This window comes from Marinobacter shengliensis (genome assembly GCF_003007715.1).
GTDB classification, from domain to species: Bacteria; Pseudomonadota; Gammaproteobacteria; order Pseudomonadales; family Oleiphilaceae; genus Marinobacter; species Marinobacter shengliensis.
Genome location: NZ_PXNO01000023.1, coordinates 512975 through 569645, shown reverse-complemented (window position 1 = coordinate 569645; position 56671 = coordinate 512975). Strand labels below are relative to the sequence as shown.

General features: G+C 58.1%; 54 protein-coding genes (1 of these 54 only partly in view). 35 read left to right on the top strand and 19 right to left on the bottom strand.

Going from position 1 to position 56671, the window contains the following annotated elements; all coding sequences use genetic code 11:
* Window positions 1-28: 28 nt before the first annotated feature.
* The 12 genes from C7H10_RS11900 (at window position 29) to yjgA (ending at window position 9302) form a co-directional block, all read left to right on the top strand.
* Window positions 29-1018, top strand: coding sequence for a KpsF/GutQ family sugar-phosphate isomerase (locus tag C7H10_RS11900; RefSeq protein ID WP_106695020.1), 990 nt, complete (start codon window positions 29-31; stop codon window positions 1016-1018).
* Entirely contained in the window at window positions 1018-1587 is a 570-nt protein-coding gene (locus tag C7H10_RS11895) for a KdsC family phosphatase (RefSeq protein ID WP_106695019.1), read from the top strand. The genes C7H10_RS11900 and C7H10_RS11895 overlap by 1 nt, the downstream gene beginning before the upstream one ends.
* Entirely contained in the window at window positions 1584-2183 is a 600-nt protein-coding gene (lptC, locus tag C7H10_RS11890) for an LPS export ABC transporter periplasmic protein LptC (protein ID WP_106695018.1), read from the top strand. The genes C7H10_RS11895 and lptC overlap by 4 nt, the downstream gene beginning before the upstream one ends.
* The gene (gene lptA / locus C7H10_RS11885) at window positions 2167-2703 is read left to right on the top strand and encodes a lipopolysaccharide transport periplasmic protein LptA (protein WP_106695017.1); all 537 of its coding nucleotides are present in this window, start codon (window positions 2167-2169) and stop codon (window positions 2701-2703) included. The genes lptC and lptA overlap by 17 nt, the downstream gene beginning before the upstream one ends.
* Window positions 2704-2710: 7 nt before the next feature.
* Window positions 2711-3436, top strand: a complete 726-nt coding sequence (lptB, locus tag C7H10_RS11880) for an LPS export ABC transporter ATP-binding protein (RefSeq protein WP_058092020.1) — start codon at window positions 2711-2713, stop codon at window positions 3434-3436.
* 183 nt (window positions 3437-3619) lie between these two features.
* Window positions 3620-5155 carry an RNA polymerase factor sigma-54 gene (locus tag C7H10_RS11875; RefSeq protein ID WP_244178267.1) on the top strand — a complete coding sequence of 512 codons (1536 nt, stop codon included), beginning with the start codon at window positions 3620-3622 and terminating at the stop codon, window positions 5153-5155.
* A gap of 74 nt (window positions 5156-5229) precedes the next feature.
* Complete coding sequence (gene hpf / locus C7H10_RS11870) at window positions 5230-5532, top strand: ribosome hibernation promoting factor (RefSeq protein WP_058092021.1); 303 nt, start codon at window positions 5230-5232, stop codon at window positions 5530-5532.
* A gap of 98 nt (window positions 5533-5630) precedes the next feature.
* A complete protein-coding gene (gene ptsN, locus C7H10_RS11865) occupies window positions 5631-6098 on the top strand; it encodes a PTS IIA-like nitrogen regulatory protein PtsN (RefSeq protein WP_072676728.1) in 468 nt (155 codons plus the stop codon).
* Between the two features lie 40 nt (window positions 6099-6138).
* Complete coding sequence (rapZ, locus tag C7H10_RS11860; RefSeq protein WP_106695016.1) at window positions 6139-7023, top strand: RNase adapter RapZ; 885 nt, start codon at window positions 6139-6141, stop codon at window positions 7021-7023.
* Window positions 7024-7029: 6 nt separating this feature from the next.
* Window positions 7030-7299 (top strand): HPr family phosphocarrier protein, encoded by a 270-nt coding sequence (locus tag C7H10_RS11855; protein ID WP_072676726.1) that lies wholly within the window; start codon window positions 7030-7032, stop codon window positions 7297-7299.
* A 94-nt stretch (window positions 7300-7393) separates the two neighbouring features.
* Window positions 7394-8755 (top strand): magnesium transporter, encoded by a 1362-nt coding sequence (mgtE, locus tag C7H10_RS11850; RefSeq protein ID WP_106695015.1) that lies wholly within the window; start codon window positions 7394-7396, stop codon window positions 8753-8755.
* Between the two features lie 10 nt (window positions 8756-8765).
* Complete coding sequence (gene yjgA, locus C7H10_RS11845) at window positions 8766-9302, top strand: ribosome biogenesis factor YjgA (RefSeq protein WP_072676724.1); 537 nt, start codon at window positions 8766-8768, stop codon at window positions 9300-9302.
* A 26-nt stretch (window positions 9303-9328) separates the two neighbouring features.
* Here the strand turns inward: yjgA and C7H10_RS11840 are convergent, their stop codons facing one another.
* The 7 genes from C7H10_RS11840 to C7H10_RS11810 are packed head-to-tail and all read right to left on the bottom strand — an operon-like array spanning window position 9329 to window position 18437.
* Window positions 9329-10153, bottom strand: coding sequence for a carbon-nitrogen hydrolase family protein (locus tag C7H10_RS11840; protein ID WP_106695014.1), 825 nt, complete (start codon window positions 10151-10153; stop codon window positions 9329-9331).
* Window positions 10154-10165: 12 nt separating this feature from the next.
* The gene (locus C7H10_RS11835) at window positions 10166-13897 is read right to left on the bottom strand and encodes a YhdP family phospholipid transporter (protein WP_106695013.1); all 3732 of its coding nucleotides are present in this window, start codon (window positions 13895-13897) and stop codon (window positions 10166-10168) included.
* Window positions 13898-13936: 39 nt separating this feature from the next.
* A complete protein-coding gene (gene rng, locus C7H10_RS11830; protein WP_061331537.1) occupies window positions 13937-15418 on the bottom strand; it encodes a ribonuclease G in 1482 nt (493 codons plus the stop codon).
* On the bottom strand, window positions 15415-16017 hold the full coding sequence (locus C7H10_RS11825) for a Maf family protein (protein ID WP_106695012.1): 603 nt from the start codon (window positions 16015-16017) through the stop codon (window positions 15415-15417). The genes rng and C7H10_RS11825 overlap by 4 nt, the downstream gene beginning before the upstream one ends.
* 4 nt (window positions 16018-16021) lie before the next feature.
* Entirely contained in the window at window positions 16022-16498 is a 477-nt protein-coding gene (gene mreD / locus C7H10_RS11820; RefSeq protein ID WP_072676720.1) for a rod shape-determining protein MreD, read from the bottom strand.
* Window positions 16498-17364 carry a rod shape-determining protein MreC gene (mreC, locus tag C7H10_RS11815; RefSeq protein ID WP_106695011.1) on the bottom strand — a complete coding sequence of 289 codons (867 nt, stop codon included), beginning with the start codon at window positions 17362-17364 and terminating at the stop codon, window positions 16498-16500. Before mreC ends, mreD begins: the two co-directional genes overlap by 1 nt.
* A 29-nt stretch (window positions 17365-17393) precedes the next feature.
* On the bottom strand, window positions 17394-18437 hold the full coding sequence (locus C7H10_RS11810) for a rod shape-determining protein (protein ID WP_058092032.1): 1044 nt from the start codon (window positions 18435-18437) through the stop codon (window positions 17394-17396).
* Between the two features lie 398 nt (window positions 18438-18835).
* On the opposite strand from C7H10_RS11810, the gene gatC reads away from it, so the two are divergent.
* From gatC to gatB, 3 genes are all read left to right on the top strand, one after another.
* Entirely contained in the window at window positions 18836-19123 is a 288-nt protein-coding gene (gene gatC / locus C7H10_RS11805) for an Asp-tRNA(Asn)/Glu-tRNA(Gln) amidotransferase subunit GatC (protein WP_106695010.1), read from the top strand.
* A gap of 69 nt (window positions 19124-19192) precedes the next feature.
* Window positions 19193-20650, top strand: a complete 1458-nt coding sequence (gene gatA / locus C7H10_RS11800) for an Asp-tRNA(Asn)/Glu-tRNA(Gln) amidotransferase subunit GatA (RefSeq protein ID WP_106695009.1) — start codon at window positions 19193-19195, stop codon at window positions 20648-20650.
* Window positions 20651-20672: 22 nt separating this feature from the next.
* Complete coding sequence (gatB, locus tag C7H10_RS11795) at window positions 20673-22124, top strand: Asp-tRNA(Asn)/Glu-tRNA(Gln) amidotransferase subunit GatB (protein WP_106695008.1); 1452 nt, start codon at window positions 20673-20675, stop codon at window positions 22122-22124.
* Between the two features lie 263 nt (window positions 22125-22387).
* On the opposite strand, the gene rimO is transcribed toward gatB, so the two are convergent.
* Entirely contained in the window at window positions 22388-23728 is a 1341-nt protein-coding gene (gene rimO, locus C7H10_RS11790; protein ID WP_106695007.1) for a 30S ribosomal protein S12 methylthiotransferase RimO, read from the bottom strand.
* A 306-nt stretch (window positions 23729-24034) separates the two neighbouring features.
* Between rimO and C7H10_RS11785 the strand changes: the two genes are divergently transcribed.
* The 4 genes from C7H10_RS11785 to C7H10_RS11770 all read left to right on the top strand — a co-directional run bounded on the left by C7H10_RS11785 (window position 24035) and on the right by C7H10_RS11770 (window position 28828).
* Entirely contained in the window at window positions 24035-24457 is a 423-nt protein-coding gene (locus tag C7H10_RS11785; RefSeq protein ID WP_106695006.1) for a PilZ domain-containing protein, read from the top strand.
* Window positions 24458-24621: 164 nt separating this feature from the next.
* The gene (gene cysD / locus C7H10_RS11780) at window positions 24622-25536 is read left to right on the top strand and encodes a sulfate adenylyltransferase subunit CysD (RefSeq protein ID WP_286250991.1); all 915 of its coding nucleotides are present in this window, start codon (window positions 24622-24624) and stop codon (window positions 25534-25536) included.
* A gap of 1 nt (window position 25537) precedes the next feature.
* On the top strand, window positions 25538-27196 hold the full coding sequence (cysN, locus tag C7H10_RS11775) for a sulfate adenylyltransferase subunit CysN (protein WP_061331544.1): 1659 nt from the start codon (window positions 25538-25540) through the stop codon (window positions 27194-27196).
* 615 nt (window positions 27197-27811) lie between these two features.
* Window positions 27812-28828, top strand: a complete 1017-nt coding sequence (locus C7H10_RS11770; RefSeq protein ID WP_106695005.1) for a nucleoid-associated protein — start codon at window positions 27812-27814, stop codon at window positions 28826-28828.
* 153 nt (window positions 28829-28981) lie between these two features.
* On the opposite strand, the gene trmH is transcribed toward C7H10_RS11770, so the two are convergent.
* Entirely contained in the window at window positions 28982-29722 is a 741-nt protein-coding gene (gene trmH, locus C7H10_RS11765) for a tRNA (guanosine(18)-2'-O)-methyltransferase TrmH (protein WP_106695178.1), read from the bottom strand.
* 347 nt (window positions 29723-30069) lie between these two features.
* Between trmH and miaB the strand changes: the two genes are divergently transcribed.
* From miaB to lnt, 5 genes are all read left to right on the top strand, one after another.
* Complete coding sequence (gene miaB / locus C7H10_RS11760; RefSeq protein WP_106695004.1) at window positions 30070-31416, top strand: tRNA (N6-isopentenyl adenosine(37)-C2)-methylthiotransferase MiaB; 1347 nt, start codon at window positions 30070-30072, stop codon at window positions 31414-31416.
* Between the two features lie 534 nt (window positions 31417-31950).
* Window positions 31951-32937, top strand: a complete 987-nt coding sequence (locus tag C7H10_RS11755) for a PhoH family protein (protein ID WP_106695003.1) — start codon at window positions 31951-31953, stop codon at window positions 32935-32937.
* Window positions 32934-33407 (top strand): rRNA maturation RNase YbeY, encoded by a 474-nt coding sequence (gene ybeY, locus C7H10_RS11750; protein WP_061331553.1) that lies wholly within the window; start codon window positions 32934-32936, stop codon window positions 33405-33407. The genes C7H10_RS11755 and ybeY overlap by 4 nt, the downstream gene beginning before the upstream one ends.
* Window positions 33404-34249, top strand: coding sequence for an HlyC/CorC family transporter (locus C7H10_RS11745; RefSeq protein ID WP_106695002.1), 846 nt, complete (start codon window positions 33404-33406; stop codon window positions 34247-34249). The genes ybeY and C7H10_RS11745 overlap by 4 nt, the downstream gene beginning before the upstream one ends.
* A 19-nt stretch (window positions 34250-34268) precedes the next feature.
* Window positions 34269-35795 (top strand): apolipoprotein N-acyltransferase, encoded by a 1527-nt coding sequence (gene lnt, locus C7H10_RS11740; protein ID WP_396631715.1) that lies wholly within the window; start codon window positions 34269-34271, stop codon window positions 35793-35795.
* Here lnt and C7H10_RS11735 read toward each other — a convergent pair.
* Window positions 35785-36330, bottom strand: a complete 546-nt coding sequence (locus C7H10_RS11735) for a zinc ribbon-containing protein (RefSeq protein WP_061331555.1) — start codon at window positions 36328-36330, stop codon at window positions 35785-35787. The genes lnt and C7H10_RS11735 overlap by 11 nt on opposite strands.
* A gap of 475 nt (window positions 36331-36805) precedes the next feature.
* On the opposite strand from C7H10_RS11735, the gene leuS reads away from it, so the two are divergent.
* The 5 genes from leuS (at window position 36806) to C7H10_RS11710 (ending at window position 42184) form a co-directional block, all read left to right on the top strand.
* Window positions 36806-39391, top strand: a complete 2586-nt coding sequence (gene leuS / locus C7H10_RS11730) for a leucine--tRNA ligase (protein WP_106695177.1) — start codon at window positions 36806-36808, stop codon at window positions 39389-39391.
* A gap of 1 nt (window position 39392) precedes the next feature.
* A complete protein-coding gene (locus C7H10_RS11725; protein WP_106695000.1) occupies window positions 39393-39971 on the top strand; it encodes an LPS-assembly lipoprotein LptE in 579 nt (192 codons plus the stop codon).
* Window positions 39968-40981 carry a DNA polymerase III subunit delta gene (holA, locus tag C7H10_RS11720; RefSeq protein WP_106694999.1) on the top strand — a complete coding sequence of 338 codons (1014 nt, stop codon included), beginning with the start codon at window positions 39968-39970 and terminating at the stop codon, window positions 40979-40981. The genes C7H10_RS11725 and holA overlap by 4 nt, the downstream gene beginning before the upstream one ends.
* Before the next feature lie 113 nt (window positions 40982-41094).
* A complete protein-coding gene (locus tag C7H10_RS11715; RefSeq protein ID WP_061331558.1) occupies window positions 41095-41358 on the top strand; it encodes a hypothetical protein in 264 nt (87 codons plus the stop codon).
* Between the two features lie 190 nt (window positions 41359-41548).
* Window positions 41549-42184 (top strand): endonuclease, encoded by a 636-nt coding sequence (locus tag C7H10_RS11710; protein WP_106694998.1) that lies wholly within the window; start codon window positions 41549-41551, stop codon window positions 42182-42184.
* A gap of 206 nt (window positions 42185-42390) precedes the next feature.
* Here the strand turns inward: C7H10_RS11710 and C7H10_RS11705 are convergent, their stop codons facing one another.
* The 8 genes from C7H10_RS11705 to bioB form a co-directional block, all read right to left on the bottom strand.
* Window positions 42391-44181, bottom strand: a complete 1791-nt coding sequence (locus C7H10_RS11705; RefSeq protein WP_106694997.1) for an acyl-CoA dehydrogenase C-terminal domain-containing protein — start codon at window positions 44179-44181, stop codon at window positions 42391-42393.
* A 220-nt stretch (window positions 44182-44401) separates the two neighbouring features.
* Entirely contained in the window at window positions 44402-46201 is a 1800-nt protein-coding gene (locus C7H10_RS11700) for an acyl-CoA dehydrogenase C-terminal domain-containing protein (RefSeq protein ID WP_106694996.1), read from the bottom strand.
* Between the two features lie 258 nt (window positions 46202-46459).
* Complete coding sequence (locus tag C7H10_RS11695) at window positions 46460-47179, bottom strand: putative metalloprotease CJM1_0395 family protein (protein WP_425269121.1); 720 nt, start codon at window positions 47177-47179, stop codon at window positions 46460-46462.
* Between the two features lie 16 nt (window positions 47180-47195).
* Complete coding sequence (locus tag C7H10_RS11690; RefSeq protein ID WP_106694995.1) at window positions 47196-47441, bottom strand: flagellar basal body rod C-terminal domain-containing protein; 246 nt, start codon at window positions 47439-47441, stop codon at window positions 47196-47198.
* A 49-nt stretch (window positions 47442-47490) separates the two neighbouring features.
* Window positions 47491-48195, bottom strand: a complete 705-nt coding sequence (gene bioD / locus C7H10_RS11685; RefSeq protein WP_061331563.1) for a dethiobiotin synthase — start codon at window positions 48193-48195, stop codon at window positions 47491-47493.
* Between the two features lie 241 nt (window positions 48196-48436).
* The gene (bioC, locus tag C7H10_RS11680; RefSeq protein ID WP_106694994.1) at window positions 48437-49264 is read right to left on the bottom strand and encodes a malonyl-ACP O-methyltransferase BioC; all 828 of its coding nucleotides are present in this window, start codon (window positions 49262-49264) and stop codon (window positions 48437-48439) included.
* Entirely contained in the window at window positions 49261-50448 is a 1188-nt protein-coding gene (bioF, locus tag C7H10_RS11675) for an 8-amino-7-oxononanoate synthase (protein ID WP_106694993.1), read from the bottom strand. Before bioF ends, bioC begins: the two co-directional genes overlap by 4 nt.
* Before the next feature lie 196 nt (window positions 50449-50644).
* Window positions 50645-51703: a biotin synthase BioB gene (bioB, locus tag C7H10_RS11670; RefSeq protein ID WP_106694992.1), complete on the bottom strand. Its 1059-nt coding sequence runs from the start codon at window positions 51701-51703 to the stop codon at window positions 50645-50647.
* 51 nt (window positions 51704-51754) lie between these two features.
* On the opposite strand from bioB, the gene C7H10_RS11665 reads away from it, so the two are divergent.
* On the top strand, window positions 51755-52483 hold the full coding sequence (locus tag C7H10_RS11665; protein WP_106694991.1) for a ComF family protein: 729 nt from the start codon (window positions 51755-51757) through the stop codon (window positions 52481-52483).
* Between the two features lie 212 nt (window positions 52484-52695).
* Here the strand turns inward: C7H10_RS11665 and C7H10_RS11660 are convergent, their stop codons facing one another.
* Window positions 52696-53814, bottom strand: coding sequence for an NAD(P)/FAD-dependent oxidoreductase (locus C7H10_RS11660; RefSeq protein WP_106694990.1), 1119 nt, complete (start codon window positions 53812-53814; stop codon window positions 52696-52698).
* A gap of 125 nt (window positions 53815-53939) precedes the next feature.
* On the opposite strand from C7H10_RS11660, the gene C7H10_RS11655 reads away from it, so the two are divergent.
* The 5 genes in view from C7H10_RS11655 to cmoB are tightly spaced (at most 21 nt apart) and all read left to right on the top strand, a layout consistent with a single transcriptional unit that may run on beyond the window.
* On the top strand, window positions 53940-54362 hold the full coding sequence (locus C7H10_RS11655) for a hypothetical protein (RefSeq protein WP_058092060.1): 423 nt from the start codon (window positions 53940-53942) through the stop codon (window positions 54360-54362).
* Between the two features lie 5 nt (window positions 54363-54367).
* On the top strand, window positions 54368-55387 hold the full coding sequence (locus C7H10_RS11650; RefSeq protein WP_061331569.1) for a serine/threonine protein kinase: 1020 nt from the start codon (window positions 54368-54370) through the stop codon (window positions 55385-55387).
* Between the two features lie 21 nt (window positions 55388-55408).
* Window positions 55409-55777 (top strand): PA3694 family proteiin, encoded by a 369-nt coding sequence (locus tag C7H10_RS11645; protein WP_058092062.1) that lies wholly within the window; start codon window positions 55409-55411, stop codon window positions 55775-55777.
* Window positions 55770-56528 (top strand): carboxy-S-adenosyl-L-methionine synthase CmoA, encoded by a 759-nt coding sequence (gene cmoA, locus C7H10_RS11640; protein ID WP_106694989.1) that lies wholly within the window; start codon window positions 55770-55772, stop codon window positions 56526-56528. Before C7H10_RS11645 ends, cmoA begins: the two co-directional genes overlap by 8 nt.
* A gap of 21 nt (window positions 56529-56549) precedes the next feature.
* Window positions 56550-56671 carry the 5' portion of a tRNA 5-methoxyuridine(34)/uridine 5-oxyacetic acid(34) synthase CmoB gene (cmoB, locus tag C7H10_RS11635; protein WP_106694988.1) on the top strand. 871 nt of this gene lie beyond the right edge of the window, so 122 of the gene's 993 nt are visible here — the first part of the coding sequence; the start codon lies at window positions 56550-56552; its stop codon lies off the right edge, out of view.

The following is a 56671-nucleotide window of genomic DNA, read 5'->3' as shown; positions in this document are numbered from 1 at the left end:
AGACCGACCGAGCAGACTATCCGCCGAGATGACAGATTCACACGCTCCAGACACCCCCGACTACCGATCCTCCGCAGTGCGAGCCATCCGCATCGAGCGGGAAGCGATCGAAGCCCTGGAAGGCCGTATCAACGGCGACTTCACCAGAGCCTGCGACGTTATCATGGCCTGCAAAGGCCGGGTAGTGGTAACCGGCATGGGTAAATCCGGCCATATCGGCAACAAGATTGCAGCCACATTGGCCAGTACCGGCACACCCTCCTTTTTTGTTCACCCAGGTGAAGCCAGCCACGGCGACATGGGCATGATCACCCCGCAAGATGTAGTCATTGCCATCTCCAACAGTGGCAGCACCAGCGAAGTGGTGACCATTCTGCCCCTGATCAAACGCATGGGGGCACCGCTGATCAGCATGACCGGCAACCCGAACTCTGTACTGGCTCAGGAAGCGGTCGCCAATCTGGATGTCAGCGTTACCCTGGAGGCCTGCCCGCTTGGCCTGGCACCTACATCCAGCACCACCGCCACTCTGGTCATGGGCGATGCGTTGGCCGTGGCGCTGCTGGAAGCCCGCGGTTTCAGTGCGGAAGACTTTGCCTTCTCTCACCCGGGCGGCAGCCTGGGGCGGCGCTTGCTGCTGAGGGTTTCTGACATCATGCATACCGGCGACCAGATTCCCAAAGTTCTTGAAAATACCACCCTCAGCGGCGCCCTGCTGGAGATCAGCCGTAAAGGGCTGGGCATGACCACCATCGTCGACGCCCAGGGGCATCTGACCGGCATCTTTACCGATGGCGACCTGCGCCGGACCCTGGACAAATCCGTCGACGTTCACACCACCCCGATCCGGGACGTCATGACCCGACACGGCAAAACCATTCAGGCTGACCACCTGGCGGCCGAGGCACTGAACATCATGGAAGAGATGAAGATCAATGCCCTGCCGGTCACCGATGAGGATGGCAACCTGGTTGGCGCCATCAACATGCATGACCTGCTGCGTGCGGGGGTCATTTAATGAGCGACCTGGCACCGCCCATGCACACCGGCTGGGACGACACCCTTAAGGCAAAAGCCGCAAAGATTCGCCTCATCGCCCTGGACGTGGACGGCATCATGAGCGATGGCCGGTTGTATTTCAGCGCTGCCGGCGACGAACTCAAAGCGTTCAATATACTGGATGGCCTGGGCCTGAAACAGTTGATGAAGGCCGGCATTACCGTGGCAGTCATCACCGGGCGCCGGTCACCACTGACAGAAAAACGGATGACCGACCTCGGCATCCCGCACCTGATGCAGGGCCGGGAAGACAAAAAAGTTGCGTTACAGGAACTGGTTGCAGGCATGGATATCGCTCCGGACCAGATTGCCTATATGGGCGATGATCTGCCAGATCTGCCCGCCCTGACATTCGCCGGCCTGGGCATCAGTGTACCCAACGGCTACTGGCTGGTGCGTCAGCAAGCCGACTATTGCACCCAGGCCCCGGGGGGGCACGGCGCCGTGCGTGAAGCATGTGACCTGATACTCTGGGCGCAGAACCGGCTGGACGCTACTCTGGCCCCCTATCTGGGCAAGCCGTCATGATCCCGGGGGCCCTGTCGGACATCGTTCGCAAACCCTGGGTTCGAACCCTGGCGCTGGCAGCCACGGTTCTCGCCACCGTCTTCCTGATGTGGCAGAACGAGGAAGGTGACAGTGTGCGGGGCGATGCCGCAGAACTCAGGGGCCCGTCGGAACCCGACAGTTTTATCATCGAGGGCCGCTACACAACCTGGGACGAACACGGCAACCTGAAGATGTCGATATCCAGCCCCCGAATTGAGCAGTTTGAAGACACCAACTACGCCACCATGAATGCCCCAAGAGCCAGGATTTTCAGCGAACAGGCCACCCCACCATGGATAATCGAAGCGGATGAAGGTAGCCTCCGGCAAGACGATGATCAGGTGACCTTGACGGGCAACGTTGTCGTACTCCGGCAAACCGGCGACTCTGAAGCCACTCTGAAAACCGAATCACTGACCCTGGATAACCGCCAGGGCACGGTATACACCGATCAACCGGTCACCATTACCGAACCGTTCGGCGTTACCCAGACCAATGGCATGAAAGCCTGGGTAAACGAACGCATACTGGAACTCAACTCCCGGGTGGAAGGGCAATATGAAACCATCAGGTAAGCGCACACACCGACTGCCGGTCATGCTGGCCGCACTGATGCTGGCCAGCCCGGCAACCGCGTTTGATCTGGATTCCGACACCCCCATCAAGGTCAGCGCTGATTCCGCCCGCCTGGACGATACCGAAGGGACCGCCATCTACACCGGTGACGTTGAACTGGTCCAGGGGGCCACCCAGCTGAACGCAGAGCGGGTGGTGCTGTACCGAAGCCCCGAAGGTCTCAGCCGGATTGAGGCGAGCGGCGAACCCGCCCGATATCGCCAGTCGGCACGGGAAGGTGAAGCCATGACAGACGCCCGGGCGCGGACCATCACCTGGTCAGCGGCGGAAAACCGGCTGACGTTCGAGCGCCAGGCAGTGATTGAACAAGGCAACAATGTGTTCCGGGGCGACGTCATCCAATACGACACCGTGCGCAGGGTGGTCACGGCAGAAGGCGGCACGCCCTCGGAAGAAAGCTCTGGCCGGGTGGAAATGGTGATTCAGCCTCGCGGCTCCAGCAACCCCACAGACGAATAGGTTACTGATGGCAGTTCTCAGGGCCAGCAACCTGGCAAAAAGCTACAAACAGAAAAAAGTGGTTCTGGATGTGTCTCTGGAAATCCGGTCCGGAGAAATCGTAGGCCTGCTCGGCCCCAACGGCGCCGGGAAAACTACCTGTTTTTACATGATTGTCGGGCTTGTACCCTCCGACCGCGGCCGAATCACCATTGACAGCCAGGACATCACGCCCCTGCCCATGCATGGCCGGGCACGCAAAGGCATCGGCTACCTGCCCCAGGAAGCCTCGGTATTCCGCAAACTAACCGTGCGCGACAACATCATGGCCATTCTGGAAACCCGAAAAGGCATGAAACGGCCGGAGCGGGAAGCCAAACTTGAGGAACTGCTCGAGGAATTTCACATCACCCATATCCGGGACAGCCTGGGTATGGCGCTGTCCGGTGGTGAACGGCGGCGCGTCGAAATCGCCAGAGCGCTGGCCATGGAACCTGCATTTATTCTGCTGGATGAGCCCTTCGCCGGGGTAGACCCGATTTCAGTCAGTGACATCAAGCACATCATTCGGCATTTGCGGGACAAGGGCATTGGCGTGCTGATCACCGATCACAACGTGCGGGAAACCCTCGATATTTGTGAAAACGCCTACATTGTCTCCGGCGGCCATATCATCGCCTCCGGCAATGCGGAAGCCATCCTGGCCAACCAACAGGTCAAGGAAGTCTACCTGGGTGATGAGTTCCACCTGTGAGCGGAAGAAAACCCCTCGACGACCGAGGTCTGATTGTTTTGATGATCTGTAGCAAGTAAACTCGGCAAAGAACTTGCTTATACTGATACCAGTGAGCGGCAAGTAACCAGCGTATAACAATTTTTTTGCCTGACAGCAGGCAACGTCACTACCGGGACACCCTTGATTTATGGATCTTGAGCCATGGTTATGAAAGCCTCATTACAGCTTAAGATGGGCCAGAGTCTGACCATGACGCCCCAGCTGCAACAGGCCATTCGCCTGCTTCAGCTTTCCACCCTCGACCTCCAGCAGGAAATCCAGCAAGCACTGGAATCCAACCCCATGCTGGAAACCTCCGAGGATGACGATCAGTCTGACACCCCCGATACGGATGACGATACCCGGGACGAACATAAAGACCGGGATTCCGACCACGATGAACCAGCCACTGAGGCTGCCTCTGACTGGGATGAAAACGAAAATGGCCCGGACTGGGCTTCCGAAAACGACATCCCGGATAACATCCCCGACGACCTGCCCGTAGACACCGCCTGGGACGATATCTACCAGTCTGCACCGGCGCCAGCCAGCAAAGGGGATGACGAGAACGAGTCGGATTTCGAAACCCGCAATTCACCGGCCGAGACCCTCCAGGACCACCTGGAATGGCAGCTCAACCTGACCCCCATGAGCGAGCGTGACCAGGCAATCGCTCACGCCCTGATGGACGCTGTGGATGAGCGCGGTTACCTGACCTCACCGATTGAGGAAATCCATTCCGGCCTGCAGGACGAAACCGAAGAAGACCCCCTTGAACTGGACGAGGTAGAAGCGGTCCTGCACCGGCTACAACACTTCGACCCGCCGGGCGTGTTCGCCCGGGACCTGCAGGAATGCCTGCTGATTCAGCTCAACCAGTTGCCGCCAGATACCCCCTGGCTTCGACAGGCCCGCCTGGTGGTTACCCAGTTCCTGCATTTGCTGGGCAACCGGGATTACGCGCAACTGCTGCGCCGCAGCAGACTCAAAGAAGATCAGTTGCGCGAGGTTCTGGCCCTGATTACCAGCCTCAACCCTCGCCCGGGTGACGTGGTAGACCGAGCGGAGCCGGATTACGTGATACCAGACGTCATCGTCCGAAAACACGAGGGCCGGTGGCGTGTTGAGCTCAATCCGGAGATCGCCCCGAGAATTCGGGTCAACGCCAGCTACGCATCACTGATCCGTCGCGCCGATAGCAGTGCTGATAACACCTACCTGCGGGATCAACTGCAGGAGGCCAAGTGGTTCATTAAAAGCCTGCAAAGCCGCAATGAAACGCTGCTGAAAGTCGCCACCCGGATTGTTGAGCACCAACAGGGTTTCCTGGACCAGGGGGAGGAAGCGATGAAACCGCTGATCCTCTCGGACATCGCACAGGCCGTGGAAATGCACGAATCCACCATTTCACGGGTCACCACTCAAAAGTATATGCACACACCCCGCGGCATTTTCGAGCTGAAGTACTTTTTCTCCAGCCACGTCAGTACCGCTGAGGGCGGAGAATGTTCCTCCACTGCTATTCGTGCGATGATCAAGAAACTGATTTCAGAAGAAACTCCAAAAAAGCCGTTGAGCGATAGCAAGATTGCAGCCATGCTTGGAGATCAGGGCATCAATGTGGCCCGGCGCACCGTTGCCAAATACCGGGAGGCCATGCACATCCCTCCTTCAAACGAGCGCAAGAGACTGGTTTAACATTTTTCCGGTGCATGAGGCACCGGACACGTAGCCCGGTGGCAACATCGGCATGATGACAACAGGAGACGCCTATGCAACTCAACATTTCAGGCCATCACGTAGAACTGACCCCTGCACTGAAGGATTACGTCAACACCAAGTTCGAGAAGCTGGAGCGTCACTTTGACCACATCAGTAACTGTCAGGTGACGCTGGAAGTTGAGAAGGTACGTCAGATGGCTGAAGCCACCCTGCATGTCATCGGTGGCGAGATCCACGCAAAGGCTGAGAGTGAGGATATGTACGCCGCGATTGATTCGCTGGTGGACAAGCTGGACCGCCAGATCCTCAAGCACAAAGAAAAGAACGTAGACCGGATGCACGGCAACGGCTGAGCGCGCTCATCGCGCCACCGTACCGGGTGTTTCAATGATACGAGCTGCGGCGGGGCATACCGGCCGCAGCCTTTTTTTTACGGAATCACAGTCGATCCATGAGCGATACATCCCTGACCATCGACAACATTCTGGCTCCCGAACTGACGCTGTGCCGAGTGCCAGCCTCCAGTAAGAAGCGGGTTCTGGAAACCATCGCAGAGCATATTCATCATCAGGATGAAATCCTCAGCGACACCGAGATTTTCAGCAATCTGGTTTCTCGCGAGCGGCTTGGCAGCACAGGTATCGGCCAGGGTATTGCCATACCCCATTGCCGCCTGGAAGGGCTGGACCGCGTGATCGGCGTGCTGATGACGCTGGAAGAGAGCATCGACTTCGATGCTATCGACAATCAGCCGGTCGACCTGGTGTTTGCCTTGATCGTGCCCAAAGAAGCCACCAGTGAACATCTGGAGCTGCTAAGCCAGTTGGCCGAGAAATTCAACGACAACGGGTTCTGTGAACAGCTTCGCCAGTGCCAGGATGCAGCATCCCTTTACCAGCGCATGACCGCGGCATCCTGATAAGCAGTAGCACCAACAGAAGCAGGCAGGAGCGTCCATCATGAAACTGATCATCGTCAGTGGCCGATCCGGGTCCGGTAAGAGTACCGCGTTGCATGTGCTCGAAGATCTGGGTTTTTATTGCATCGACAACCTTCCCATCGGACTGCTGTTCCCGCTGACCCGGGAAGCGGCGCAACAGGAAGCGCCGGGGCGGCTCCGGAAAATGGCCGTCAGCATCGACGCCCGCAACCTGTCTGCCGAACTGGCCAACTTCGAACAGATCTATCGCCAGCTTCGCGATGCGGGAGTCGTTGTCGAGATTATCTTTCTGGATGCCGATGAGCAGTCCCTTCTGCAACGGTTCCACGCCACACGCCGAAAGCACCCGCTGAGCGATGACCGTACTTCCCTCCGAGAAGCCATCACCAACGAAAAGGCACTGTTGGAACCGCTGTCAAAACTGGCAGACCTTTACATCAACACCACCGGCATGTCGATGTATGAACTGCGCGACATGGTCAAACAGCGAGTGGTCGGTCGTAAGGATCAGGAGCTTGCACTACTGTTCCAGTCATTCGGTTTCAAGCATGGCGTACCGGTCGATTCCGATTACGTCTTCGATGTGCGCTGCCTGCCCAACCCATACTGGGACACCAGCCTGCGCAAATACGTCGGTACCGATCAGCCGGTTATCGAGTTTCTCGAGCGGGAACCTCTCACCAGGCAAATGGTGGACGACCTGATCCGCTTCCTGGATACCTGGCTACCCTCGTTCGCCGACAGCAACCGCAGCTACATGACCATTTCTATTGGCTGTACCGGTGGCCAGCATCGTTCCGTCTATGTCTGCGAGCAACTGGGCCAGCACTTCCGCACCCGATACAACAACGTGCAGGTTCGTCATACTGAACTTCCCCACCTCCAGGCCCGAGGGGAGATCTGATCCAACATGATCTGCCGCCCCGTCACCATCATCAATAAACTGGGCTTGCATGCCCGCGCCACCGCCAAGCTGGTGGCCACCGCCTCCGGCTTTGACAGCCAGGTGCGGATACGCGGCAAGGGCCGGGACGTGGATGCCAAGAACATCATGCAGGTGATGATGCTGGCTGCCAGCCAGGGCACAGATATTGAACTGGTCGCCGACGGCCCTGATGAGCAGGAAGCCATCGAGGCACTCGTAGAACTGATCGGTGATTATTTCGGCGAGGGGGGTTAAGCACACCCTGGTTCGTCATTCACCTACAATCCTTTCTCACCTGACGGCGCTAACTCCGCTATAATGCGACGGTTTTCTGATCGCAGGTGGTTTCATGACCGATATTCTGGAAAAAAGTCAGGCCCGCCAGCGCCTTCGCTCCCTCAGTGAGGCCCTGGACAGTGGTGCGCTCAAGCAGGTTGCCCGAATCCTCAATGGCGGCCTGAGCCCCAGCGATATCGCACACCTGCTGGAATCTTCCCCTCCCCGCCAACGCGCCCTGCTGTGGAATCTGGTCGATAAGCAACTGGAAGGGGAAGTACTCCAATATCTCGGTGACGACATCCGGGCCTACTTCCTGAGCCAGCTGAACGCCCAGGAACTTGCAGATATCATTGAGGATTTTGAATCCGACGACCTGGCCGACCTGCTCCAGCAGTTGCCAGACACGGTGATCCAGGAGGTCCTGGACACCATGGACGAGCAAGACCGGCAGCGGGTAGAGGAAGTACTCTCCTACCCCGAGGACACTGCCGGCGGCCTGATGAATACGGACACCATTACGGTGCGCCCAGATATCAGTATTGACGTGGTACTGCGGTACCTGCGCCGCCACCGCAACCTTCCCCCCATGACCGACAGCCTGATTGTGGTCAGCCGGCGGGACGAATTCATTGGCATGCTGCCCATCACCCGAATGCTGGTATCCAACCCCGCATCCACGGTTCGTGAGGTGATGGACACCGATATCGAGCCGATTCCGGTCACCCTGTCCGACACCAAGGTCGCCACCCTGTTCGAGCGCTACGACCTGATTTCTGCGCCGGTTGTTGGTGACGACAATAAGCTTCTGGGCCGGATCACCATCGATGACGTGGTCGACGTTATCCGGGAAGACGCTGATCACTCGCTGATGAGCATGGCCGGTCTGGACGAAGACGAAGACACGTTCGCACCAGTGATCAAAACCACGCGCCGGCGAGCCGTCTGGCTCGGAATCAACGTAGTGACCGCGTTTACCTCAGCCTCTGTGATCGGTATGTTCGAGGAAACCATTCAACAGGTGGTCGCACTGGCCGTACTCATGCCAATCGTCGCCAGCATGGGCGGCATCGCCGGCAGCCAAACGCTGACGCTGATGATTCGTGGCATGGCCGTGGGCCAGGTCAGCAATGACAACGTGAAATGGCTGCTGAACCGGGAGTTTCTGGCAACAACGCTGAACGGGTTTCTGTTTGCACTGGTGGTGTCTGCAGCGGCCATGGTGTGGTTCAGAGACCCAACCATTGGCCTGGTGATTGCTATGGCGCTGGTCATCAACCTGACCATCGCCTCAATCGTCGGCACCCTGCTGCCGTTAACACTGAAACGACTGAATATAGACCCGGCACTGGCCGGGGGCGTGATCCTGCTCACCACCACCGACGTCGTGGGCTTCCTTTCCTTCCTGGGGCTCGCCACCTATTTTTACGCTTGAGGAGCCAACCATGAGTCAATCCGACAACCACCCGCACCACGAGGAGCTCGAAGAAGATTTCGGCCCGAGCAAATCCCAGATCAAGCGGGAAATGCACGCGCTCCAGGACCTGGGTAAACAGATGCTGGATCTCAATGACGAGCAATTGGCGTCACTGGACATCAGCGACACCCTGAAGGCTGCCATCGTGGAATCACGGCGTATTAATCAGCGCGAAGCACGCCGCCGACACCTGCAATACATTGGCAAGATCATCCGGCAAGAGGATGACCCGGAAGCACTGGCTCGTGCCATTGGCGCATTCAATGCCGGCAGTGAGGAGCACACCCGCCGGCATCACCTGGCCGAGCGCTGGCGCGACAGGATGATCTCCGAAGGCGACAAGGTGGTGGGGGAGTTCATCGATTATTGCCCGGCGGCAGACGTGCAGCACCTGCGCAACCTGGTTCGCAATGCCCGCAAGGAAGTGGAGAAACAGAAGAATACCGGTCAGGCCCGTAAACTGTTCCGGGCCCTCCGGGAGTGGATTGATGACGCAGAGCAGTAAAGCAACCCGCTGAGCGGAGTTCTACGTTAAAGGCGGCGGTGCTCCCAGACCGGCATTCTGGCCCGAACCTGGTTCAGTTTTTCCATATCCAGGTCTGCCACAACCAGGCCTGGGCCCTCATCCAGTTCCGTCACCACCCCGCCCCAGGGGTCACAGATCAAACTGTGGCCATAAGTCTTGCGTCGCTCACTGTTTTGCCCCCCCTGGCCGGGGGCAACCACCCAAACCTGGTTCTCGATGGCCCTGGCTCGAATCAGTGGGTGCCAATGGGCGTCTCCAGTTTGCCAGGTAAAGGCGCTGGGCAGGCACACCCACTCGGCACCCTGTTCTCGCAGCGCCCTGAACAGTTCAGGAAACCGCAAGTCGTAGCACACTGCCATCCCCAGCCGGCCGGCGGGAGTATCCACGGCAACCACCTGGTCACCTGGCTCGAAGGTATCCGACTCCCGGTATTGGCCATGGGAATCCTCAACCATGGCGTCAAACAGGTGAATTTTGTCGTAACGGGCAACTTCCTCGCCCTGATCGTTGTAAACAATGCAGCTTGCACGCACCCTGTCGGGAACATCAGAGCCATCGGGTCGTGTTGCCAGAGGCATGGAACCACCTACGATCCATAGCCCCAGCCTCTTGGCCTGCTCTGAAAGAAAGCGGCGGATCACCGATTCACCGCCACTTTCCTGCCGACCGCACTCACGCATCTGAGCGGTGGCCAGAACCGCAAAATTCTCAGGTAATACTGCCACTTTCGCGCCTTGGGCGGCAGCATCACGCAACAGCGCCTCGGCCTCGGCCAGGTTACCGGCCAGGTTGTGACTGCTGACCATCTGAATCGCTGCAACTTGGGTCATGCTCCGACTCCTCTACTCACCCGTATCGAAAACCCGACGTAGTTCCACTTTGGGCTCGCTCCAGCTACCGGTGACACTGTAAGTGGCGCTGGTCAACTTGCTTAATGGGTCACCCAGAATTTTGTCCAGTACAAAGAGTGCGCCGCCAATGGGGGCGCTCGCTCCCATCAGTATGGCAGCCAGGGGCAGGTTCTGGGTAACCGGAAGCACCAGCACCAACCGCATATCCAGGCTCTCATCGGCCATATTGGTGGACCCGCTCATCTTGAAAGCCCCCGAAGGCCCCACCAGTTGCAGCTCTGGGTCCAGGGTAACCAGCCCGTTTACAATGACAGCCTTGCCGGAAATGGCATCAAACGCAATGCCCCGCTCATAAAGATCCGAGAAGTCCAGGCGCAGCCGGCGCCAGAGCGTGTCGGTGTTGAGCAGGTTGAAAATTCTGAACAACTGGGCTGAGCCACTTTGCTCCAAAATGACGCCGTCATCCAGGCGGACACTGACCTGGCCACTGAGCTGCTTCAGGGCAAATTCATCCGGTCGGCCGGGCCAGTCCAGATCCAGGTCAACCTGGGTCTGCTCATTATTCATTGGAATCGGCGCACCGGTCAGTGCCTCCAGCTCCCGGAGGCGGCCGCCTGAGAGGGTTCCAACAAATCGGCTGGTTTCGCGATCATCAACCACACTCCAACTCATTCTGCCAGTGAGCGCCAGCGTCTCCAGTTGCCCTTCAATTTCCTCGATGTTCAGGCGGAACGGCTGCGGCCGCATGGCGAACTGCCAGCGGCCGGCAGACTCATCGCCCAGCCTGAGGTCCGCGATGGTCACATCAATATCGGGCCAGCTCCCCACGTCCAGAGCTCGAAACGCTTCCAGTTGCTCCTCCAGGGTCAATATCTGCCGGTCCTCCTGGTCTTCACCCCCGGTATCTGAGCGCATCAGACTGAGTCGTTGCAGATCGGCGTCAATCGTTCCCTGCGTGGGCACCATCACCCTGCCCTGAACCCGATCAGATTCCGTGTTGAACACCCAACGATCTCCCAGATCCAGCGCATTGATCTGTATATTCCTGAGACTGTGCCCCGCCAGGTTCAGTTCACGGAGTCCCAGTTCAAAGCCTGACGGTTTCCACAGCAGATCAAAGGCCAACCGGTCCTGCCAGTCCCCCGTCACACGGACACCCTCAGTGTCCGTAGGGTCTATCAGCGCCTGCAACCGGGCCAGATCCGACGCTCCCTTACCCAAAGGCTGCGGCCAGTCCAGTGACAGGCCTTGAAAATCGGAGGTTACCGTTATCCGGGAAGCGCGCTCATCCGCCACGCTCAGCTGTGCCGAATAATCCAGGCTACCCGACATCCCGAGTGCGGAGCCCTCCGGCAACCCGAACTGATGCAAAAACGACGGCAAAGGAACCCGGCCGGTCTGGCGAATAGACAACGCTGCGCCCTTACCTGCCGGGCCCTGTTCTGATTGCTCAAACTCAACAGTCACCGGTTGCCCGAAGAACTCTGCCAGAAGTGGCTCACCGGAAAATCCCCGACGGGTATCGTAGCGGACCTCGCCCTCGATTCCTGCCCAGACCAATCCCGCTGCCGGGTAGGAGATGCTTGCTCCGGAGGTTGCCACCCGTGCGTTCACCGCTGTCTGCTCACCAGCCCCCAGTGGCAGATCAATATTCAGGGCTAACCGGTAGAGCCCCTGATAATCCAGCTCCGTGGCGGCCATTCCGGCCATGTCGCCAAGCGGTGTCTCGGTCATCCAGAACGGCACGCTCTCACCTGGCACATCGGCTTGTGCATCAACCCGTACGCGAGTCGGCCCCTCGCCATCTCCCGGCACAACCCTTACGACGCCCGAGCGCAGTTCCAGCCCGCCTGTCAGGGCCTGTTCCAGAGTGACCAGAGTGTCTGCATTCTGAACCTCAACCCGGCCGCGGGCGCTCTGCACTTCCGGCCAACGTTCGTCGTAACGGACAACACCACGATCGAACTCGTACCACATGGATGAGACAAACGATCCCCGGGGTGCCCCGGAATCGATCCGGCCGTGACCGTAATACTCACCGGCGGTGATATCGGCTTCCATAATGGCAGTTGTTAACCACTGATAGAGCCCGGGGTCCACCACCTTGGCCGGGACAAAATCTGCGAGCATGGACGCATCGCCGTTCTCAACGCCAACGCGCAAGCCCAGGTTATCTTCGCCAAACCGATCCAGCCTTAAATCAAACGCTCCGGTGAGTGTTGTACGGTCGGCGTAGGTAAATCGGAGATCGTCGGCAAATACACGGGTTATCGGGCCGGCCAGCTCCCAGGATACGGTGCCAGCCATCGAATCCAGCGGCCAGCCAGCATCATAGAGTTTTGGGAAGCCCAGGTAGGCGGGCCCGGTGGTATCGAGGGTTACATGGCCTGAATGCGCCGTCATCAGGATATGACCATCAAGCCCACGGGCGGCCGGCGCCCCTTGCGCGGCCTCAACCGACACCTGCCGCAATCGACCGGACAGCTGGAAGCCGGCCGGATCTTCCGGCAGCGTCAGGATCACGTCGTCAAGGTAGCCGGATGGCCGGTATTGCTCCAGCGCATGATTGGCCACGGCCGGAAGCAACGGAAGGTTCTGCACAAGCCGCCGGATCGGCGCCAGCGGCACGCCATCGGCAATCAGGATATTACCTCCGGAATCGGGCTCAAGGCGCAATCCAAAGGGTTGGACATCGTGGTCCAGCCACTGCCACTGCAGTTGCTGGAGCTGTAAGGGACCATCCCGGCGCCAGCCAAAACGAGCCTGGATACTCTCCAGGGGAGCCAGCGACTCCATATTGACCCCGAGCTGCAAATAGGGCGTTTGCACCATCCCCTGAACCTGCTCCAGCTCACCGCTGTCAAAGGTCAGCCAGGCACGCCCGCCCAGATCTGCCCCCTCTACACGAAGACCGCGCCAACTCAGATCGTCCACCAGACCATCAAACAGACGCCCGGAATCGACATCCACATACAACTGGCCGGTAAATTCGCCCCGGAAAAAGTGCTGCCCCACAAGGGCAAAACTGGCGAGCTGGGTCGTGGTTCCTGGCTGCATGGCCCTGCCCGAGGCCTGAAACAAACCACGGCGGTAGACCAGGTCCAGTTGGGGAATATCGAAATGCCGGGTATTGCCTGAACCATCATCAATGCCAAGGCTGATCCGGGTCATGGTCAGCCGCGGATCAGACAGCCAGCGCCCGGCCAGCCTGAGCCAGGTTTGCAGGTCCTGGCCACCGGGGCGGGTCAGGTCGGTCAGCTCATCCGGCGGCTCGAGCAGGTCCAGGCCGGACTGCCGGGCCAGGCTCAGGGTTAAGCCATCGGCTTCAAAGTCCTCGAACACCAAACGGAATCGCAGTACCGATGACAGAAAATCCAGACGCAGACGCAAGTGCTCAAGCTCGGCAATGGCTTGGCCGGTTTCGGGGTGGTGAACGGTCAGATCAGTAGCGGTTACTGCCGGGTCAAGCCAGTGCCAGCGGGAGGAAAGACGACCAATCCGGACATCCAGCCCGGTGCGATCGGAGAGTTGCTCAGAAAGCTCGCCGGTGAAACGGTCGATATTATTGGTCAGTTGCCTCCCCAATCCAACGTACAGGGCAAACACCACCAGCAAGGCGAAGATAAACCACCAGACTCCGTTTGCCAGGTGCTCCAGTAACTGCGCCAGCTTGCCGGCGCCCCGGCGCGGCTGCTGAGCTTGCTCCTGTTCACGGCCTTGCATCGTAATCGATACTCCTTCGACAGCCCGGTTCAGCGGGCGTCAGAGCAGGACCACATCGTACTGTTCCTGACTGTAGAAGGGTTCTACCTGGAAGCGTATGGTCTTACTGATAAAGGTCTCGAGGTCTGCGACATTGTCGGATTCCTCGTCGAGCAGACGATCAACCACTTTCTGTGACGCCATCACCAGATAGTTCTCAGCTTCATAGGCCCGGTTCACCCGGAGAATCTCGCGGAAAATCTCATAGCAGACGGTCTCTGCCGTTTTCAGGAAGCCCCGTCCATCGCAGATCGGGCAAGGCTCGCACAGCACCTGCCCAAGGCTTTCTGTGGTGCGTTTTCGGGTCATCTCCACCAGGCCAAGTTCCGAGACACCGGTGATCTTGGTTTTGGCGTGATCCCGCTCGAGCATCTTCTCCAGCATCCTGTGTACCTGGCGCTGGTGCTCCGGGTCGTCCATATCGATAAAGTCTATGATGATGATGCCACCGAGGTTTCTGAGCCTCAGCTGCCGGCTGATGGCACGGGCGGCCTCCAGGTTGGTCTTGAAGATGGTTTCTTCCAGATTCCGGTGGCCGACAAACGCGCCGGTATTGATATCAATGGTGGTCATCGCTTCGGTCTGGTCGATGATGACGTAACCACCGGATTTCAGCTGCACCTTGCGGCTAAGGGCCTTCTGGATCTCATCCTCGACCGAATACAGATCAAAAATCGGCCGCTCACCGGGATAGTATTCAACCTTGTCGGCGAATTCCGTGACGAACTCCTGCACAAACTCTATTACCCGCTGGTAGCTTTCCCGGCTGTCGATGCGCACTTTTTCTGTCTGCGGCCGGATTAGATCCCGAATGGTGCGAATGAACAATGGCAGGTCCTGGTAGACCACGGACGGTGCGGGCGCGCTACCAATCCGATCCTGTATGGACTGGCTAAGCCGATGCAGGTAGGCCATATCGGCGATCAGGTCTTCAGCCGCCGCCGCTTCCGCTGCCGTGCGGATAATATAGCCACCCTGAACGTCGTCGCTCTGTTCAGCCGCCTCTTCAATCAGGGTCTTCAGCCGAGTGCGCTCGTTGTCGTCCTCAATCCGCTGGGAAATACCAATATGGCTGACCCCCGGCATAAACACCAGGTACCGGGAAGGAATAGAAAGCTGGGTCGTCAACCTGGCTCCCTTGGTGCCGATGGGGTCCTTGGTGACCTGAACCACGAGCGATTGCCCCTCACGCAACAGGGTGCGGATATCCGGCACGGTTTTCGGGCCATCCGAAGGCTCCTCCGGCCCGGACTGACTGCAGGCAACATCCGAGGCGTGTATGAATGCGGCCCGCTCCAGGCCAATATCCACAAACGCCGCTTCCATGCCCGGCAACACTCGAACCACCTTACCCTTGTAGATATTGCCAACAATACCCTTGCGGCTGGTCCGCTCGATGTAAGCTTCCTGAAGCATGCCGTTTTCGACCAACGCCACCCGGGTTTCCACCGGCGTAACGTTGATGAGAATTTCTTCGCTCATGTTTGGCTCTCCTTACAACTCGGCCAGTTCTGCCAGACCGGAAAACCGGCCTCTGCCAACAACCCGGCGGTTTCCAGGAGGGGCAAACCCACCACCGCGCTATAGCTGCCCTGCAATTCCTGGACAAAGATACCACCCAGGCCCTGAATGCCGTAGCTACCGGCCTTATCCATGGGCTCGCCACTATCAACATAGGCCCGGATCTCGGCCTCGGAAAGGCTTCGAAAGGTCACGTTGGTGACCGACAGGTGCGATTGGCAGACCTCTCCCCGCGCCAGCGCCACCGCCGTCATCACCTGGTGTTGCTGGCCAGACAACCGGGCCAGTGTGGCTTTTGCCTCCGCCGCATCGACCGGTTTCCCCAGAATCTTACCTTGCAAGACCACCGAGGTATCCGAGCCCAGAACCAGTGCGTCAAGATTCTCACCGGCCACTCTTAACGCCTTCTCACGAGCCAGGCGTTCCACATAATGCTCCGCCGACTCACCCTCGGCCACGGTTTCATCAATATCCGCGGGCTGCACCTGGAACGTCAGCCCGATTTGCTGTAGCAGCTCAGCCCGGCGAGGAGAGGCGGATGCAAGAATCAGTGTCTTCATGGTGCTAGCCCAGCTTCCGGTTCAGGCGGTCCAGCAGGCCACTGACAAAGGGCCAGGCGACCGCGCTGGTTAATGCTGGCCACAGGTAACTGAACCCCGCCGTATCGGCGCCCAGCAGTTGTTTGATGAAGTGCACCAGCATCTGGTTGATGCCCAACAACAGGAAGACCATAAGGCATTGTTGCGGTAGCGGGTACATTCTCAAGCGCTGATGGATGGTCAGCACCAGGAAAGCAATGAGTGCCATACCCAGCGCATTGGTGCCCAGGGGGGTGGCCTCAAGCACATCCAGTAATAGCCCGAGACACCAGGCCATCAGAATCCCAAACTGCGCCGGTGCACGGAAGGTCCAGTAAAAAACCACCAAACCCAGCCATTCCGGACGGAATTCAAACCAGCCTACCGGGAACAGGGATATACTCAACACCAGCGCAAGCACAACGGTCACGAAAAACAGCGGGTAGCTAATGACCGACAGCATCAGTTGGCCTCCTCTTCCGTGGTCTGCGGTTCCGCAGACTCGCGGCGCTCCCGGGACTCAGGCTGAAACACCACCAGCACAAGCCGGCTCTGGTTCAGTCTGGCCATGGGCCTGGCCCGAATCGTCACGAAGGGTTCCCCTGGTTCCTTGGTGATCTGGCTGACCTCAGCCACCGGATAGCCCCGGGGGAAACGGCCACCAAGGCCGGAGCTGACCAGGGTATCGCCTTCCCGTATATCGGCAGTATCCGGCACATGCACCAGATCCAGCTGATTGACTTCACCATTGCCCAATAACACCGAACGCAAGCCATTTCTGACCACTTCGACGGGCACCGCATGGCTACTGTCCGACACCAGCAACACACGGGAGGTGAACTGGCTGGTCTGCACTATCTGCCCCATCAAACCTTCGGCATCCAGTACAGCCTGCCCGGTGGTCACACCGTCGCTATGGCCTTTGTTGATGATGATCTCGTGGGAAAACGGATCGGGCGAGACACCCACCACTTCGCCCACGATCACCCGGTCATCCAACACTTCAGAGGAGTTAAGCAGCCGGCGCAACTCGTTATTCTCTGACGCCAACGCCGCATATTTCAGCGCACGCCGCTCGAGTATCAGCATTCGGGCCTTGAGTTCTTCGTTTTCACTCTGGAGGTCTTCACGGCTGACAAAGAGCCCGGAGAACCAGTCACTGAACCGGTAGGGGGCATTGCCCAGCCAGTACACAGGTGCCAGGCCGGTGGCGAGAGTACTTCGAACGGGAGTTAGCTTGTCAAAACGGGTATCGGCAGCGATCAACGCTGCCGATACCAGAATCACAAGAAAGAGCCTGAAGCCGGGTACCGGCCCCTGGACAAAGATGGTTTTAATGGCTTAGCCCTCCCACGGGATTAACCCTCCTGGGAGAACATTCCGATGCCACCGCGATCAATGACTTCCAGCGCCTTGCCGCCACCACGGGCAACACAGGTCAGGGGGTCTTCGGCGATGATCACCGGCAGACCGGTTTCTTCACTGATAAGTTTGTCGAGGCCTCGCAGAAGTGCACCACCACCGGTAAGCACGATTCCGCGCTCAGCGATATCAGACGCCAGCTCAGGTGGAGACTGCTCAAGCGCGCTTTTGACGGTTTGCACGATCTGGGCAAGTGATTCCTGCAACGCGTCGAGAATCTCTTCGCTGTTCAGGGTGAACGCACGGGGCACGCCTTCTGCCAGGTTGCGACCACGCACATCAATCTCGCGGATATCCAGGCCTTCATAGGCGCAACCGATTTCATGTTTGATCCGCTCGGCGGTGGAATCGCCGATCAGGCTGCCATAGTTGCGGCGCACATAGGTAACGATGGCTTCGTCGAACTTGTCGCCGCCAACCCGCACCGATTCAGCGTAAACGATGCCGTTCAGGGAAATAATGGCGATTTCCGTAGTCCCACCACCGATATCGACAATCATGGAGCCGCTGGCTTCTTCAACCGGCAGGCCTGCACCAATGGCCGCGGCCATGGGCTCTTCAATCAGGAACACTTCACGAGCACCCGCGCCCAGGGCAGACTCACGGATGGCCTTGCGCTCCACCTGTGTGGACTTGCTGGGCACACACACCAGTACGCGGGGGCTGGGAGTAATAAAACTGTTTTCGTGCACTTTATGAATGAAGTGCTGGAGCATTTTTTCGGTAACAACGAAATCCGCAATCACACCGTCTTTCATTGGGCGGATGGCGGTTATGTTGCCGGGGGTACGGCCGAGCATTCGCTTGGCTTCGGAACCCACAGCAGCCACCATTTTCTGGGAGCCGCTGGTGCGGATGGCAACAACGGAGGGTTCGTTGAGTACGATTCCGCGTTCACGCACGTAGATTAGGGTGTTGGCGGTGCCCAGGTCGATGGACAGGTCGCTTGAGAAGATGCCTCGGAGTCTTTTGATTAACATTCGTGTTGTTTCAACCTGAGAGTTGCGGTTGCGGATGTAGAAGAATCACGCAACTTTAGCAGTGAGGCCATTCTCAGGCAAGGCAACATCAGGGCTCTCAGCTTACCATTCTCACATTTTCGGTACTGTTTCGGGGCCAATCTTGGTTGTGATTCTGCTAATATGTCGGGCTTGTTTTCTCTGGGTGCAAGGATGCCTTGGGGAGGGGCTTTCCAAAAAACGCTCCTTTGGCACATCCCTGTGGCGCTTCGGCTCCGCCATTCATGGCTCCGCAGATTTTTGGAAAGCCCCTCCCCAAGGCATCCCCGGACAGCTGAAAAGCGCCAAAATCAGCCAGTTAGAGTCGTTCGGGCTCTTTAGGATTAAATTGTTTTCACACACGCTTTAATGGAGGCAACGTGAGCATTTCCCGCGAGGACATCGAGAAAGTTGCCGTGCTCGCCCGCATCAAGGTGGACGGCGAGCAGGTTTCGGCTCTGGAGAAGGATCTGGGCAATATCCTGGATCTGGTGGATCAGTTGAGTGCAGCGGATACCGATTCCGTGGAGCCCATGGCGCATCCGCTGGATGCCGTACAGCAGCTGCGGCCGGATGTGGTTACCGAGACCAATCAGCGGGAGGCGTTTCAGGCGATTGCGCCGGCTACCGAGGATGGGTTGTACCTGGTACCCAAGGTCATTGAGTGAGTTTTCGGGGCACTGACATTTCCGTGTAACCGGCAGGTTGTCTGACGATCACATATTTCGGGATTGATGATGCATAACAAATCCGTAGCAGAACTTTCCAGGGAACTGGAGAGCGGCAAGATTTCCAGTGTGGAGCTGACTCAGCAGTTCCTCGACCGTCTGAAACATGAAGACGGCAAGTACAACAGCTTTATTACCATCTCCGACGAGCAGGCATTGGCCGAGGCGAAAGCGGCGGATGAGATGCGGGCGGCGGGTAAGGCCACGGTGTGGACCGGGGTGCCCTTTGCTCACAAGGATATTTTCTGTACTAACGGCATTCGCACTACCTGCGGCTCAAGGATGCTGGAGAACTTTGTGCCACCCTACGACGCCACAGTGACGGCGAACTTCAAGGCGGCCGGCGCCGTGTGTCTGGGCAAGACCAATATGGATGAGTTCGCCATGGGCTCGTCTAACGAGTCCAGTTTCTACGGCGCGGTAACCAACCCCTGGGGCATGGCCAGCGGTGACAAGCGGGTGCCGGGTGGTTCTTCCGGCGGTTCTGCCGCTGCCGTGGCTGCGCGGCTGGTGCCGGCGGCGACGGGTACGGATACCGGGGGCTCCATCCGCCAGCCGGCGGCGCTGTGTGGCATTACCGGGCTGAAGCCGACTTACGGCCGGGTGTCTCGCTATGGAATGATCGCTTTTGCCTCGTCCCTGGATCAGGGCGGGCCGATGGCGCGCACGGCGGAAGATGCGGCGCTGATGATGAACGTGATGGCAGGCCACGACCCGAAGGATTCCACCTGCATCGACCGGGAAGTTCCGGATTACACCGCTACCCTGAACGAGCCGCTGAAAGGCCTGAAGATTGGCCTGCCGAAGGAATACTTCAGCGACCAGCTGTCTCCGGCCATGGAAGAGCAGGTTCGCAACGCGATTCGCGAGTATGAAAAGCTGGGCGCGACGGTAAAAGAAGTGTCACTGCCCAACGCGAAGCTGGCCATTGCTGCTTATTATGTGATCGCTCCGGCGGAGGCTTCTGCCAACCTGTCCCGGTTTGACGGTGTGCGTTATGGCTACCGCTGCGACGATCCGAAAGATCTGATGGACATGTACACCCGCACCCGGGCGGAAGGTTTCGGGAATGAGGTTAAGCGCCGGATTCTGGTGGGGACCTACGCCCTGTCCGCTGGTTACTTTGATGCCTATTACCTGAAGGCCCAGAAGGTTCGCCGTTTGATCCAGCAGGACTTCATCAATGCGTTTAAGGAAGTGGACGTGCTGATGAGCCCGGTGTCTCCGACACCTGCGTTCAGGCAGGGCGAGAAGAACACCGACCCGGTGTCCATGTACCTGGAAGACGTGTTCACCATCGCCATCAACCTGGCAGGCATTCCGGCCATGTCGGTTCCGGCGGGGTTTGTCGACGGCTTACCGGTGGGGCTGCAGATCATCGGGGATTACTTCTCTGAGGCCCGTTTGCTGAATGCTGCCCATCAGTTCCAGCAGGTGACCGACTGGCACCAGCGTGAACCCCAATAAGCCCGGATTAGGAGACGAACACATGCAGTGGGATATCGTGATCGGGCTGGAAATTCACGTTCAGCTCGCCACCCAGACCAAGATTTTCTCCGGCTCCAGCACCGCCTACGGTGCCGAGCCCAACACCCAGGCCAACGCCGTTGACCTGGCCATGCCCGGTACCCTGCCGGTACCCAATGAGCAGGCCTTCCGTTATGCGGTGATGTTCGGCCTGGCCACCAACGCCGAAATCGGCCGCCGCTCGGTCTTCGAGCGCAAAAACTACTTCTACCCGGATCTGCCAAAGGGCTACCAGACCACCCAGCTGGCCCAGCCGATTGTCGGCCCCGGCTATGTGGACATCGACCTGGCCGACGGCAGCACCAAGCGCGTGCGCATTCACCACGCGCACCTGGAAGAAGACGCCGGTAAATCCCTGCACGAGGATTACCACGGCATGTCCGGCATTGACCTGAACCGGGCCGGCACGCCGCTGATCGAGGTGGTGACAGAGCCTGATATGAACAGCGCCGACGAAGCCGTAGCCTTCGCCAAGAAGCTCCATAGCCTGGTGACTTCGCTGGGGATCTGTGATGGCGATATGTCTCAGGGCTCCATGCGCTTTGATGTGAACATCTCCCTGAAGCCGAAAGGCTCTGACACCCTGGGCACCCGCACCGAAACCAAGAACCTGAACTCCTTCCGGTTCATGGAGCAGGCCATCGCCCACGAAGTGGAACGGCAGATGGATATCCTGGAGGATGGCGGCCGCATTGTGCAGGAAACCCGCCTGTACAATGGCGACCGGGACGAGTCCCGGTCCATGCGCACCAAGGAAGAAGCCAACGACTACCGCTACTTCCCCTGCCCTGACCTGTTGCCGGTGGAAATCGACGACGCCTTCATCGAAGACGCCCGCGCCCGCCTGCCGGAACTACCGGATGCACGCAAGGCCCGCTTCAAGGAGCAATACGGTCTGAACGACTACGACGCCGGCGTGCTGTCTGGCGACGCCAAGCTGTCTGCGTTCTTCGAAGAAACCGTGGAACACGGCAAAGACGCCAAGCTGGCCGCCAACTGGATTCAGGGCGAATTCTCCGCCCGCCTGAATGCCGACGAGAAATCCGTGGCCGAAGCTCCGATTTCAGGCGCACAACTGGGCGCACTGGTCACCCGCATTGCCGACAACACGGTTTCTTCAGCAGGTGCGAAGAAGGTCTTTGAAGCCTTGTGGTCAGGTGATAACGACGACGTAGATGCGATCATTGACGCCAAGGGCCTGAAGCAGGTCTCCGATACCGGCGCTCTGGAAGCCATGGTCGACGAGGTGCTGGCCGGTATGCCGGATCAGGTGGCTCAGTACCAGAATGAGGAAGATCCGAAGAAGCGCAAGAAGATGCTTGGCGGTTTCATGGGACCTTTGATGAAAGCGTCCAAGGGCCAAGGCAATCCCAAGCTGTTCAACGAGATTCTTGTTCGCAAGCTTGGTGGTTAAGTTTTGGCTTTGGTGTGGGCCGTTTTGTTTCGGCCCTAGCCTGTTGAGTTTGGGGAGGGGTCGGTTTATTTATGACTACCCCACCGCATGCTGGATCGAGGGCTTGGCGAGGGACTTCTCCCAAAAATCTGGAGCGCCAGGGAAGGCGCGACGAAGCCCTACAGGGACGTATTCACGGGCGTTTTTTGGGAGAAGTCCCTCGCCAAGCCCCAGCCACCAACATCCAGCAGGCTAGGGCCGAAGCCCAAAAACCGCGACAAAAGTCAGACCAAACGAGCCCAAAGGTCATGTTCGTCGGCGTGCTCTACAACAGCCTGCACAATCTGGCCAGGGACCAGGTCGGTTTCGTCGTTCAGGTAAACCATGCCATCAATCTCCGGCGCATCGGCCTTCGAGCGACCTATCGCACCTTCCTCATCAACCTCGTCGATGAGCACATCAATCGTCTTGCCGATTTTGGCCTGCAATCGGGCAGCTGAAATCTCCGCCTGCTTCGCCATAAAGCGGGCCAGCCGCTCTTCCTTGACCTCTTCCGGTACGGCACCTTCCAGCTCATTGGCCCTCGCGCCTTCAACCGGGCTGTAGGTAAACGCACCCACGCGGTCCAATTGCGCCTCATCCAGCCAATCCAGCAGGTACTGAAAATCTTCCTCGGTTTCACCGGGGAAGCCGACGATAAAGGTCGAGCGAATGGTCAGTTCCGGACAGATTTCACGCCAGGTCTTGATGCGCTCCAGTGTCTTGCTGTCATGAGCCGGGCGCTTCATGGCCTTGAGCACTTTCGGGCTGGCATGCTGAAACGGAATGTCCAGGTACGGCAGAATCTTGCCTTCAGCCATCAGCGGGATGATGTCGTCCACATGGGGGTACGGGTAGACGTAGTGCAAGCGAACCCATACGCCCATCTCACCCAGAGCCTCACATAGAGACTGCATCTTGGTTTTCACCGGGCGGCCCTGCCAGAAACCGGTGCGGTATTTAATATCCACACCGTAGGCGGAGGTGTCCTGGGAGATCACCAGCAGCTCTTTAACACCAGCGTCTACCAGTCGTTTCGCCTCATCCATCACATCACCGATCGGGCGACTAACCAGTTTGCCGCGCATGTCCGGGATGATGCAGAAGGTACAGCTGTGGTTACAGCCTTCGGATATCTTCAGGTAGGCATAGTGCCTTGGTGTGAGCTTGATGCCCTGCGGGGGTACCAGATCCACGAATGGGTCGTGGTCTTTCTTCGGCGGTACATACTGGTGTACCGCTCCCACAACTTCTTCATAGGCCTGAGGACCAGAGACCGCCAGCACACCTGGATGGGTCTCGCGAATCTTATCCGCTTCCACGCCCATACAACCGGTCACAATCACCTTGCCGTTTTCGCTGATAGCCTCGCCGATGGCATCCAGGGATTCCTGCTTGGCCGCATCGATAAAACCACAGGTGTTAACCACCACAATGTCGGCATCGTTGTAGGTGGGCACGACCTCGTAACCATCCAGCCGCAATTGAGTCAGGATACGCTCTGAGTCTACCAGGGCTTTAGGGCACCCCAGGCTGATAAAGCCAACTTTTCCGCCCTGAGCAGTGTCTTGTATTTTCTCGGTCATAAAGTTCCGCAGGAATCCCGGAGCCTGGCTCCAAATGTGTGTAGGCGGCGATTTTAACTCACTGGGATATCATCTGCAGCTCTGCACTTCCCACATATGCCACCAAAAAACACGTATAAACGCGAAATGACGCACCAAAATGTGACGCCGTGTTCAGAAAGTTTTAATAAAGCTGCAACAATATACGCACTTACCTTGCTGATCACTTTTTAAGCAGCTACAATTTCAAGCGCTTAAGTGTTCTTCTGGAAGGCAATTATGGGAAAGGCAACGTCGTTCGATACTACTCGCGCCAGAAAAATTAAAATGAAACCTGCACCCGCTAAACAGAATCTCAGAAATCAGCAGCGAGTCGATGTGTCGACCGAGATTACTGTTGAGAAAAGCGACGGCTGCTGCCTGACCTGCAAGGTCTCTAACCTGTCACGTGCCGGTGTTATGATTTCCTGTGATCAGGACGTTGTTCAACAGCTCATTCCCGGCATGCGTGCGCCGGCCCCCGGTCACTGGATTGGCGTGAAAACCCGTTTCACCGTGCCTGTGCTTCCAACGCAACCAGTCACTGTGCTTGCAGATGGCAATATCGTGCATATGCGGCGCATCTCCAGAAATGAATTCCAGATAGGTATCCAGTTCAGTGAATTTGAGGGCAACGGGTTTGATTACATCGACCGCTATGTTGCCAAACTGCTGTCTGACGCCCGAACAGCGAATTACGACCCCCACTGAAACCACCGACACCGGCTCAGCACGCCCGGAGTCCCCGGCACGTTGGGTTCGGCGCCATATTATTAGAACTTAAAATTCTTACCAGAAATCTTCTTATACCCTGCCGCCGCCTGATATAGTTGGTCAACCGATTTACAGCCATCACACAGCCCCTGCGGCAATGGATGACCATGACCACATACAACCTCACTCATCTCAAACAGCTGGAAGCCGAAAGCATCCACATAATCCGGGAAGTGGCGGCCGAGTTCGACAACCCGGTCATGCTCTATTCCATCGGCAAAGATTCTGCCGTGATGCTGCACCTTGCCCTGAAGGCCTTCTACCCTGGGAAGCTGCCTTTTCCGTTACTGCATGTTGATACCACATGGAAATTCCGGGAGATGATTTCGTTCCGGGACAACGTGGCGGAGAAGTTTGACCTCGACCTGATTGTTCACATCAACGAAGAAGGCGTGAAGCAGGGTGTCGGGCCCTTCACCCACGGCAGCGCCAAGCACACCGACATCATGAAAACCCAGTCCCTGAAGCAGGCCCTGAACAAGTACAAGTTCGACGCCGCATTCGGGGGCGCCCGCCGGGATGAGGAAAAATCCCGCGCCAAGGAGCGGGTATACTCCTTCCGCGACGAGCACCACCGGTGGGACCCGAAGAACCAGCGCCCGGAGCTCTGGAACATCTACAACGGCAAGGTTAACAAAGGCGAGAGCATTCGTGTGTTCCCGCTCTCCAACTGGACCGAGCTGGATATCTGGCAGTACATCTACCTTGAAAACATCGATATCGTACCGCTGTATTACGCGGCGGTGAGACCAGTGGTAGAACGCGATGGCACCCTGATTATGGTGGACGACGACCGCATGCCGCTGAAAGAAGGCGAGAAGCCTATGATGAAGTCAGTGCGCTTCCGTACGCTGGGCTGCTACCCGCTGACCGGCGCCATTGAATCCGAGGCCAACACCCTGCCCGACATCATCCAGGAAATGCTGCTGGCCACCAGCTCAGAGCGGCAAGGAAGGGTCATTGACCACGATTCAGCCGGCTCCATGGAACAGAAAAAGCGGGAAGGGTACTTCTGATATGTCACACCAGTCTGATTTGATCGCCGACGATATTCTGGCTTACCTGAAGCAGCACGAGAACAAGGAACTCCTGCGCCTGCTCACCTGCGGCAGCGTGGATGACGGCAAGAGCACACTGATTGGCCGGCTGCTGCACGACACCAAGATGATCTACGAAGATCATATGGCAAGCCTGAAGACTGACAGCGCCAAGATGGGCACCACCGGTGAGAAGCTGGACCTGGCCCTGTTGGTGGACGGCCTGCAGGCCGAACGGGAACAGGGCATCACCATCGATGTAGCCTACCGCTATTTCAGCACCGACAAGCGCAAATTCATCATCGCCGACACCCCGGGCCATGAACAGTACACCCGCAACATGGCCACCGGCGCCTCCACCGCGCAACTGGCGATCCTGATGATTGATGCCCGCCACGGCGTGATGACCCAGACCCGCCGGCACTCCTTCATCGCCTCCTTGCTGGGCATTCGCCACATTGTGGTAGCGGTAAACAAGATGGACCTGGTGGACTTCAGTGAAGATCGCTTTAACGAGATCCGTGAAGACTACCTGGCGTTCGCCAACAAATTGGGCCTGAAAGATATCCGCTTTGTGCCGATCTCCGCCCTGGATGGCGACAACGTGGTGAACAAGAGCGACAACACGCCCTGGTTTACCGGCCAGCCGCTGATGGAAATCCTGGAAACAGTGGAAGTTTCCCGGGACAAGAATCTGGAACACTTCCGCTTCCCGGTGCAATACGTCACCCGCCCCAACCTGAACTTCCGGGGCTTCTGTGGCACTATCGCCTCCGGCGTCATTCGCCCGGGCGACACCGTGATGGCCCTGCCCTCACGCCGCACCAGTAAGGTCAAGGAAATCGTCACCTTCGACGGCAACCTGAGCGAGGCCTACATCGACCAGGCGGTCACCCTGACCCTGGAAGATGAAATCGACATCAGTCGCGGGGATATGCTGGTAAAGGCAGAAGACGAGCCCGAGGTGCACAACCGGTTCAATGCCAACATTGTGTGGATGACCGACGCGCCGCTGGAAACCGGCCGCCTCTACGACATCAAACTGGGGCCCACGTTTACCTCCGGCACGGTGAAGAGCATTCATCACCAGACCGACGTAAACACCCTGGAACAGAACCCGAACCCAAGCCAGCTTCAGCTGAATGAAATCGGCCTGTGCGAGCTGACCCTGAACCAGCCCATCGCGTTTGACGCCTACCAGCGCAACCACGCCACTGGCAGCTTCATCGTCATCGACCGGCTGACCAACGTAACCGTTGGCGCCGGCATGATTGCAGGCCTGACCGATGGCCTGGATTCCCTGGACCCGGTTACAGTGGAAGAGCGCGAGCGCCGCCTGGCGCAGAAGCCGGCGATCATCGCCTGCACCGGCAAGCAGGCCCCGCAACTGGCCCTGGCCGTGGAGCGGGCGCTGTTTGACCAAGGCAAGACGGCGGTCGTGGTGACTGAAGAAAACACCGGTGACGCCGACGAACGCCGCCGCGTGGCCCAGCTGCTGACCTCGCACGGCCTGGTCGCTGTGGCCGTAAACCTCGGGTCTGACATTGCCAATGCCAGCGTTTCAGCTGATTCGGAGGCGGATATTCCGGCTGCCGTTGCGGGGCTTCTGCAGGAGTTGGCTCGGAGTCAACGGGTTTAACTTTGGGGTTTGGCCTCTTGTACTGATTCCCCATCCTTGGCGGGCGGGCTTGCCGGGGTGGGGGAGAATTTTTCTTTGGAAAAACAACTCGCTTCGCTCAGACATCTTTTTCCGGCAGAAAAACCCTCCCCCACCCCGGCGCCGACAGAGATTTGGAGTGGTACACTGAAAGAAAGTTTTCAGGTATGGAGCGGAAGGATGGCTGCTATTAATCAGATGACTGATAGAGTCACTCGAATTCTTTGGTGGACTCCATAAGCGGCATTTTGGCCACTACGCGAGCCCCGCAAAACGCTTCCCTTTTGTTATTTATTACAAAGTTGACGAAACATTCGTCGATGTTCGCGCCGTTCTCGACACACGAAAAAATCCTGCAAATACAGCCCAACACCTCAAAAGATAGCCATCGAAACCAGGACAAGGATATGCCGGTCGCGGGGTGGTGGTTTATTTTTCTGCCGGAAAAAGATGTCTGAGCGAAGCGAGTTGTTTTTCCAAAGAAAAATAAACCACCACCCCGCGACCTGCCCCCAATCTGGAAAGCTAAAAATGAATCCCACACCAATCCATGGCAAAATCCCCCGCCATCAGAGTTAACCACAGGAGCTGAACACCATGGCCATCAAACACCTGCGCACCGCCTTCGCCAGCCAGTACCAGCCGGGCCAGCCCGCCCGCCTTGTTGCCGGCGAAGCCCTGCAGGAGCCCGGTGGCGACTACGAAGCCCTGCACAAACAGATGAAGCGCCTGTTCAACAGCAAACCCGGCAAGAAATATGGCCGCTTCTCGGACGACATCGGCGAATGCCCCTTCAGCGCCTGGTTAAAAGACTACCTGGAAGACAAACAAACCTTCGCCGCCATGACCGACCGCCTGTTCGGACAATGGCAGGAACTGCTCAACGGCAGCCAGGAGGAATTCGACGGCCACCTGCTGGTGGTGCATGACGCCCTGGCAGATTCGGAAGTGGTGTACCTGTTCATCCTCGAAACCGACGGCGCCATGCGATTTGACGGCAGCCAGAAACTGGACTCAACGGACGTGTTGAGCCTGTCACGCCTGAACCTGGCGGTTCGAATCGAGCTGGATGAATGGCGCAACGAGAACACCAGCGATAACTACATGACCGTGGTCCATGCCCGCGGCACCGGAGACCCCGGCGAGCTGTTCCTTCGCCTGTGTGCGTTCACCAACAGCGTGGATGTGGAAAAGGAAACCATGACCTTCCTGGACGCGGTAGAAGCCTTTGCCAAATCCAGCGAACCGGAAAAAGCCGGTGAAGTCCGTGCCAAAGCCTACGAGTTCTGCAAAGACCAGCATGCCCTGGGCGAACCGGTAGCCATCGAGGCCCTGTCCAACTACCTGGACGAAAGCCAGCCCGAGCGTTTCAAAGAATTCGCCAGCAAGAACGCAGAAATGCCCGAAACCGGCGTGCTGCACCCGGACCATCGCAAGGTCAAGAAACTGGTGCGTATTGCCGGCTCTGGTGGAGGTATGAGTGTGTCATTCTCTTCAGATCTGGTGAACCAGGCGGTGTACTACGACCGTGACAAAGATGCCTTGACCATCACCCGACTGCCCAAGGCTTTGCGGGAGCAGTTGCAGCGGTATCTGGAAGCACGGGAGGACTGAGTGTTGTTTTCCTAGCCTGAGAATATTGGGGCGGGTTGCGGGGTGGGTGAATCTTTTTTCTTTGGAAAAACAACTCGCTTCGCTCAGACATCTTTTTCCGGCAGAAAAAGACATCCCCACCCCGCACCGGCATAACATTGTTGCTGACGTCCGTTAGGACTCGTTTGCTTCTATGTTTTCTGGTTGATCGTCCCATCTCGGGCGATTCGCCCTTATTTTTCTGACTTCCTGCATCCAGCCTACTCCGTCGATCAGTTCGCCGGTTTCGTGGTCGATTGGCGGATACGGCAGATTGCGGTCGTCACAATACCGCTTCACCGTGGGCTGGCACCAACAGAACAGCAAGCGGTTGTATTCGTCATCCGGCATACGCCGCTGATCAAACATCCCCGCCAGTTTCCGCTGACGCTGGGCTTCGGACAGAATGATCGAGCAGGCCGAGGACACATTCAGCGACTCCACCATGCCCATCATCGGTATCACAATATGCTCATCCGCCTGCTCGGCGGTCACCGGGTTTACACCATCCACTTCATTACCCATGATAATCGTGCACGGCACGGTGTAATCCACCTCCCGAAAATCCACCGCCCGGTCTGACAACTGCGCGGCATACAGCTTGTGGCCCTGAGCTTTCAGCTCCGTCACCGCGTTGTCCATGGTGGGATGGGTATGCGTCGTCACCCAGTGAAAACTGCCACCGGCTGTCTTACGAAATGCCCGAAAACCCTCCTTGGGCCAAACCACGTGCATATTGGCCAGACCAAAGGCATCGCAGGACCGAATGATCGCCGACAGGTTTCTGGGTTTGTGCACTTGATCCGTCAACACCCGCAGGTCGGGTTGGCGGGTGTTGAGGACTTGCTTGATTCGGGCGAGGCGTTCGGGGGTCATAAGTGTATTGGCTAGCAATGATTTTTCCGGCTCCCACAAACCAATCATCAAGCCTGTAGAATCCAGCACAAGTGTATGGGAAGGCTTTTGGGGTGAGCTTTCCAAAACTGTGCGGAGCCAGGGATGGCGGAGCCCAAGCGTCACAGGGATGTGCCGAAGGAGCGTGTTTTGGAAAGCTCACCCCAAAAGCCTTCGTGCACATAAGCGGCGAATAATAGCACAGAGCCAAATGAGGAATACCGAGACAACGGTGGTTGAAGTTTAAGCACCCCGTTATAATACGCAGTCAAATTTTTGTCAGCGCCCCACACCACCCCGGCGCCAACACACCAAACTACGTGAGACCCATGGCCAAGAAGCTGTTCATCAAAACCCACGGCTGCCAAATGAACGAGTACGACTCTGCCCGCATGGCAGACCTGCTCAAAACCGGCGAAGCGGTTGAAATGACCGACAACCCGGATGACGCCGACATCCTGCTGCTGAACACCTGCTCCATCCGCGAAAAAGCCCAAGAGAAAGTGTTCCACCAACTCGGCCGCTGGAAACGTCTCAAAAGCAAAAAACCCGATATGATCATCGGCGTCGGCGGCTGCGTAGCCAGCCAGGAAGGCCAGGCCATCCTCGACCGGGCCCCTTACGTAGACATGGTCTTCGGCCCGCAAACCCTGCACCGCCTGCCAGACATGATCACCGAAGTGCGCACCAAGGGTAACGGCGTAGGCGTGGTCGACGTCAGCTTCCCGGAAATCGAGAAGTTCGACAACCTGCCCGAGCCCGGAGCCGACGGCCCCTCTGCGTTTGTCTCCATCATGGAAGGCTGCAGCAAGTACTGCACCTTCTGCGTGGTGCCCTACACCCGTGGCGAAGAAGTCAGCCGCCCGGTGGACGATGTCATCGCCGAAGTGGCCCATCTGGCCGCCCAGGGCGTTCGGGAAGTGAACCTGCTGGGCCAGAACGTCAACGCCTACCGCGGCGACACCCACGACGGCGACCAGATGGACCTGGCAGAACTGATCGAAGTGATCGCCACCATCGACGGCATCGACCGCATCCGCTACACCACCTCCCATCCGGTGGAGTTCAGCGACGCCCTGATCGACGTCTACGAGCGGGTACCAGAACTGGTCAGCCACCTGCACCTGCCGGTGCAGAGCGGCTCCGACCGCATCCTGGCAGCGATGAAGCGTGGCCACACGGCACTGGAGTACAAATCCAAGCTCCGCCGCCTGCGCAAAATCCGCCCGGATATCAGCTTCTCCTCCGACTTCATCATCGGCTTCCCGGGTGAAACCGATAAGGATTTTGAGGACACCATGAAGCTGATCAACGACATCGGCTTCGACATGTCCTTCAGCTTCATCTACAGCGCCCGTCCGGGTACGCCGGCGTCTGACCTGCCGGACGATACGCCGATGGAGGTCAAGAAACAGCGCCTGAGCATTCTGCAGGATCGACTGAATCAGAACGTCATGGATATCAGCCGCAAGATGGTGGGCTCTACCCAGCGGATACTGGTGACTGGCCTGTCCAAGAAAGACCCTGGCGAGTATGCGGGCCGCACCGAGAACAACCGCATCGTTAACTTCCGCCACGAGAATCCTGAGGTGGTTGGTCATTTCATCGACGTGGAAATCGTCGAGGCCTACGCCAACTCACTTCGCGGTGTGCCTGTTGGTTCTGAGTTTGACTGAGCTTTGGCTCCCATGGTTTCTGGTTTTGGGGGCTTGGTGACAGGGTGAGGGTGCCTCCCAAAAAACGCCCAGCAAGTACGTCCTTGTAGGGCTTCGTCGCGCCGTCCCTGGCGCTCCAGATTTTTGGGAGGCACCCTCACCCTGTCACCGGCAAACTTCAAAATGGCATGCCTGATAAATGACTAGCCATTCCAGATTTTGTGAGGACCACCGGACTACTCACATGCTGGCCTTGGCAATTGCATGCGAACCATTGCTAGTGACTTACTGGCGTCTAGGCCAAACTTCTTGGACTACACACTCTTGTTTTTCACACAACCGGCCTGCACATTAGTCAGACGGGCGAAGGGCTGGTGAGGCTTTCCAAAAATCTGGAGCGCCAGGGACGGCGCGACGAAGCCCTACACGGACGTACTTGCGGGCGTTTTTTGGAAAGCCTCACCAGCCCTTCAGCCAAACACCAGAACCAAGCAGCGAACTCCCCCGAATTCAGCTCCCAAACGAGCGGGGAAGATCCAACGAAACGGAGCAAGATTGAACACTCACGATACCAGACAATTTGACCTGCACCCGGTAAACCAGCGTCGGCTGGCCACCCTCTGCGGCCAGTTCGACGAACACCTGAAGATGATCGAAAAACGTCTGCAGGTAAAAGTCGGCCGCCGAGGCCACCACTTCCGGGTGGAGGGTCACACCGAAAATGTAGCCGCCGCCACCGAAGTCATCCGGCACCTGTACCGGGAAACCGAAGCCAGCGAAGATATTCCACCGGATACCGTGCACCTGTTTATCCGCGAAACCGGCCTGGAGCGCCTGCCGGATGACGTGCCCTATGACGAAGGCCAAATTACCGTCATCAAAACTCCGAAGCTGACCGCCAAACCACGCGGTCAGAATCAGCAAAAGTACGTGCACAACATCCGTACCCACGACATAAACTTCGGCATCGGGCCTGCGGGCACCGGCAAGACCTGGCTGGCCGTGGCCTGTGCGGTAGAGGCACTGAAAGACGAACAGGTGAAACGCATCCTGCTGGTACGCCCAGCGGTGGAAGCTGGCGAGAAACTGGGCTTTCTGCCCGGCGACCTGGCCCAGAAAGTGGACCCTTACCTTCGGCCTCTTTACGACGCGCTCTATGAAATGCTCGGCTTTGACCAGGTAACCCGACTGATCGAGAAAAGCGTGATCGAGATTGCACCACTGGCGTTCATGCGTGGCCGTACCCTGAATAACTCGTTCATCATTCTGGACGAGAGCCAGAACACTACCCGGGAGCAGATGAAAATGTTCCTCACCCGGATTGGCTTTGGCTCCACGGCGGTGATTACCGGCGACACTACCCAGGTGGACCTGCCGCGCGGGCAGAACTCCGGGCTGATTCATGCCGCCAGCGTGCTCAGCAAGGTCCCCGGTATTGGCTTTACCCGCTTTGAATCAAAAGATGTGGTTCGCCATCCGCTGGTTCAGCGCATTGTGGAAGCCTACGACTCGTTCGGTGACGGGGGCTCAACCAACCCATGAGCAAACTGACCGTGGATTTCCAGGTAGCTTATGAAAGCACCGGTGTACCCGACGAAACACAGTTCCAGGTCTGGGCTGAAAAGGCATGGCTGGGCGAGGATCCGTCTGAAGTGACGATCCGTATTGTTGGTAACGAGGAAAGTCAGGACCTGAATCACCAGTACCGGGGCAAGGACAAGCCCACCAATGTTTTGTCCTTCCCATTTGAAGCACCACCGGGTATAACGGTGCCATTGGCCGGAGATCTGGTGATTTGCGCGCCGGTTGTTGAAAAGGAAGCGCAGGAACAGCATAAAGAACCTGTCGCCCACTGGGCCCATATGGTGGTGCACGGTATGTTGCACCTCCAGGGCTACGATCATATTGAAGATAACGAAGCCGAGGCCATGGAAGCCCTCGAAGTCCGGCTGCTTGCGCAGCTTGGATTTGCTAACCCTTATGAAGCAGAGGAAACGGAACCAGACTCATGAGCGACGATCAGTCGAGTCGCAGCCAGGGCGGCAAGTCCTGGCTGGAGCGTATATCACAGGCCTTCTCCAGCGGGCCTGAGTCCGTCGAGGACGTGCTGGAGATTCTGCGGGACGCAGAGTCCCAGGAAATTATTGACGTCGATTCCATGAGCATCATCGAAGGTGCCATGCAGGTCATCGACATGCGGGTGGATGAGATCATGATCCCCCGTTCCCAGATGATCACCGTCAAAGCCTCCCAGGATCCGAAAGAGTTCCTGCCGGAAATCATGTCATCCGCCCACAGCCGTTTCCCGGTCATCGGTGAAAGCCAGGACGACGTGATCGGTGTGCTGCTGGCAAAAGACCTCCTCCCGCTTGCAATCAACAACGAACTGAACTGGACCAGTATCCGGGAGATCCTCCGGCCACCAACATTTGTTCCCGAAAGCAAGCGGTTGAACCAGCTGCTCAAAGAGTTCAAGGAAAACCGCAACCACATGGCGATTGTGGTGGATGAGTACGGCGGCACCGCCGGCCTGATCACCATCGAGGATGTGCTGGAGCAGATCGTGGGCGAGATCGAAGACGAACACGACTTCGACGAGGAAACTCACATCAAGGCCCGGGGCGACGGTACCTACGCCGTGAAAGCCGTCACACCGATCGAAGACTTCAACGAATTTTTCGAAACCATGATGGACGAGGAAGAGTTCGACACCATTGGCGGCCTGGTTCTCAAAGAGTTTGGTCACCTGCCCAGACGGGGAGAAACGGTTGAATTCGGCGGCTTGCAGTTTACTATTGCCAACGCCGATAACCGAGTCATCCGTTTGTTGCAGGTAACGCGAAGTGAATCATGAACCTGGCCTTGGTCGCCCTCTGAATCTGCGGTTTACTGACCACCCCTGGTTTGGCCCGGCAATCCTGCTGATTGCCGGCGCACTCCAGACCCTCACCTTTTCACCTTTTCATTTGTGGTGGCTTGGCCCCCTCTCGGTTTTTCTGATTGTCCTGGTAACACTCCACCAGGCCTCGGAAAAACTGTTTCGCGCCGGATGGTTTATCGGCCTTGGCCTGTTCGGTTCGGGCGCAAGCTGGATTTACATCAGCATCAGCGAGCACGGCAACACCTCAGTGCCAGTGGCTGTCCTGCTGATGGTCCTGTTTATAGCAGGGCTGGCGCTGTTCCACGGCCTTGCCTTCTGGTTCTGGGGCAAACTGGCCAAAGAAAGCATGATCCGGCGCCTGCTCCTGTTTCCGGCCATCTGGGTTCTGGGAGACTGGCTACGGGGCTGGTTACTTACAGGCTTTCCCTGGCTATACCTCGGCACTGCCCATACGGACGGACCACTTGGCGGTCTGGCCCCCCTCACAGGCGTACATGGCATCACCTTCTGGATCGCAGTCACGGGTGCGTCTGCCTATGCCATCTGGTGGCTTGTTCTGTCCGGGCACCGCAAATCAGCAGCGGTCACCGCAGTACTCACTCTGCTGCCCTGGTTCCTCGCACCGGCCATGAAACAAGCCGACTGGACTGACCTGAGCGAACAGCCGGTCACCTTTGCCGCCATGCAAGGCAACATTCCCCAACAGATCAAATGGGACCCGGATTTCCTGCGGGACCAGATTGTGGCGTACCTGGGCATGACCGAGGCCCACTGGCAACGCGATCTTATTTTATGGCCGGAAACCGCGATTCCGATCCCCCAGGACCAGGCCGGCAAGGTGCTTGATCACATCCACGAAGAGCTCGGCGATGAAAGCACGCTGATCACCGGCATTCCCTGGTACGGCTACAGCGATCGTATCGACGACTTCACCTTCCACAACAGCATCATGGCCATTGGCAACGGTGAAGGCATCTACCACAAGCAGAAGCTGGTGCCGTTTGGCGAATATGTCCCGTTGCAGGGCGTTCTGCGAGGACTGATCGGCTTTTTCGACCTGCCCATGAGCAGCTTCACCCCAGGGCCCAAATACCAGTCTCCACTGGTGGCCAACGGCATCAACATCATGCCGTACATCTGCTACGAAGTAGCCTATCCGGACTTTGTCGCCTTCAATGCCCGTAACTCCGGCTTGTTGTTAACCATCAGCAACGATGGCTGGTTCGGTGATTCCATTGGCCCATTGCAACACCTTCAACTGGCCCGTATGCGCGCCCTGGAAACCGGCCGCTATATGCTCAGGGGCACGAATAACGGCGTTACCGCGATCATCAACGAAAAGGGCGAGATCACCGAACGGATTCCGCAGTTCCAACGGGCAGTACTGACCGGTGAGGTCTTCCCCGCCACCGGCAGCACGCCCTACATGCAGACCGGTTCTTGGCCGGTGCTGACCCTGGCGGTGATCCTGATCGTGTTTGTGCGGGAACGGGTAATCCCGAAAAATCCTACTCCTTAGGTGGCCAGCGGCTGGTTACCCGCTCGAAGTAATGGGAACCGCAAGCCTCGCAAGGGTGCAAGTGGCTGGTTTTGGTCAGGCACACCATGTGGTTGCAATTCATGCACCGGAACATACCGGCGGTGGCCACTTCGCCCGAGATATAGTGGCTTATGTCCTGGTTCTCCAGTTTCTGTTTGAGTTCCAGGGTGTCCACCAGGGTTTTGTCGGCCACCGAAAGCAGTCGATCCGCCAGGGTGTGCTCCAGTAACGAGATATCCAGCTGCAACCATTCTTTCAGGCCCTCTCCGGTTTCCTCGACAAAGTTCAGCAGGTGCTCCAGGTCCCGCTCAAGGTAGGCGCCGAGCAGGTCGGCTTCCTCACGGGTCATTTCTTCCAGTTCGTATTCAAACTCAACCGCTTTCTGAACTTCTTCCTCCAGAGTCTGAAGTGAGGTTTCCTGGAGCTCATGCAAACGGGTTTGTACCCGCTCCAGCATTCTGTCGTAAGCCTCGAGGGCCTTGCCTGAAAGGTGATTGCGTTCTGGTTCTGTCATGGGCTTGCCTCGCTCGATATTGGGCCTAGTACTCAATTCCTGACTTCGCTTTATGGTGCCAGAGCCAGGGTGCGGGTGTGCTTTCCGGGACACGCTGTGAATACGTCCATGTACGCTTGACTGCAGCATCCCTGCTGCAGACAGTCCCGTAAAGCACACCCGCACCCTGTCTCCCCTACCGCAGACGTGGATTCGTCGGAATCCCCGACAGTGTCCCGGAGCAACGGCCGGTAAGGCCTCCTGAGACTGTGCGCAGCAGGGACGCTGCGCTCAAGCCCCCACGGATGGGTTTACGGCGTGTCTCAGGAGGCCTTACCGGCCGCTGCCTTTCTCCGGAAAAAGACGGCACGCCAATATCAGAAGTCTGGCACAAGTCTGCGAAATTGGCAGACTACCTGTTAAGCCTTGGGTGCGTTAGAATGTTCGGCCCTTTCGAACCTCATTTTCACACAGGGTACTTTTGGTAATGGCAGGAATGGACGAACAATACAACCCACGTGATGTAGAGCAGACCGCCCGCGACTTCTGGGAAACCAACGAAACCTTCAAAGTGAAGGAAGAGCCCGGCAAGCCCAAGTACTACTGCCTGTCCATGTTCCCCTACCCCAGCGGCAAACTGCACATGGGCCACGTTCGCAACTACACCATCGGCGACGTGATTTCCCGCTACCAGCGCATGCAAGGCAAAAACGTCATGCAACCCATGGGCTGGGACGCCTTCGGCCTGCCCGCCGAGAACGCCGCCATTGCCAACAAATCCGCCCCCGCCAAGTGGACCCGGGCGAACATCGAATACATGAAGAAACAGCTCAAGCAACTGGGCTTTGGTTACGACTGGGGCCGCGAGCTGGCCACCTGCGATCCCGAATACTACCGCTGGGAACAGTGGTTCTTTGCCCGTCTTTACGAAAAGGGCCTGGTGTACAAGAAAATGTCCACCGTAAATTGGGACCCCGTCGACCAGACGGTTCTGGCAAACGAGCAGGTGGTGGATGGCCGCGGCTGGCGCTCCGGCGCCCTGGTTGAGCAGAAGAAGATTCCCCAGTGGTTTATCCGCATTACCGATTACGCCGAGGAACTGCTGAACGACCTGGACCAGCTGGAAGACTGGCCCGAGCAGGTCAAGACCATGCAGCGGAACTGGATCGGCAAGTCTGTAGGTACTGAGCTGACTTTCCCGCTGAAAGACCGGGAAGACGGCCTGACCGTTTACACAACCCGTCCGGATACCCTGATGGGCGTCAGTTACATGGCGGTGGCAGCAGAACACCCGCTGGCCAAGGCTGCGGCGGAACGGCACAGGGATGTCGCTGAGTTTGTCGAGCGGTGCCGCAACAGCAAAGTGGCCGAAGCGGAACTGGCCACCATGGAAAAGAAGGGCATCGACACCGGGTTCAAGGCCATTCATCCGCTGACCCAGGAAGAGGTGCCTGTGTGGGTCGCCAACTTCGTGCTGATGGACTACGGCACGGGCGCACTGATGGCCGTTCCCGGCCATGATGATCGTGACCACGAGTTTGCCCTGAAGTACAAGCTGGCGATCAAACAAGTGATTGCGCCGAATGACAGCCGCGATATCGACGTACAGGAAAAGGCCTTTACCGAGAAAGGTGTGCTTGTGTCGTCCGGCAAATACAGTGGACTGACCAGCGAGGAAGCCTTCGACGAGATCGCGAAATACCTTGAAGACAACGGTATCGGCAAGCGCACCGTCAACTACCGCCTGCGTGACTGGGGTGTGTCGCGTCAACGGTACTGGGGCGCGCCCATTCCGATGATGACGCTGGAAGACGGCACAGAGATGCCGGTGCCGGATGACCAGCTCCCGGTTCGCCTGCCGGAAGATGTCGAAATGGACGGCGTTCAGTCACCGATCAAGGCCGACCCGGAGTGGTGCAAAACCGAATATAACGGTCAGGCGGCCACCCTTGAGACCGACACCTTCGACACCTTCATGGAGTCGTCCTGGTATTACGCGCGCTTCTGCAGCCCGAATTACGACAAGGGCATGCTGGACCCGGCAGCGGCCAATTACTGGCTGCCGGTGGATCAGTACATCGGCGGTATCGAGCACGCGATCCTGCACCTTTTGTACGCCCGCTTCTTCCACAAACTGCTGCGGGACGTTGGCCTGGTCAACAGTTCGGAGCCGTTCAATCGCCTGCTCTGTCAGGGCATGGTGCTGGCTGAGACCTACTATCGGGAAGATGATTCCGGCAAGATCACCTGGATTGCCCCGGCCGATGTCACGGTCGAACGGGACAACAAAGGACAAGTGGTGAAAGCGGTCCACAATGAAGACGGCCAGCCGGTTCAGATTGGCGGCGTCACCAAGATGTCCAAGTCCAAGAACAACGGCATCGACCCTCAGACGATCATTGACCAGCATGGCGCCGACACCGTTCGTCTGTTCATGATGTTTGCTGCGCCGCCAGAGCAGTCCCTCGAATGGTCTGACAGCGGCGTGGAAGGCGCACACCGCTTCCTCAAGCGGCTGTGGCGTCTGGTCAATGAGCAAACCGCTGGTGGTGAGGTACCCGCTCTTGAGGCTGGCAGCCTGAACAGCGCCCAGAAGGATCTGCGCCGCAAGACCCACGAAACCATTGCCAAGGTCAGTGACGACATCAGTCGTCGCCTCACCTTCAATACGGCGATCGCCGCTGTGATGGAACTGCTGAACGAAGTCAGCCGACTGACAGACAACGAGCCCCAGAGCTTCGCCGTTCGCCAGGAAGCACTGGAGGTGGCAGTGCTGGTGCTGTCGCCCATCGTGCCACATATCAGCCATACTCTCTGGCAGGCCCTTGGCCACTCAGAACCCGTGGTTGATGCCAACTGGCCGGTTGCTGATGAGAGCGCCATGGTCCGCAGTGAGATAGAAGTGGTGCTGCAGGTCAACGGTAAGGTGCGGGCAAAAGAAAGTGTGCCTGCGGATATCGGCAAGGCAGACCTGGAGAAACTGGCTCTGGAGAACGAGAACGTCATGCGGTTCACCGATGGCAAAATCGTGCGCAAAGTCATCGTTGTACCCGGCAAGCTGGTTAACGTGGTGGCTAACTGATATGCCTTCGGTGCCCTTTTTTCTGAAAGCCCTCCGGCTGCCGTTACTGGCAATGCTGGCAACCGCCACGCTTGCCGGGTGCGGTTTTCAGTTACGGGGCACCTCACCGGTGCCGGCCTCCCTCCAGCCACTGGCGGTAGACTGCCCCGACTCATTGCCTGTGCGTTTCTGCCAGTCGGTGCGGGATCAACTCAGGCTGGGGGGCATTGATCTGCAGGATGCCTCATCGGCGGACTACGTGCTTCGGCTGAGAAGCTACCAGCAGGACCGCCGGGCATCCGCCATTACCGCTCAGGCCGCCGCGGCAGAGTACATACTGCGACATCAAGTCACTATGGAGTTGCTGACCGCAGACCGGATCCCGCTGATCGCGGCAACCGATCTGACCACCAGCGAGACCTATCGTTACGATGAAACCAATGTGCTGGCCAAGCAACGGGAAGAAGAAGAACTCCGGCAACAGCTCGGGGATCGACTGGCACAACAGGTACTCTTCCGGTTGGCGCCGATGAGCCAGGAGCGGATTGACGCGGCCATCGCAGAGTACGAAACAAGCCAGAACCAAGCCGATGCGCCATGAAGACCCAGCCCGGCCAGCTCCCCCAGTTGCTCAAGAAAGGTCTGGCTCCGGTCTACCTGATTTCCGGTGACGAGCCCCTGCTGGTGCAGGAATGCTGTGACCTGATTCGAAAGACGGCCCGGGACGCCGGGTATCAGGATCGCCTGACCTACCACGCCGATCATCAACTGGACTGGAATGCCGTTGCCGATGAATGCAACGCCCTGTCCCTGTTTGCTGAAAAGCGGCGCATTGAAATTCACCTGCCAACGGGCAAGCTGGGTGATGGCCGAAAGGTTCTTGAACAGGTTCTTGAGGCACCGCCTGAAGACGTTATCCTGCTACTCATCAGCGCCAAACTCGACGCCGCAGAAACCAAACGCAAGTGGTACAAGGCTCTGCAAGGCTGCGGTGTCCATGTACCGGTCTGGCCGGTTGAGCCCGATAAATTTGCCGGCTGGCTGCAACAGCGGGCCAGCGGACAAGGCCTGAGCCTTACCCGCGGGGCCCTGGGGATGCTCACGGAGCGGCTTGAGGGGAATCTTCTGGCTGCCAGCCAGGAACTGGACAGGTTGGCGTTACTGACGGCTGGCAAAACCATCGACGAAGAGACTATCGAGCAAGCGGTCCAGGACAGCGCCCGCTTCAATGGCTTTGAGTTGGTCACCGAGTTACTCGCCGGTAAAGCCGCCCATGCGGGAAAGATCATCGGAATCCTGCAGCAGGAAGGTGAAAACCCGCTGGGTTTGTTGAGTGTGCTGGTGCGAGACCTGCACATCATCATCGAACTGAAAACTGCCCTGCCCCCGGGCGACAATCCTTCGGGGTTCCTGAAAAAACGCGGGGTGTTCCAGCCCCGGCGAGCGTCGGCAATCCAGCAGGCAGCCCGCCGGCTGAATATGCGTCAACTGCACCGCGCCATCAGCCTGTGCAACGCCACAGACCGATCCGCCAAGGGGTTTGATGGTCTTACCCCCTGGCATCACCTCAGGGATTTGTCGGCGGTTCTTGCAGGTGCTCTCCCTAACTGATCCAGGTCAATCCAGTGCGAACCTGCGCAAAACCCTGGCTTTCACCCTCTTGACAGTTTTTTACATTCCGGCGCATTGTAGACTTCCCAACTCATCAGGGAAGGAGAATCGCTATGAGTCTGCAAGACGAATTCAACAAACTGTCGGAAAAAATCAAGCAGTACCGTGACGAAGCCCGTGTGCAACTACATCTGGCCAAGGAAGATGTAAAAGATGAATGGGACGACCTTGAACAGGACTGGGATCGCTTCCGCCAGAAACTGGATCAGGTTGTCCATGACGCGGAGAATGCCAGCCATGAGGCGAGAGACACGGCTCGCCAATGGGGAGAAGATCTCAAGACCCGCTATCAGGACATCCGCAACAAAATGAAATAGATTGTTAACGCGTTAACAATTTACAACATGAACGATCCGCACAGGGGCTTCTCTATTTGAGCCTCTGTGCCATACTTCACAGAAAAGAGTGAACACTCCGTCATACTTTTGTCAGATTGTTCATTTTGCCATCAATCGCTCGTCGCGATGGCCACGGTATGCGCCGTGCAATGTGAGGTATAACGGCCCTATGAAAAAAATAACGTTAGTTCCCATCACGCTTATACTCGCCCTATCAACAACCTTGGTTATTGGCCAGAATACCCGTTTCAGTGATCCAGAGACGGTCGTGAAAGATCAGTTCTGGGGCAATCTCTATGCAAACGGCGGAACGTCGTTTTTCTGTGACGCGCCGTTCACCAGCAAGGGGTTCGTTATGACGGATGGCTATGTCTATCCGCCGGCTGATATCCGCAGCGCGCTGAATTGCGGTACCACAAGCCAATGCAAGCAGGATAATCAATACCGTCAGATTACGTCGGATCTTCACAATATGGTGCCGGTTCGTTCGCGGGTCGAGATGCGGAGGCGGAATGCCCGCTATGAGAATCTGGGCGATGCGACGCGGGCGGATGATTGTGGTATTCGGGAGAGTGCCCAGTTTTTTGAGCCGCCGGAGCATGTGAAGGGGGATGTTGCCCGCACGATGGCTTACATGGTGGACACTTATGGGCTGCCTTGGCTTGGGGCGACGTCGGTGTTCCAGGAGTGGAATGAGCTGGATCCACCGGATGATCGGGAGTTGGCGCGGCATCAGCGTATTGCCGAGATTCAGGGTAATGAGAATCCGTTTGTGGTTAATCCTGGGTTGATTAATCGCCTCTAAACTCTCAAAAAGTGCAAGCGCTGGTCAGGGTGGAGCTTTCCGAAACACGCTGTGAATACGTCCTTGTACGCTCTGCTCCGCCATCCCTGGCTCCGCAAGGTTTCGGAAAGCTCCACCCTGACCACCGCCCAAACAATGTTCTTGGAGTCAAAAAAGCAGGCCGCTTGGGCCTGCTTTTTTTGTGTCTCGGAGCTTTGAAACCTTAGTCAGATTTCGTTAGCCGCCAGAGCCATCATTGCATCGCTGCCACTGCGGATGCCTTCGGCCAGAGAGACGGTCTTTGGCAGCAGGCGGTCGAAGTAGAAGCGGGCTGTTTTCAGCTTGCCGGTGTAGAAGCCGGAGGTATCGCCCTCGGCTTTCGGGGCGGCGGCTTTGACGGTTTTGGCCCACATGTAAGCCAGGGCGGTGTAGCCGAACATGTCGAGGTAGTCGACAGCAGCGGCACCGATGGCGTTGGGGTTGTCGCCGGCTTGTTTGATGACGTGTTCGGTGACGTCAGACAAGCGCTCCAGAGAGGCTGCCAACGGCTCCAGGTAGGGCTTCAGGGCGGCATCGCCAGTGTTCTCTTCGATGAACGAGGCGACGTCCTGCACGAACAGTTCGTACAGCTTGCCCTGGCTGGCAACCACTTTACGACCCATCAGGTCCATGGCCTGGATCCCGTTGGTGCCTTCGTAGATCTGGGTGATGCGGCAGTCGCGTACCAACTGCTCCTGGCCCCATTCGCGGATGAAGCCGTGGCCACCAAAGACCTGCTGGCCGATGATGGTGGTGTCCAGGCCCCGGTCGGTCAGGAAGGCTTTGGCGACGGGAGTCAGCAGGGCAACCATGCCTTCGGCGTGTTTGCGCTGTTCGTCGTTGTCGGAGTACTTGGAGATGTCCAGCCACTGGGCTACGTAGGTGGAGAAGGCACGGCCACCCTCTACGTAGCTCTTCATGGTCAGCAGCATGCGGCGCACGTCTGGGTGTACCAGGATCGGGTCAGCGGCTTTTTCGGGCTGCTGGGCACCAGTGGGAGCGCGGCTCTGGATACGCTCGTTGGCGTATTCACGGGCGCTCTGCAGGGAGGCTTCGGCGGCGCCGATGCCCTGAATGCCAACGCCCAGGCGCTCGTAGTTCATCATGGTGAACATGGCGGCCAGGCCTTTGTTCTCTTCACCAACCAGCCAGCCTTTGGCGCCGTCGAAGTTCATCACACAGGTAGCGGAGGCCTTGATACCCATCTTTTTCTCGATGGAACCACAGCTGAACTGGTTGCGCTCGCCCAGGGAACCGTCGTCGTTCACCATGAATTTGGGCACCAGGAACAGTGAGATGCCTTTCGGGCCCTTCGGCGCGTCCGGAAGCTTGGCCAGCACCAGATGGATGATGTTCTCAGCCATGTCGTGCTCGCCCCAGGTAATGAAGATCTTGGTGCCAGTCACGTTGAAGGAGCCATCGTCGTTCGGCTCGGCCTTGGTGCGGATGATGCCGAGGTCAGTACCGGCGTGCGGCTCGGTCAGGTCCATGGCGCCAGACCAAACGCCGGAGTACATGTTGGGCAGGTATTTCTCTTTCAGCTCCTGGCTGCCGTGGGCGTCCAGGGCCAGGCAGGCACCGGCGGTCAGCATCGGGGCCAGGCCGAAGGCCATGTTGGCGCCCTGCATCATTTCTTCAAACTGAGCCACCAGTGTTTTCGGCATGCCCATACCGCCGAAATCGGGGTTGCCGCCGAGGCCGTTCCAGCCACCTTCCACGATGGTCTGGTAGGCTTCTTTGAAACCTTCCGGAGTGGAAACTTCGCCTTCGTTCCACTTACAGCCCTGCTCGTCCGCTTCGCGGTTCAGGGGTGCCAACACGCCACTGGTGATCTTGCCCGCTTCCTCAAGGATCGCGTCTGCGGTGTCGGGATCTACGTTTTCTGCAATCTTGGGCAGTGATGCCCAAAGCGCTGGGGCATCAAATACTTCGTTCAGAACGAAACGCATGTCACGAAGGGGTGCCTGATAATCAGCCATGTAAAACTCTCCAGAAATTCAGTCAGTCACTTGGGGGACATGGAAAACGCCTTCTCGATGAAGGTCTGATAATCCCCCGCTCGGCTATGTGTCCGAAACAAGGTTGTTGTTCTATGGCGCGCTATTCTACCTCAAAACGCGCCCGGGACTCATGAAAAAAGCCCGCCTCCGGACGGAGAACGGGCTTTTTCAGTGCCATCAACCAGATAGCAACCCCGCCTTAGATGGCGAAGGCTTCTTCCGGCATATCCAGCAGGCTGTCAGAGCCGGCCAGCATGGTTTCTGCGTGGGTCTTGGTACGCGGCAGCAGACGCTTGAAGTAGAAGCGTGCAGACTGGACCTTGGCGTTGTAGAACATCTCTTCGGAGGTGCCGTCAGCCATCTTGTCCAATGCTACCTTGGCCATACGGGCCCACAGGTAAGCGAAGACCGCGTAACCGGAGTACATCAGGTAGTCCACCGCAGCGGCACCGACTTCTTCACGGTTCTTCATGGCGGTCATACCAACCTTCATGGTCAGATCGCCCCACTCCTTGTTGATCGCAGCCAGCGGCTCGATGAACTCTTTCAACTGCTCGTTGTCGGCGTTCTCTTTGCAGAATACGTGAACCTGCTTGGTGAACACTTTCAGAGCTTCGCCCTGGGTCATCAGAACCTTACGGCCCAGCAGATCCAGCGCCTGGATACCGGTAGTACCCTCGTAGATCATGCCGATGCGGGAGTCACGTACGTTCTGCTCCATGCCCCACTCAGTGATGAAGCCGTGGCCACCGAATACCTGCATACCCAGGTTGGCAGATTCGTAACCGATTTCGGTCAGGAACGCCTTGGCGATCGGGGTCAGGAAGCCCAGCAGCGCGTCAGCGTGCTTACGCTCTTCTTCGGTCTTGCCGCTGTGAACCACGTCCACTTGCTGGCCAGCCAGGTAGATCAGGGCGCGGGCGCCTTCAGCGACAACCTTCTGGGTCAGCAGCATGCGGCGTACGTCCGGGTGCACGATGATCGGATCCGCGATGCCGTCCGGGTTCTTCGGACCGCTCAGGGAGCGCATGGCCAGACGATCCTTGGCGTAGGCCAGGGAACCCTGGAAGCCAAGTTCAGCAGCACCCAGACCCTGGATAGCGGTACCGATACGGGCAGTGTTCATAAAGGTGAACATGCAGTTCAGGCCCTTGTTCTCAGGCCCGATCAGCCAGCCCTTGGCGCCGTCGAAGTTCATCACACAGGTAGCGTTACCATGGATACCCATCTTGTGCTCCAGGGAGCCACAGGATACCGCGTTGCGCTCTCCGGCAGAGCCGTCTTCGTTCGGCAGCTGCTTGGGAACGATGAACAGGGAGATGCCCTTGGTGCCTTCCGGTGCGCCCGGCAGACGTGCCAATACGATGTGGACGATGTTCTCGGCCATGTCGTGCTCGCCGGCAGAGATAAAGATCTTGGTGCCAGTGATGCTGTAGGTACCGTCAGCGTTCGGCTCGGCCTTGGTGCGCAGGGTACCCAGGTCAGAACCACAGTGCGGCTCGGTCAGACACATGGTACCGGTCCACTCGCCGCTGATCAGTTTGGTCAGGTAGATCTGCTTCTGCTCTTCGGTGCCGTGAGCTTCGATGGTATTGGTGGCGCCGTGGCTCAGGCCCGGGTACATGCCCCAGGACCAGTTGGAGGTACCAACCATTTCACTGATTACCAGACCGATGGAGTGCGGCAGGCCCTGGCCACCGTAGTTGGGGTCAGCCGTCATGGACGGCCAGCCACCTTCAACATACTGCTGGTAAGCTTCTTTGAAGCCGGTCGGGGTTTTTACACCGTCTTCGCTCCAGGTACAGCCTTCCTGGTCACCCACCTGGTTCAGCGGAGACAATACCTGCTCACAGAACTTTGCACCTTCCTGGATGATGGCATCGACCATATCCGGAGTTGCATCTTCGGCACCTTCCAGATTGGCGTAGTGCTGCTCGCTGTTCAGCAGCTCGTTCATTACGAATTTGATATCACGCAGGGGCGCTTTGTACTCAGGCATGGAATCCACCTCGGTTTTCGGACTCGGCTGAAACAGATAACAGCCTTTGGCCTTGGGTTTGCTCAGACACTGTGACGCATCTCATCACAGCCTTAATTAAACACTTGTTTGAAACATACGTTTTGCGACACAGAATTGTCAATAGCCTTGGCTAAAAATTGTGTTGCATTGTGTGTTCACTGACGCGGAAAACACCGCCACAACAACGAAGGGAAACCGCCGGAGCTGACGGATTGAGGGATGGAACAGTCAGGTAATTCAGGCAAATAAAGACGTTGGCTCGCCGAACACGCCTTCGGCCCCCTGCATGGCAGAAACGCTGCGGTAGGTTTCGTCGGCCTGGCGGGCGATGCCAGACTGGCCCTGGGCTGTCTCGTCCCGAGCCGATTCGGAACCAGGCGTTGGCTCACGCTCGCCTTCACCGGCCGCCAGCTCAGACTGCGCCTGCAACATGGTCTGCATGGCCTGGGCCGCCACCGCACGATCCTGCGCTGAGGGTTGTGCCGGCGCCATGGCGGCCGCTCGCACCACACGCATTTTCTCGATAGTTGCCTGCGGATCGCCGGCGACCGGGGAGACATCGATGGGGACTTCACCGCCCACGGCGTACTGGGCACCGTCAGGGCCGCGCTGATAGGTAAACGACATAGCTCCGGCGTACTGACCGCCGACTGCCTGATGCGCCGCCTCATGGGCCCGAACTTCCCGGTCCCTGGCTTTCAGCTCGCTCAGCTGTTTAAGCTCGGCCTCCGTGAGCCCCTGCAGGTCGGCCTTTGCATCCGCGTCACCATCGACAAATCGGGAGGCTGATCTGGCGTCGGAGGACTGCTCAACACCCCGGGTACGATCATCAGCATCGGTAGAGAAGCCTTCACCGGGCGTTGTCGAGGAAACACCACTCGGCGGAACGCTGCCAGTCGCCGACGCGGCACCGGAAACCACCGGATAAACAGGGGGAATCGAGGAAAGGATATTCACGGCTCAGTAGTCAGGGTCAGGCGCGGATGTCCAGGAGTGTTCCCAGAGTTTCGTCAGCCGTCTTCACAACCTGTGCGGACGCCTCGACACTGCGCTCGTAGAGCGTCATTTCAATCAGTGGCTCAGCCAGATTACCCGCACCCTCAGCAGAACCCTGAGGGCCGTCAACACCGCCACGGGCAATCTTCCGGGCCGTATTTTCCATGCCCGCCATGCCATCCTGGATACCTTGGATACCAAGAGAAAGGGTGTTGTTGATCATGTCTAGGCCACCTATGACAACAGATTGACTTATTTACTCACAGATTTGGTCAAATTTCAATCAACGGGCGAATATTCAGGAATCTTGCCAGGACTTTCGGCAACTGGTCAGCCGGAGTGCCATCCAACCACGGCAAAACACCCAGGCATGGTGCCCCGAGGTGCGTTGTCAGATAGTTAAGGGTGTCCTGCTCACAACTCATGACATTCTCTTCGGGATGATTGGCTACCCAGCCTGCCACGAACAGACCATCGGCCCTGATGGCCTCCGCGGTGAGCATGGCGTGGTTAATACAGCCAAGTTTCAGGGGCACGACCATTACCACATCCAGCCCCAGCTCCCGGGGCACCGCTGCGTAGGTTTCCCGATCGTTGAGGGGAACCCGCCAGCCACCAGCACCCTCAATCAGCATCAGGTCAGCGGGCCGAATCTGCAGGCCACGGCAAAAGCCCACAAGGCGCTGGGCCGTGATGTTCTTGCCCGCCTGTTGCGCCGCAACGTGGGGGGCAATGGCCGGCTCCAGTGCTATGGGGTTGAGGGCATCGTAGGGAAGCTCTTCGGTAATGGCGGCCTGCAACATCAGGGCGTCTTCATTACGCAGTCCATCCGGGGTCTGCTCGCACCCTGAGGCAATGGGTTTCATCGCCAGCGTGCGCTTTCCCAGCTGCCGGGCAGCCTCCAGAATGGCAGCAGCAGCGATCGTTTTACCCACGCCAGTGTCGGTGCCTGTTACGAAGTAGGTTTTTTTTGCCATTTTCTGGGGTTCCTGCTGCATCTTTTTGGGGTGCCAGGTGAGGGTGTGATGCGTCTTTCCTAACCGACACTTTGGTGCTTGGCTGAGGGTGTGGGTACGGCTTTCCGGGACACGCTCAAGACTTCCATGTGCGCTTAGCTTTCGCCATCCATGGCGAAAGATAGTCCCGGAAAGCCGCACCCACACCCTCACCTCAAACTTTTGTGTTTGCCGTCTTAATCTTGTCCCGTTTCTTTCCTTTCTAACGAGAGGTTTTAGTCCAGTACAGCCAGCCTGCGTGATAGCTGGCGACGACCAGGCCGTCTTCCGTGCTCGGATAAGCAGCACACATCGCCTTGAATCGTCCCGGGGCGGTGATGGTTCTGCGGCGCTCTTCGCCTTTGAACACGGCGCCGAGGTGTTTGAGTTCCCGGTTCAGGGCCATGGGGGAATCATATGGCAAAACCAGGGTTGCCGTCTCCAATGTAGATCCGGGGAGCTGCTGGCCAGTCAATCGCTTCCAGTCCGCATGGTGGGTAAAACGGTTAACGTGGGGCTGGCCGGGGTCGGCGTAGGCCCAGGCTTGCTTGAGTTCTTCCAGGGTGCCTGCCAGCAAGGTGGAGATGGCGAGGATGCCGCCGGGTTTGAGGATTCTTAGGCATTCGGCCAAGACGGCTTCCGGTCGGGTGCTCCACTGGATCATCAGGTTGCTGTAGATCAGGTCGGTGCTGTTGTCTGGCAGCGGGAGCTGTTCGGCGTCTGCGTTGAGCCAGCGGATGGTCTCAGAGCTGCAGGCTTTAGCCTGCTGCAACATGCCGGGAGCCAGGTCTGCGCCGGTGATGGCGGCGTTCGGGTATTGGCTTGCCAGTTTGCGGGTGAACCAGCCGGTACCGCAGCCGAGATCCAGGATAGTTGCCGGCTTCAGGTTCTCCGGTATGTTGGCGAGCATGGTGTCGCCCATGGCTTTTTGCAGGCGGGAGGCGCTGTCGTAGGTCTGGCTGGCGCCGCCGAACCCCCGGGCAATGCAGGCTTTACTGCCGGTTCCGCCTTCGGCACGGGTTATTGCCGTCAGATCGCTGTAGGCGCTCATACCGCAACAGGCTCCTGAGCAGCCTGCTCCGGCAACAGGGAGCGGCACTGGGCCAAAGCTTGCAGCAATCGATCGAGTTGCTCTTCAGAATGCGCGGCGCTCAGGGTTACCCGCAACCGGGCCTCGCCTTCAGGCACCGTAGGCGGGCGGATGGCAGTGACCAGTATGCCCTGCCCCTCCAGCGCCCGGCTCAATGCCAAAGCTGCATGGTTATCCCCCACCATAATGGGCTGGATGGGCGTGTGCGAGGGCATCAGTTGATAACCCAGCTGCTGCGCCCCGGAACGGAACCGGGCGATCAATGCCTGCACATGGGCGCGGCGAGCATCATCCTGTTCGATCAGATCAATACTGGCACAACTTGCCATCGCCACCGCCGGCGGCATCGCGGTGGTGTAGATGTAGGTTCGAGCCTTCTGCACCAGATAATCCATCAACACCTCCGGCCCGGCCACAAACGCACCGCTAGTACCCACTGCCTTGCCAAGAGTGCCAATCAAAACCGGCACCTCATCCTCAGACAACCCGGCCTCAAGCACACTGCCCCGCCCCTGGGGTCCAAGCACACCCAAACCATGGGCATCATCCACCACCAACAGGGCATCGTGGGCCTTACACACCCGGGCAAGTTCCTTCAGCGGCGCGATATCACCGTCCATACTGAACACACCATCGGTCACCACCAGCTTATGCCCCGACGTCTCCGCCAGCATCCGCTCCAACGCCGCCACATCCCCGTGGCCATAACGCCGAACCCGAGCCCGGCTGAGAATGCAGCCATCAATAATCGACGCATGATTCAAACGGTCAGAAAAAATCGTATCCCCACGCCCTGCCAACGCCGAAATCACACCCATGTTCGCCATGTAACCGGTGGAAAAAAACAACGCCGAACTACGCCGGGTAAACGCCGCCAGCCGCTGCTCCAGCTGATGATGGGCATCATGGTGCCCACAAACCAGGTGAGAAGCTGCCCCACCCAACCCGGTCTCGGCCAACGCGTCACGCAGCGTGGCGATATTGCCAGGGTGATTAGCCAGCCCAAGGTAATCGTTGCTGCAAAACGACAACAGCTCTGCCCCGTCTGCGACCAACTCCGGCTTCTGCGGCCCGGAAACCAGGCGACGGGACCGGTACAAACCGTCCCGTTTACGCTGTTCAATCTCCAGGGCGAAATCACGCATAGAAAAAGTACCTAAATCAACTGCTGTTGTACGGAATCCACGAACGGCGTTTGGCGTGAAGGTCGGGTAAGGCTTTCCGGAACTATAAAGGGCCAGGGATGGCCCGTCCTAAGCGCACATGGACGTCTTGAGCGTGTTTCGGAAAGCCTTACCCGACCTTCACCCGCACCGCACAGAACGCCCAAAACCAGAAACCTCAGGCCGACTCCCGAGTAGCGTCATAAAACATGTGCCGAGTAGCCTCATACTCCACCGCCTCGGCCAACGCCTCAGTCTCCTGCTCCTCGGTAGCACACTGCTCCCGCTGCTCCGGCCGAATCCCCAGCTTGCCGAACAACTGCATATCCGCATCCGCCTCAGGATTGGACGTGGTCAGCAACTTCTCGCCATAGAAAATGGAATTGGCACCCGCCATGAAACACAACGCCTGCATCTGCTCATTCATCTGCTCGCGACCCGCAGACAACCGAACATGGGACGCCGGCATCATAATCCGCGCCACCGCAATCAACCGGATAAAATCAAACGGCTCCAGGTCTTCAACATTTTCCAGCGGTGTACCCTTCACCTTCACCAGCATATTCACCGGCACACTCTCCGGGTGCTGCGGCAGATTCGCCAGCTGAACCAGCAAACCAACCCGGTCATCTTCGTCTTCACCCATCCCCATGATGCCACCACAGCAGACCTTCATGCCCGCCTTGCGCACGTTATCCAGAGTATCCAGACGGTCCTGGTAGGTGCGGGTTGTGATGATGTGGTTGTAATACTTCTCGGAGGTATCCAGGTTGTGGTTGTAGTAATCCAACCCGGCGTCGGCCAGCTCGCGTGCTTCTTCTTCCTTCAGCATGCCCAGGGTCATGCAGGTTTCCATGCCCAGGGATTTAACCTGCTTTACCATATCGAGGACATAAGGCATGTCTTTTTTGGACGGACTGCGCCAAGCCGCCCCCATACAGAACCGGGAAGCCCCTTTCTGCTTCGCCGCCCGGGCTTCCGCCACCACCTTCTCAATCTCCAGCAGCTTTTCCTTCTCCAGCCCGGTGTTGTAATGGCCACTCTGGGGGCAATACTTGCAGTCTTCCGGGCAGGCACCGGTCTTGATGCTCAACAGGGTGCTGACCTGCACTTCGTTTGGGTCAAAGTGCTCGCGGTGCACGGTCTGGGCCCGGAATAGCAAATCGTTGAACGGCAGATTGAAAAGATCCCGGGCTTCCTGAAGTGTCCAGTCGTGACGCAGTGCTGTGGCGGTCATGGCAAAGTCCTGTTAACCTTCTCAAGGTTTTTGGTTTACGGATAAACCGAGATGATAAACGGACTGAACCCGCTGTCAACCTTCATTGAACGAAAGGTTAACAGCGTACAGAGTGGAGGCCGCTGCGTCAGCTGCCTTTCACCCCACGCACACCATGGGCTGTGCACTGGCTGCCGGGACGACCTGCCGGCCAATCGCTGGCATTGCCACAGTTGCGCCCTGCCCCTGGCCTTTGCCACACCGGGTATGCGGTGCGGCGAATGCCAGACACTGCCCCCGCCCTTTTCCCGATCGCTGATTCCCTGGCGCTACCAGTACCCGGTGGATGGCATGATTGGCCGCTACAAGTATCAGGGCCACCGCAAGTTTGCGCGCCCGCTGTTAATCGGTTTCGCCAGCTTTCTGGAACAGCACCTTGAGCCGGAGCAGAAACCGGATGTTCTGATTCCCGCCCCGATGCACTGGCTCAGGCGCTGGCAACGGGGCTTTAATCAGGCCCAGGACATTGCCGAGTTTGTTGGCGCCCGGCTGGACATTCCGGTCGCGGCCGGGGTGGTGCGCCGGTCGCGAAGGGTGAAGGCTCAGCGGAGTCTGAACAGGGCTGCGCGACTGCAGAATCTGCGGGATGTGTTTGAGGTGCGCGGAGTGGTGCCGGAGCGGGTGGCGATTGTTGATGATGTGGTTACCACGGGGGCTACGGTCAGGGTTCTTGCCTCTGCGTTGAAGGAAGCGGGGGCTGGCGACATTCAGGTTTGGGCTTTGGCTCGGACTCCCGGGTAAGCGCTTTTCGGGGGGTTCCGGGAATTTGGTTGGGGATTCTTGTGCTGGCGTCAGCGGCACTCAGGTAGCCTTTTACGGGACACGCTCAAGGCTTCCTGCTCGCTTAGGACGGGCCATCCATGGCCCTTTATAGTCCCGTAAAAGGCTGCCTGAGCGCCGCGCTAACTTTCTGGCTGGTTTCCCCGATAATGACAGGAATTCTTCCCTAAAACCTATTTATGATCGACCAGTAACAGCTTCACCTGATCCGCTATTGCCAGGCAGGACGTTAGTCCTGGAGACTCAATTCCGAACAGGTTAACCAGGCCGGGCAGTCCGTGTTGTGCCGGGCCGTCTATGCGGAAATCGAAGAAATCGCCATCGGGTCCAGTAAGCTTTGGGCGAATACCGGCATAGGCGGGTTGAAGTCGGTCTGCATCCAGGCCTGGCCACCATTGCCGGATCCCGTCGGCAAAGGCGTGCACCCGGTCAGGATTCACCGTGTAGTCTTCCTCGGGAATCCACTCCACGTCGGGGCCAAAGCGGGCCTGGTTGGCAAGATCCAGGGTGAGGTGGACGCCCAGGCCGCCGGGCTCGGGCAAGGGGTAAATCAGGGTATTGAAGGGGTGTTTGCCGGCATAGCTGAAATAAACACCCCGGGCCAGCCACTGTTTCGGCCTGGCGGCATCGGGCAGGCCCAGCCATTGTTGGGCAAGCTTGGGGGCGCCCAAACCGGCGGCGTTGATTACCTCAGAAGCCTCAAGTTTTACACGCTGGCTGCCACCCAGGGTCAGGGTATGCTTCCCGCCGTCGGATTCTGCGGCCAGCACCGGGCTGTTCAACACCAGTTGTCCGCCAGCATCCTCCAGCTCCCCCAACAGCGATAGCATCAGGCCATGGCTGTCGATAATCCCGGTTTCCGGAGACCACAGACCGGCCCGGGCGTTGATGGCAGAGAGTTGTCGGGTTATGTCCCGGCCATCGCGAAGCTGCAATTCGACGCCATTGCCCGCCGCCTGTGCCTGGATGCCGGAAAGGCGGTCCGTCTGGGCAAGGTTGGTTGCGATGATCCACTTGCCGCATTTGCGATGGCCTACCTTGCGGCTGTCACAGTAGTCATACAACAGTTCACGGCCCCGAACGCAACAATGGGCTTTCAGGGACCCGTGGGGATAATAGATTCCGGCGTGGATGACCTCGCTGCTGCGGGATGATATACCCTCGCCAAAGCGGGAGGCCGACTCCAGCACCAGAACTTCCCGGCCGGCCAGGGCCAGTTGCCGGGCAATGGCAAGGCCAACCACGCCGGCGCCAATAACCACCGTCTGTATGCTAAAACGCTCTTCGCTCACGATTTCTGACCATTTATCGATATCAAACGAGGAAATTACCGCAGATAACCGCTGACTGCATTACCTCTAACCCCAGAACCGTTATACTTCATCCTACGGGTACCAGGACGCACGGAGCAGGGATTATGTCAGACAGGAAGCAGTTCATTACGGTTATGGTGGTTGCCGCGCTGTTCGTTAGCTGGATTGGCTGGCGAGGGTTTGAGGTTATCAGCCTGAACGATCAATTGATGGCCGATAAAACCGTGGCCAGTTACCCATACCAGCACAGGGTGCTCCGGGTGGAAGGGGATACGGCGGTGATCAGCTCGCTGCGCTCCCACTCGGTCTCGACTCAGCAGGCATTGTCTGCGGTGTTCCCGAGCATGCGTCATCTGGCGGACACCCACCGGGACTGGCAAAGGGCGGAGCGTGAGTTGGCGCAGGTCCAGGCCCGGGCCGGCGATATTATTCTGGCAACCTCGGGCGTCAATCGTGTTCGCTGGGAACTGGACGAAAACTGGTATCATCTGCAATCCATGAAATCCCGATACAACACGGCCTTCTGAATTTTATGCAACATGAGCCTCCGGAACTGACAACGTCCACACATCCCTACGATCAACTCACCCCGGAAGTGATCCTGGACGCGCTCGAGGAAGCAGGCTTTGCCGTCAGCGGCCGGCTGTTCGCCCTGAACAGTTACGAGAACCGGGTTTACCAGATAGGGCTCGACGATGGCCCGCCGGTGATTGCCAAGTTCTATCGCCCGGGTCGCTGGAGCGAAGCCGCGATCCGGGAGGAGCATGAATTCTCGCTGGACTTGCAACAAGCCGACATTCCGGTGGTCGCGCCGTTGGTCATGCCCGGGGGCGATACCCTGGGCCAGCATCAGGCATTTCTGTTTGCGGTTTTCCCCCAACGCGGCGGGCAGGCACCAGACACCAGCGTCACAGACACCCTGTACCGACTGGGCCAATGGCTGGGGCAGATCCATAACCTTGGGGCGCTGAAATCCTTCAACCACCGGCCGGGGTTTGACCTGATCCAGGGGTTGGAAGAGCACAATGCGCTGCTGGTCAACGGAGGCTGGGTGCCGGACGACCTGCGCCCGGCCTGGGACAGCCTGATCCCGGATCTGATTGCCGGCTGCCGCCAACGTATGGCAGACGCGGGAACCGTTGATACCCTGCGAATTCACGGAGACTGCCATGCCGGCAACATTCTGTGCCGGGACGAATCCATGCTGTTTGTAGACCTGGATGACTGTCGCACAGGGCCGGCCGTGCAGGACATGTGGCTGCTGCTTAACGGCGAAGCCTCCGAACGCGGGGCGCAGCTCGGCGAGTTGATTGAAGGCTATGAGATGTTCCGGGACTTCAACCGCCGGGAACGACATCTGATTGAGCCCCTGCGGTGTTATCGGCAAATCGCCCATTGCGCCTGGCTTGCCCGGCGCTGGGAAGATCCGGCCTTTCCACGGTTCTTCCCCTGGTTTGCCCAACCCAGATTTTGGTCAGACCAGATCCTGGCCCTTCGCGAACAACTTTCCGCACTTCAGGAACCGGCCATCAGCCTGCCCGGGCAATTCTGATCATCATTCAACGAGGTACCCATGAGCGATAACGACGAAGCCCGTTATACCGTCCGCAGCCTTATTGTGACCGGCATAGCCGCCATCATCGGCACCGTCCTGGTGTTAGAGGCCACTGGCCGCATTGACCATACTGAACACAAAGACCATGTGCCAGTCGGCGATTTCAAGGCTATTCATATCCAGCCCGGCGACAGCTTCCGGATGTCCAGAAAGTCCTCAGAGCTGCACGCTGTGTGCGAGAATGGCTACCTGGCCATCGCCGCCGATGTCGATCCATCCTTTCGGGGCATCCTGGTAGATTACAAGAACCGGGGTGTACGCTGCCAGCGGCCCTCTCCCACGGACCTGGCCCCAGCTACAGGTTCTGAAGAGGACGGCGATGAGTAAGGGCAAATCCGGGGCACCAGAGCAGCTGACCGACCGTCTGTTCGCTACCGAACGCAACCCCGAGGATTTCCGGTTCGATGCTTCGGTGGCCAGGGTCTTTCCCGACATGATTCGCCGGTCGGTGCCCGGCTACACCACCATCATCCCGATGATTGAGGTGATCACCGAGCAGTACGTACAACCAGCCTCCCATTGCTATGATCTGGGTTGCTCGCTGGGCGCTTCCACCCTGGCCATGCGCCACGGCATTCCTCACCGCGACTGCACCCTGGTGGGTGTCGACAACTCCAGCGCCATGATCGAGCGTTGCGAGCACTACATCGCACTGGATGACCACGAACTGCCGGTTACCCTGCGCTGCGAGGACATTCTGGAAACAGAACTGAGCCGAGCCTCGGTAACCACATTGAACTTTACCCTGCAGTTCGTACCACCGGAGCAGCGGCTGGCCCTGCTTACCCGGATTGCCAAGGCAACCCTGCCAGGCGGCGTACTGATCCTGTCAGAAAAAATCCGCTTTGAATCGGAAACCGAGCAGGATATCCAGACGCGGCTGCACCACGAGTTCAAGCGCGCCAACGGCTACTCCGACCTGGAAATAAGCCAGAAACGGGCAGCCATCGAAAAGGTATTGATTCCGGAAACCCTGGCCGCCCACCGTGACCGGCTGATACAGGCCGGCTTTGATCAGGTACTGGTCTGGTATCAGTGCTTCAACTTTGTTTCCATACTGGCCCTCAAGAACCGTTGATCCCAGGACATAACCGACCCCATGGCACTTTTCGACTGGCGAGCGCACTTTCTCCCGTTCATCGACTTCCTGCAACAGTCCGGGCATGAGCCCTGGGCAGAGCGGCTTACCCGCCAACTGATTGCCCGGTTTGAAGACAACCC

What these genes read in the sequence shown, in the direction of transcription:
- ptsN (WP_072676728.1), top strand. Translation starts at nt 5,631, where the DNA reads ATGAGCGATACATCCCTGACCATCGACAACATTCTGGCTCCCGAACTG.
- ybeY (WP_061331553.1), top strand. Translation starts at nt 32,934, where the DNA reads ATGAGCAAACTGACCGTGGATTTCCAGGTAGCTTATGAAAGCACCGGT.
- C7H10_RS11810 (WP_058092032.1), bottom strand. Translation starts at nt 18,437, where the DNA reads ATGTTAATCAAAAGACTCCGAGGCATCTTCTCAAGCGACCTGTCCATC.
- cysD (WP_286250991.1), top strand. Translation starts at nt 24,622, where the DNA reads ATGACCATGACCACATACAACCTCACTCATCTCAAACAGCTGGAAGCC.
- C7H10_RS11715 (WP_061331558.1), top strand. Translation starts at nt 41,095, where the DNA reads ATGAGTCTGCAAGACGAATTCAACAAACTGTCGGAAAAAATCAAGCAG.
- C7H10_RS11745 (WP_106695002.1), top strand. Translation starts at nt 33,404, where the DNA reads ATGAGCGACGATCAGTCGAGTCGCAGCCAGGGCGGCAAGTCCTGGCTG.
- C7H10_RS11875 (WP_244178267.1), top strand. Translation starts at nt 3,620, where the DNA reads ATGGTTATGAAAGCCTCATTACAGCTTAAGATGGGCCAGAGTCTGACC.
- trmH (WP_106695178.1), bottom strand. Translation starts at nt 29,722, where the DNA reads ATGACCCCCGAACGCCTCGCCCGAATCAAGCAAGTCCTCAACACCCGC.
- bioD (WP_061331563.1), bottom strand. Translation starts at nt 48,195, where the DNA reads ATGGCAAAAAAAACCTACTTCGTAACAGGCACCGACACTGGCGTGGGT.
- gatA (WP_106695009.1), top strand. Translation starts at nt 19,193, where the DNA reads ATGCATAACAAATCCGTAGCAGAACTTTCCAGGGAACTGGAGAGCGGC.
- rng (WP_061331537.1), bottom strand. Translation starts at nt 15,418, where the DNA reads ATGAGCGAAGAAATTCTCATCAACGTTACGCCGGTGGAAACCCGGGTG.
- rimO (WP_106695007.1), bottom strand. Translation starts at nt 23,728, where the DNA reads ATGACCGAGAAAATACAAGACACTGCTCAGGGCGGAAAAGTTGGCTTT.
- C7H10_RS11835 (WP_106695013.1), bottom strand. Translation starts at nt 13,897, where the DNA reads ATGCAAGGCCGTGAACAGGAGCAAGCTCAGCAGCCGCGCCGGGGCGCC.
- C7H10_RS11785 (WP_106695006.1), top strand. Translation starts at nt 24,035, where the DNA reads ATGAAACCTGCACCCGCTAAACAGAATCTCAGAAATCAGCAGCGAGTC.
- C7H10_RS11705 (WP_106694997.1), bottom strand. Translation starts at nt 44,181, where the DNA reads ATGGCTGATTATCAGGCACCCCTTCGTGACATGCGTTTCGTTCTGAAC.
- miaB (WP_106695004.1), top strand. Translation starts at nt 30,070, where the DNA reads ATGGCCAAGAAGCTGTTCATCAAAACCCACGGCTGCCAAATGAACGAG.
- lptC (WP_106695018.1), top strand. Translation starts at nt 1,584, where the DNA reads ATGATCCCGGGGGCCCTGTCGGACATCGTTCGCAAACCCTGGGTTCGA.
- C7H10_RS11735 (WP_061331555.1), bottom strand. Translation starts at nt 36,330, where the DNA reads ATGACAGAACCAGAACGCAATCACCTTTCAGGCAAGGCCCTCGAGGCT.
- bioF (WP_106694993.1), bottom strand. Translation starts at nt 50,448, where the DNA reads ATGCGTGATTTCGCCCTGGAGATTGAACAGCGTAAACGGGACGGTTTG.
- C7H10_RS11895 (WP_106695019.1), top strand. Translation starts at nt 1,018, where the DNA reads ATGAGCGACCTGGCACCGCCCATGCACACCGGCTGGGACGACACCCTT.
- rapZ (WP_106695016.1), top strand. Translation starts at nt 6,139, where the DNA reads ATGAAACTGATCATCGTCAGTGGCCGATCCGGGTCCGGTAAGAGTACC.
- C7H10_RS11690 (WP_106694995.1), bottom strand. Translation starts at nt 47,441, where the DNA reads ATGATCAACAACACCCTTTCTCTTGGTATCCAAGGTATCCAGGATGGC.
- gatB (WP_106695008.1), top strand. Translation starts at nt 20,673, where the DNA reads ATGCAGTGGGATATCGTGATCGGGCTGGAAATTCACGTTCAGCTCGCC.
- C7H10_RS11900 (WP_106695020.1), top strand. Translation starts at nt 29, where the DNA reads ATGACAGATTCACACGCTCCAGACACCCCCGACTACCGATCCTCCGCA.
- bioC (WP_106694994.1), bottom strand. Translation starts at nt 49,264, where the DNA reads ATGAGCGCCTACAGCGATCTGACGGCAATAACCCGTGCCGAAGGCGGA.
- cysN (WP_061331544.1), top strand. Translation starts at nt 25,538, where the DNA reads ATGTCACACCAGTCTGATTTGATCGCCGACGATATTCTGGCTTACCTG.
- C7H10_RS11650 (WP_061331569.1), top strand. Translation starts at nt 54,368, where the DNA reads ATGCAACATGAGCCTCCGGAACTGACAACGTCCACACATCCCTACGAT.
- C7H10_RS11700 (WP_106694996.1), bottom strand. Translation starts at nt 46,201, where the DNA reads ATGCCTGAGTACAAAGCGCCCCTGCGTGATATCAAATTCGTAATGAAC.
- holA (WP_106694999.1), top strand. Translation starts at nt 39,968, where the DNA reads ATGAAGACCCAGCCCGGCCAGCTCCCCCAGTTGCTCAAGAAAGGTCTG.
- cmoA (WP_106694989.1), top strand. Translation starts at nt 55,770, where the DNA reads ATGAGTAAGGGCAAATCCGGGGCACCAGAGCAGCTGACCGACCGTCTG.
- C7H10_RS11725 (WP_106695000.1), top strand. Translation starts at nt 39,393, where the DNA reads ATGCCTTCGGTGCCCTTTTTTCTGAAAGCCCTCCGGCTGCCGTTACTG.
- lptB (WP_058092020.1), top strand. Translation starts at nt 2,711, where the DNA reads ATGGCAGTTCTCAGGGCCAGCAACCTGGCAAAAAGCTACAAACAGAAA.
- yjgA (WP_072676724.1), top strand. Translation starts at nt 8,766, where the DNA reads ATGAGTCAATCCGACAACCACCCGCACCACGAGGAGCTCGAAGAAGAT.
- C7H10_RS11855 (WP_072676726.1), top strand. Translation starts at nt 7,030, where the DNA reads ATGATCTGCCGCCCCGTCACCATCATCAATAAACTGGGCTTGCATGCC.
- hpf (WP_058092021.1), top strand. Translation starts at nt 5,230, where the DNA reads ATGCAACTCAACATTTCAGGCCATCACGTAGAACTGACCCCTGCACTG.
- C7H10_RS11665 (WP_106694991.1), top strand. Translation starts at nt 51,755, where the DNA reads ATGATAAACGGACTGAACCCGCTGTCAACCTTCATTGAACGAAAGGTT.
- C7H10_RS11710 (WP_106694998.1), top strand. Translation starts at nt 41,549, where the DNA reads ATGAAAAAAATAACGTTAGTTCCCATCACGCTTATACTCGCCCTATCA.
- lptA (WP_106695017.1), top strand. Translation starts at nt 2,167, where the DNA reads ATGAAACCATCAGGTAAGCGCACACACCGACTGCCGGTCATGCTGGCC.
- C7H10_RS11655 (WP_058092060.1), top strand. Translation starts at nt 53,940, where the DNA reads ATGTCAGACAGGAAGCAGTTCATTACGGTTATGGTGGTTGCCGCGCTG.
- C7H10_RS11645 (WP_058092062.1), top strand. Translation starts at nt 55,409, where the DNA reads ATGAGCGATAACGACGAAGCCCGTTATACCGTCCGCAGCCTTATTGTG.
- mgtE (WP_106695015.1), top strand. Translation starts at nt 7,394, where the DNA reads ATGACCGATATTCTGGAAAAAAGTCAGGCCCGCCAGCGCCTTCGCTCC.
- C7H10_RS11840 (WP_106695014.1), bottom strand. Translation starts at nt 10,153, where the DNA reads ATGACCCAAGTTGCAGCGATTCAGATGGTCAGCAGTCACAACCTGGCC.
- bioB (WP_106694992.1), bottom strand. Translation starts at nt 51,703, where the DNA reads ATGACCGCCACAGCACTGCGTCACGACTGGACACTTCAGGAAGCCCGG.
- leuS (WP_106695177.1), top strand. Translation starts at nt 36,806, where the DNA reads ATGGACGAACAATACAACCCACGTGATGTAGAGCAGACCGCCCGCGAC.
- C7H10_RS11770 (WP_106695005.1), top strand. Translation starts at nt 27,812, where the DNA reads ATGGCCATCAAACACCTGCGCACCGCCTTCGCCAGCCAGTACCAGCCG.
- C7H10_RS11825 (WP_106695012.1), bottom strand. Translation starts at nt 16,017, where the DNA reads ATGAAGACACTGATTCTTGCATCCGCCTCTCCTCGCCGGGCTGAGCTG.
- mreD (WP_072676720.1), bottom strand. Translation starts at nt 16,498, where the DNA reads ATGCTGTCGGTCATTAGCTACCCGCTGTTTTTCGTGACCGTTGTGCTT.